Origin of the sequence: Streptomyces sp. NPDC051987, from assembly GCF_040680735.1 — a bacterium.
In the GTDB taxonomy this organism is placed as follows: domain Bacteria; phylum Actinomycetota; class Actinomycetes; order Streptomycetales; family Streptomycetaceae; genus Streptomyces.
The window spans coordinates 114274-169908 of sequence record NZ_JBFAXI010000006.1; the positions used below are offsets into that span (position 1 = coordinate 114274).

A 55635-nucleotide genomic window follows, 5' to 3' on the forward strand; every position below is an offset into this window, starting at 1 on the left:
CGTGACCGTGTGCCGGCCGCCGCCCTCGCCCGGCAGCATGCCGCAGGCGCTCAGCAGGGCGGCGGACGCGCAGACGAGAGCGAGTGGTCGGCGAAGTCTCACGGCGGTTCCTGTTCTGTCTGCTGGACAGGCGAAGGGGGCCCGGCGTGGGGGAACGAGCGGAGGAGCCCGTACGGGTGTAGGGGATTTTGGTATGGACCAATATGCAGGGTCAAGGGCTGTCGGCGTTCGGGAACCGACGTCTCGCGCTCCGCTTGAGGATGCGGCACGGTGGAGTGACGACGAGAGGAGTTCCCCGATGACCAACCACACCTACCGGGTCACCGAGATCGTCGGCACCTCGCACGAAGGCATCGACCAGGCCATCCGCAACGGTGTCGCCCGCGCCGGCCAGACCCTGCGCAACCTCGACTGGTTCGAGGTGACGCAGGTCAGGGGGCAGATCGAGAACGGGCAGATCGAGCACTACCAGGTCGGCCTGAAGGTGGGCTTCCGCATCGAGGACGAGGACTGAGGAGGAGGCGAAGGCCGTCCCCTCAGGTCCGTCCCTCCCCCTCCTGGGCCTGCTCCAGCACCGTCGAGCGGTCGGCCCAGCGGGCCCGTACCACGGTGAACCCGGCCCGTTCGGCGGCGTCGCAGACCAACTCGTCGTCATCGACCAGGACGCGGACCTCGCGCCGCTCGGCGAGCCGGCCGAGGATCTCCAGCTTGGTGTGGCGGGCGGGCCTGCGGTCGGCGTTGCGCCGCATGTGCACGCGTCCCTCGGGCAGCCCATGGGCGGCCAGCCAGTCCAGGGTGTCGCGCCGGCAGCGCTCGGGCCGCCCGGTGAGGTAGACGATCTCGCACTCCTCGGCGGTCGCCACGGCCAGCGCGATCCCCCCGGCGATCGGCGGATCGTGCGGCGCGGCCGCGAAGAACGCGTCCCAGTCCTTCGGCCTGCCCTCCAGGAACCGCTGCCGGTGGGCGGTGTCGGCGAGGGTGTTGTCGATGTCGAACACGGCGATCGGCCGCCTGCCGGTCTCTGTCACCCGGCCACCCTAGACCGGCGCGGCCGCCGCCGACCCCGTGCTGCCGACGGCGGCCCCGCGGCGGGCACCGCCCACCGCCCCGGCGGGAATCCTGCGGCCGCGGGGCTGTTGAACCCTCTGTGAACGCAACCCTCGCCCGGACCCGGTTCTCCGTCCTCGACCGCTCCCGCACCCGGGAGGGGCACGCGCCCGGCGAGGCGCTGCGGGACACCGTGGCGCTGGCGCGGGAGGTGGAGGCGCTCGGCTACCACCGGTTCTGGGTGTCGGAGCACCACGGGGTGCCCGGGGTCGCCGGTGCGGCGCCGACGGTGCTGGCCGCCGCCGTGGCCGGTGCCACCCGGACCATCCGCGTCGGCACCGGCGGCGTGATGCTGCCCAACCACCGCACCCTGGTCGTGGCCGAGCAGTTCGGCGTGCTGGAGTCGCTGTACCCGGGGCGGATCGACATGGGGCTCGGCCGGTCGGTGGGCTTCACCGACGGCGTGCGCCGGGCGCTGGGGCGCGACAAGGGCGACGCCGACGACTTCCAGGCGCAGCTGGGCGACCTGCTGGGCTGGTTCGAGGGGGCCTCTCCCACCGGGGTGCGGGCCCGCCCCGCGGACGGGCTGCGGGTGCCGCCGTTCGTGCTGGCGATGGGCGAGGGCGCGGAGATCGCGGCCCGCGCCGGACTGCCCATGGTCATCGGTGATCTGCGCGGCCGCGAGAAGATGCGGCGCGGGATCGAGCGCTACCGCGACCGCTTCCGCCCCTCCCCCTGGGCCGCCGAGCCGTACGTGGTGATCTCCGGAACGGTCGCGGTCGCGGGCACGCTCGAGGCGGCGCACCGGCTGCTCGTCCCGGAGGCCTGGTCGATGGCGTACTCCCGCACCCATGGCACCTTCCCGCCGCTGCCCCCGGCCGAGGCGGTCGAGGCCCGGACGATGACCGCGAAGGAACGCGGCTTCTACGAGTCGGGGCTCAGCGGGCACATCGCCGGCACCGAGGAGCAGGTCGCGCACGAACTGGAGACGGTCCTCAAGGAGACCGGCGCCGACGAGGTGCTGGTCACCACGAGCACGTACGACCGCACGGCCCTGCTCGACTCGTACCGGCGGCTGGCCGCCGTCGTGAACGGCGCCTGATCAGCCCACCTCGGCCGGCTTGTCCGACCTGATCGCGATCTCGCCGTCCGCCGCGTCCACCACCGCGCGGTCGCCCGCCCGGAGCTGGCCGGAGAGCAGCAGGTCGGCGAGGCGGTCGTCGACCTCGCGCTGGATGGTGCGGCGCAGCGGGCGGGCGCCGAAGTCGGGCTCGTGCCCGAGGTTGGCGAGCAACTCGGCCGCCGCGTCGGTGACGTCGAGGGCGACGTCCTGGGCGTGCAGCCGGCGCCGGGTGTGTTCCAGCAACAGACCTACGATCTGGCGCAGTTGGGCACGGTCCAGGCCTCGGAAGACGATGATCTCGTCGATCCGGTTGAGGAACTCCGGGCGGAAGTGCTGCTGCAGGGCCGGCAGGACCGCCTCGCGGACCTTCGCGTAGTCCTCGGTGCCGGCGGCCAGGACGCGGTCCGCGCCGATGTTGGACGTCATGATGACGACGGTGTTCTTGAAGTCGACGGTGCGGCCCTGGGAGTCGGTGAGGCGGCCGTCGTCCAGCAGCTGGAGCAGGGTGTTGAAGACGTCCGGGTGCGCCTTCTCCACCTCGTCCAGGAGCAGCACGGCGTACGGCTGCCTGCGCACCGCCTCGGTGAGCTGACCGGCCTCCTCGTGGCCGACGTATCCGGGCGGCGCGCCGACCAGCCGGGAGACCGTGTGGCGCTCCTGGAACTCGCTCATGTCGAGACGGATCATGCGGGTCTCGTCGCCGAACAGGGCGGCGGCCAGGGCGCGGGCCAGTTCGGTCTTGCCCACGCCGGTCGGGCCGAGGAAGAGGAAGCTGCCGACCGGGCGGTTCGGATCGCTCATGCCGGCGCGGGCGCGCCGGACCGCGCGGGCGACGGCGGTGATCGCCTCGTCCTGGCCGACGACCCGCTCGTGCAGGTGCTCCTCCAGCTTCATCAGCCGCTCCCGTTCCTCCTCGGTGAGCTGGGCGACCGGGATGCCAGTGGTGCGGGAGACGACCTCGGCGATGTCCTCGGCGGTCACCCTGGGCGCGTGCTCCTCGGCGGTGCCGGCCTGCTCCAGCTCGGCCTCGGCCGCCCTGATGCGGTCGCGGAGCTCCTTGGCGCGCTCGTACTCCTCGTCAGCGACGGCCTGGTCCTTCTCCCGGTTCAGGGCGGCGATCCGGTCCTCGATGTCCCGGGTGTCGGTCGGCGGGGTCTTGGCCCGCAGCCGGACCCGGGCCGCCGCCTGGTCCATCAGGTCGATCGCCTTGTCGGGCAGGAACCGCGAGGTGATGTACCGGTCGGACAGCTCGGCCGCCGCCACGACCGCCTCGTCGGTGATGCGGACCTGGTGGTGGGCCTCGTAGCGGTCGCGCAGGCCGCGCAGGATCTCGATGGTGTCGTCGACGGCGGGCTCACCGACCAGGATGGGCGCGAACCGGCGTTCCAGGGCGGCGTCCTTCTCGATGTGCCTGCGGTACTCGTCCACCGTGGTCGCGCCGATCAGGTGCAGCTCGCCGCGGGCGAGGGCCGGTTTGAGGATGTTGCCCGCGTCCAGGGCGCCGTCGCCGCCGCCCCCGGCGCCCACCACGGTGTGCAACTCGTCGAGGAACAGCACGAGTTCGTCGCCGTGCTCGCGGACCTCGTCGAGGAGCTTCTTCAGCCGTTCCTCGAACTCGCCCCGGTACTTGGTGCCGGCCACCATCCCGGCCAGGTCGAGGGAGACCAGTCGCTTGCCTTCGAGGGTCTTGGGCACGTCCCCGGCGACGATCCGCTGTGCGATGCCCTCCACGATGGCGGTCTTCCCGACCCCGGGGTCACCGATCAGTACGGGGTTGTTCTTGCTGCGCCGGGAGAGCACCTCGATGGTCTGCTCGACCTCCTCGTCCCGGCCGATCACCGGGTCCAGGCGCCCGGTCCGGGCGTCCTCGGTCAGGTCACGGCCGTACTCGTCGACGGTCGGCGTGGTACTGGGCTTCCTGCGCTCCGTCGCGCCCTCGGCCGGCATCCGGGTCGGCTCCCAGCCGCTGTCGCCGAGCGCCCGCCCCGCGGCGGACTCCGGGTTCGCGGCGAGCGCGCGGAGCAGGTGCTCGGGGCCGATGTAGGAGGCGCCCTCGGCCCGGGAGATCTGGTAGGCGTCGAGCAGGGCGCGTTTGGCGGCCGGGGTGAGGGCGGTGGGCTCGGTCTTCTCGGCGCCGCCGTGGCCGGCGGTGAGCCGCTCGTGGAGCCGGTCGGGGTCGGCGCCCGCCTCGGTGAGCAGCCGCCGGGTGGAGTCGTGGGTGGTGGCGGCGGCCAGCAGGTGCCGGGCGTCCAGTTCCTCGCTGCCCTCGACGGAGGCCAGGTCGCGGGCCTCGGCGACCAGCTCCCGGGCCCGCTCGGAGAGCAGACTGCCGATGTCGACGCGCTGCGGACGGCGTGCCGGGGTGCCCGGTCCGGATCCGCCGAAGAAGCGGGACATCAGCTCGTCGAACTCCTCGAAGGGACTGCGTCCGAATCCGAAACCGGAGGTGCTCATGGGGCCGGGCCTTTCTGCGGACGGCTGGGCGGTCGGCAGCGCGGGAGCCTCCGCCGGGGGCCTTGCCCGAGCGGCGGGAATCCGCGTTCTCCAAGCTCGCACAGGCAGGGCGGGCCCGCACGGGGACGCCCGTCGAGATGCGGACGGCGCCCCGGCCGGTGACGCTGGGGAAGGAAGCCGCAACCAGCGAGGAGGGCTGCCATGTCCATGCTGGACAAGCTCAAGGGGATGCTCAAGGGCCACGAGGACCAGGCCAGGCAGGGCGTCCAAAAGGGCGGCGACATGATCGACCAGCGGACCGGGAACACGTACCAGTCCCAGGTCGACATGGCCCAGAAGCAGGCCGACGACTACATCGAACGGGAGCGGAGGCAGGGCGAGCCTCCGCAGTAGAGGACGACCGTTCGGGCTGGGGTCGCGGGGTTCGCCCCTGCCTCGCGACCCGCCCGTCGCGGAGACCGCCCGCTCCAAGACGGCGGCTACGGGGCCCACGACATCGACCACGGCGTGGACCGGGACGTGGACGACGACGTGGACCGGGACGTGCACTACGGCGCGGCCCGCCACGTGGACCACGACGTGCCTACGGCGTGGACCTGCTCAGGCTCCACGGGGAGACCGACCGCTGAGCGGCCCGCTCGGGGCTCACCAGGGCCGCGTGCGTCCAGGCCGGCTCGTGGGTCACCGGCTGGGCGGCGCGGGCGAGGGCGCGACGGTCCGGGTGGCTGCCGGCCGGTATCAGCGGACGCACGTCCACCTCGGCCACCAGGCCGCGGGTCGTCACCACTCGCCAGAGGGAGGCCAGCAGCGTGTCCTCGCCGACATAGGCGGGCACGGTGCTGGCCGCGCCCGCTTCCAGGCGGTAGCTCAGCCGCACCGGCTGCACGGGCGCGCCGGCGTCCAGCGCGGCCTGGAACACCGCTCGCCGGAACCGCCCCTGGGCCCGGCCGCACCAGGTGCTGCCCTCCGGGAAGGCGACCACGGCGGCCCCCGCCCGCAGCGCCCCCGCGATCCGGCCGACCGTGTCCGGCAGCGCGCGCAGCCGGTCCCGGTCGATGAACAGGGCACCGGCACCGGCCACCAGCGCGCCGGCCACCGGCCACGCGCGGATCTCCTTCTTGGCGAGCATCCGCGCCGGACGCACGGCGGCCAGCAGCGGGATGTCCATCCAGGAGATGTGGTTGGCGACCAGGAGCACCCCGCCGTTGCCCGGGGCGTCGCCGGTGATCCGGATCCGGACCCCGGCGGCGCGGACGAGCGTCCGGGAGAACCGCCGCACCCACGCGGCGGGTATCCTCCCGCCGGCCGGCAGCAGCGCGACGGCGACGAGCATCAGGGCCACGACCGCGGTGAACCGCAGCACGGCCCGGGGCAGGGTGGTGAGGGACCCCGCGCGCTCCACGCAGGCGCCCGGGGTGCAGGGCGCGCTGGGCAGCCAGACGCTCATCACGCGGGGACGAGCGAGAGGAAGTGCCGCAGATAGCGCGCGTTGACCCGGCGCATCGACAGCAGCACGTACAGGTCGGCGACCCCGAAGTCCGGGTCGTGCGCGGGCTCCCCGCACACCCAGGCGCCGAGGCGCAGGTAGCCGCGCAGCAGGGCGGGCAGTTCGGCGCGTCCCTCGGGGGCCGGACCGGCGGGCACCCAGGGCCGCAGCGGCCGGACCCGGAACTCCTCCGGCGCGAGGTGCTTGGCCTGGACCCGGTCCCAGGTGGCGGCGGCGAGCGCACCGCCGTCGGCGAGCGGGACGGAGCAGCAGCCGGCCAGCCACTCGTGGCCGCGGTCCACCATGTACCGGGCTATGCCGGCCCAGATCAGGCCGATCACGGCGCCGTCGCGGTGGGCGGGGTGCACGCAGGAGCGGCCGACCTCGACCAGACCGGAACGGATGCCCGCCAGCGGGCCGAGGTCGAACTCGCCCTCGGAGTAGAGGCGGCCGGCGATGGCGGCTCGCTCCGGCGGCAGCAGCCGGTAGGTGCCGACGACCTCGCCGGTGAGGGCCTCGCGGATGAGGAGGTGGTCGCAGTACGCGTCGAAGGCGTCCACGTCCAGCCCCGGCTCCGGCCCGTCGAGCCGGGCGCCCATCTCTCCGGCGAACACCTGGTGGCGCAGCCGCTGCGCGGCCCGGACGTCGTCCTCGTCACGGGCGAGCTGTACCAGGTAGCCGGAGTCGCCGGGCGGGGCGGCGAGGGCGGGGGGTGAGGCGGGCATGGCGGTCATAGGGAGGTCTCCTGCGCCGAGCGGAAGCTGAGGAAATCTGCACCTGCTTTCTTCCGTGGCAGGCTGGACTCGGCGTGACGTACGCGGGACCCGTGGATGTGGGACTGCTGAATGCCGGGGGTCGGACCGCTTCCGGTCACTCACAGAGGTCCGAGAGTAACGCGACCATGATCAGACGGCCGTAAGGAAAAGCGAGACGGGGCCGGCGAGCACCACACCGACCCCGCCCGTCCGCACCTGACGGCGAACGACTTTCACTTTTCAGCGCCCCTCACAGCAGCGCCCCTGAAAGGGGCGCGGGGAACTGCGCGGCCAGCCCCCACGCACCCGCACTCCCCGACGGCGCTACCGCTTCCCCGCCTTCCGGGCAGCCCGCAGCCACTCCTTGTTCATGCTCGTAATGGACACCAGCGGAATGCCCTTGGGGCAAGCAGTCGCGCACTCCCCCGTCAGCGTGCACCCCCCGAACCCCTCCGCGTCCATCTGCCCCACCATGTCCAGGACCCGCGTCTCCCGCTCGGGCGCCCCCTGCGGCAGCACGTTCAGGTGGTTCACCTTGGCGGACGTGAACAGCATCGCCGCCCCGTTCGGGCACGCGGCGACACACGCCCCGCACCCGATGCACTCGGCGTGCTCGAAGGCGAAGTCGGCGTCGGCCTTGGGCACCGCCGTGGCATGGGCCTCCGGCGCGGCCCCGGTCGGCGCGGTGATGTACCCGCCGGCCTGGATGATCCGGTCGAACGCCGACCGGTCCACCACCAGGTCCTTGATCACCGGGAAGGCGGACGCCCGCCACGGCTCGATGTCGATCGTGTCGCCGTCCTTGAAGGACCGCATGTGCAGCTGGCAGGTGGTGGTGCGCTCCGGCCCGTGCGCGTCCCCGTTGATCACCAGGGAGCACGCGCCGCAGATCCCCTCGCGGCAGTCGTGGTCGAAGGCGACCGGGTCCTCGCCGCGCAGGATGAGTTCCTCGTTGAGGGTGTCGAGCATTTCGAGGAACGACATGTCCGCCGAGATGCCGTCCACCTCGTACGTGGACATCGCGCCGTCGGCGTCGGCGTTGCGCTGCCGCCAGACGCGCAGGGTGAGCTTCATGCGTAGCTCCGCTGGGTGGGGTGGACGTACTCGAAGACCAGGTCTTCCTTGTGCAGCACCGGGGCGTCCCCGGTGCCGGTGAACTCCCAGGCGGCCGCGTAGGCGAACTCGTCGTCCTTGCGGGCCGCCTCGCCGTCCGGCGTCTGGGACTCCTCGCGGAAGTGGCCGCCGCAGGACTCGGCGCGGTGCAGCGCGTCGAGGCACATCAGCTCGGCCAGTTCCAGGTAGTCGACGATGCGGTTGGCCTTCTCCAGGGACTGGTTGAACTCCTCGCCGGTACCCGGCACCTTGATCCGCCGCCAGAACTCCGCACGGATCTGCGGGATCCGCTCCAGTGCCTTGCGCAGACCGGCGTCCGTGCGGGCCATGCCGCAGAACTCCCACATGAGTTCGCCGAGTTCGCGGTGGAAGGAGTCGGGGGTGCGGTCGCCGTCGACGGCGAGGAGCAGGTTCAGCCGGTCCTCGGTCTCGCCCAGCACCTCCTGGACGACGGGGTGTTCGGCCGTCACCGCCTCCTGGTGGGGGTTGCGGGCGAGGTAGTCGTTGATGGTGGCCGGGAGCACGAAGTAGCCGTCGGCCAGGCCCTGCATCAGCGCCGAGGCGCCCAGGCGGTTGGCTCCGTGGTCGGAGAAGTTGGCCTCGCCGATGGCGAACAGGCCGGGGACGGTGGTCTGGAGGTCGTAGTCGACCCACAGCCCGCCCATCGTGTAGTGCACGGCGGGATAGATCCGCATCGGCACCTCGTAGGGGTCCTCGTCCGTGATCCGCTGGTACATGTCGAAGAGGTTGCCGTACTTCGCCTCGACGGCCTTGCGTCCCATCCGCCTGATGGCGTCGGCGAAGTCCAGGTAGACGCCTTGCCCGCCCGGTCCGACGCCGCGGCCCTCGTCGCAGACGTTCTTCGCGGCGCGGGAGGCGATGTCGCGCGGGACCAGGTTGCCGAAGGACGGGTAGATGCGCTCCAGGTAGTAGTCGCGCTCGTCCTCGGGGATCCGGTTCGCCGGGCGGCTGTCGCCCTTGGCCTTGGGCACCCAGATCCGCCCGTCGTTGCGCAGCGACTCGCTCATCAGGGTGAGCTTGGACTGGTGGTCTCCGGTGCGCGGGATGCAGGTGGGGTGGATCTGCGTGAAACAGGGGTTGGCGAACCAGGCGCCGCGCCGGTGTGCCCGCCAGATCGCGGTGGCGTTGGAGTTCATGGCGTTGGTCGACAGGTAGAAGACGTTGCCGTAGCCGCCGCTGGCGAGTACGACCGCGTCCGCGAAGTAGGTGTCGATCTTCCCGGTGATCAGGTCCCGGGCCACGATCCCGCGTGCCCGCCCGTCGACGACGATCACGTCGAGCATCTCGGTGCGCGGGTGCATCTCCACGTTCCCGGCGGCGATCTGCCGGCTCAGCGCCTGGTAGGCGCCGAGCAGCAGCTGCTGTCCCGTCTGGCCGCGGGCGTAGAAGGTGCGGGAGACCTGGACACCGCCGAAGGACCGGGTGTCGAGCAGTCCGCCGTACTCACGGGCGAACGGCACGCCCTGCGCCACGCACTGGTCGATGATCTCGACGGAGATCTGGGCGAGCCGGTGGACGTTGGACTCGCGGGCGCGGAAGTCGCCGCCCTTGACGGTGTCGTAGAACAGCCGGTGGACGGAGTCGCCGTCGTTGCGGTAGTTCTTCGCCGCGTTGATGCCACCCTGCGCGGCGATGGAGTGGGCCCGGCGCGGGGAGTCCTGGTAGCAGAACTGGACGACGTGGTAGCCCTGTTCGGCGAGGGTGGCGCCGGCTGAACCGCCGGCCAGGCCGGTGCCGACGACGATCACGGTGTGCTTGCGCCGGTTGGCGGGGTTGACCAGCTTGGCCTCGAAACGGCGCCTGTCCCAGCGCTCGTTGATCGGTCCGGCGGGGGCCTTGGTGTCGGCGACCGGCTCACCGGTCGTGTACTCCACGTACTCAGCGGTCATGTTCAGCTCACCACTCCGGTCATGACGCCCACCGGTACGGCGATGAAGCCGGCCGTGAGCAGCAGTGCGAGGACGTCGGCGGCGGTCTTGAGCGCGCGGTCGCGGGTGCGGCTGCCGACGCCGAGGGTCTGGGCCGCGCTCCAGAAGCCGTGCCGGATGTGCAGGCCCAGGGCGAGCATCGCGACGATGTAGATGACGTCGCCGTACCAGGTGGAGAAGGTGTCCACGACGTTCTGGTACGGGTGGCCCTCCTGGAAACCGCCGGAGTGCACCGTGCCGGTGGTCAGGTCGAGGAGGTGCCAGACGAGGAACAGGCCGAGGATGATCCCGCCCCAGCGCATGGTGCGGGTCGCGTAGCTCGCCCGGGGCCTGCCGTGCACGTACTTGGTGGGCCGCGCCCTGATGTCGCGGCGGCTGAGCTGGTACGCCGACGTCGCGTGGGCGACCACCGCGACGACCAGGACGATCCGGATGAGCCAGAGCGTCCACTCGTAGTGCATGAACGGTTCGCCCACGGTGCGCAGCCAGTGCGCGTAGTGGTTGAACTCGCCCGCCCCGAAGAAGATCTTCAGGTTCCCGATCATGTGCGCCACCAGGTAGAGCAGCATGATCAGGCCGCTGACGGCCATCACGGTCTTCTTGCCGACGGAGCTGTCCCACATCGTGCGTGCCATGGACGGCCGTCGATCCGTCCGCGTTGCCAGAGCCATGTCCAGGACGGTAGGGCCGGACGGCCCTATCGGTCCAAGACATGGTCCAGCTTGATTCGATAGGCTGGAGCTATCGTGTAACCATGCAGTTCCAGCAGCTTCAGTACTTCGTCGCCGTGGCCGAGACCCGGCACTTCACCCGGGCCGCGGAGCTGGTCCACGTCGCTCAGCCGTCGCTGTCCCAGCAGATCAAGGCGCTGGAGCGGGAGCTGGGGGCGGACCTGTTCCTGCGGGCCCGCGGCAACATCACGCTCACCGACGCGGGCGAGGCGCTGCTGCCGCTGGCCCGGCGGATCCTCGCGGACGCGGACACCGCCCGCTACGAGGTGCGGGAGCTGGTGCAGCTGCGCGCCGGCCGGGTGCGGCTGGGGGCGACGCCGAGTCTGTGCACCGGGTTGCTGCCGGACGTACTGCGGGCGTTCCACGACCGGTATCCGGGGATCCAGCTGCTGATCGAGGAGAGCGGGTCCCACGACCTCGTACGGGAGCTGGCGCGCGGGGCGCTGGACCTGGCGCTGATCGTGCTGCCGCTGCCGCCGGCGTCGCCCGCGCTGACCACCGTGGAGCTGCTGCGGGAGGACCTGGTGGTGGTGTCCTCGCCCGAGGCGACGGCGCCCGGCCGGGGGCGGGGCGGGGTGCGGATCGCGGATCTGGAGGGCGAGCGCCTGGTGATGTTCCGGCACGGGTACGACCTGCGGGAGCTGACCGTCGCCGCGTGCCGCTCCGCCGGGTTCGAGCCGGCTTTCGCCGTCGAGGGGGGTGAGATGGACGCGGTGCTGGGGTTCGTGCGGGCGGGGCTGGGTGTGGCCGTCGTCCCCCGCATGGTCGCGACCCGCTCCGGGCGGGGCCTACGGGTCACTCCCCTGGCCCGCCCCGGCCTCCACCGCACGATCGCCCTGGCCCACCGCAGCGACGTGGCACCACCGCGGGCGGCTCGGGAGTTGCAGCGGATGCTGCTGGAGCGCTGAGCGGTCGTAGCATGGGGTTCTGACACGGGGGTGGACGGGGATGAAGCGGCGTATCGTTGCGGTCGGCGCGGCTCTGCTGGTGCTGGTGGGGTGCGCGGGGAACACCGCTTCCGGCGGACCGAAGAGTCCGACGGTCTCGTCGCCGTCCGGCGGCGTCGGACCGACGGTGGAGACGACATCGAAGTCCGTCTCGGGACCGTGGCGCGCCTGGGCGGCGACCCTCTCCAGCCAGGAGGCCCACGGCAGTTGCGGCGCGACGGCGCACCAGGTGGTGTGCGCGACCGACTCCGGTGGATTCGTGGGGCGTTCGCGGGCGGACGGCCGTGTCACCTGGACGGTGCCCGCGGGCGGCCACGGCAAGAGCGCCGGCTTGGTCGTCGACGCGACCGACGAACGGGCCGTGACGGGGAGCGCGGGTGTGCTCCGCGCGGCGGACCTGCGGACGGGTGCACAGGCGTGGGCCAGCCAACTGCCCGCCGACCGAACCTACTTGGCTCTCGGCGCCGCTGAGGGAATCGTCTACGCACTCGAAGCGTCGGACCCCTTCGCCCACACCCCCGTGCTGGACGCCGTTCGCGCATCCGACGGCACGCCCCTCTGGCACCGGACCGTGGCCTGGATGCCGGGCGAACACCTGGCCGCCTTCCAGGGCCGCGTCTACACGGCCGACGGCACCCGGGTCACCGCCCGCGACGCCCGTACCGGCGTCACCGTGGCGACCAGCCCCGCGGGCGTCGCGTGCCCGCACCTCGTCACCGGCGGCCACTACCTGGTCTGCACCGGCAGCGCGCTCTCCGCCGGGGACACGTTCGCACCCATGCGGCGCCTGGATCCGGCGACACTGAGGCCGCTGCCGACCCCTAGGAACACGGCCGACAAGCCCGTACGCGGGGTGATCTCCGACGACGGGGTCCTGGTGCTGTACGAGGCCGGCGCCGAGGACACGAGCGCGGGCAACTGGAACGCGTACGACCTCGACAACGACCGCAAACTGTGGAGCGCATACGCCACCGAGGCGGATGCCGCCGTGGCCGGCGGCCGGTTCGTGACCTTCACCCCCCGCAACGACCGCACCACGCGGAACCGTGTGATCACCATCGACCTGCACGCCGGTCCGCAGGGGACCGGAGCCACCGCACCCCGCATGTCCGCGGTGTACTCGCAGACCAGAGCCGGCGAATACCCCTTGGTCCTCACGCCGGGCGGGGACACGGGCCACGTCGTGGTCATGGCCCGTACCCACGGTTCCCTGCGCTCACTGCCGCTGCCCTAGGACCGGGGCGAGGCCGATGGACCCGCCGTGCGGCGGCGTCAGCCGGTCGCGTCGACCAGCGCCAGGTCGTGGAGCCTCTCCGGTGGACCCGGGCGGGCGTAGTACCAGCCCTGGGCGGTGTCGCAGCCGAGTATGCGGAGCTGTTCGGCCTGAGCGCCCGTCTCCACGCCCTCGACCGTGACCGCGAGGTCCAGGCTGTGCGCCAGGGTGACGATGCCCTCCACGATCTTGAGGTCGACGGGGTCCGCCGGGAACTGCTGCATGCTCTGGGTGAAGGAGCGGTCCAGTTTGAGGATGCTCACCGGGAGACGGCGGAGGTTGGCGAGGTTGGAGTAGCCGGTGCCGAAGTCGTCCAGGGCGATGTCCACCCCCATCTCGGCCAGCCGCCGCAAGGGCTTGAGCAGGTCGTCGTCGGCGCCGATGAGCGCGGACTCGGTGACCTCCAGGCACAGCGCCTGCGGGGCCACTCCGGTCCGCTCCAGGATGTCCACCGTGTCCTGCACCAGGCCGGGGTGGCTGAGCTGGCACGGGGAGAGGTTGACGTTGATCCGCAGCGGGCCCGCGCTGTCGTGCTCGCCGTAGCGTTCCCGCCATTCGCGGGCCTGGCGGATCGACTCCTCCAGGACCCAGCGGCCGAGCGGGACGATGAGGCCGGTGTGCTCGGCGAGCGGGATGAACCGGTCGGGGCCGAGGACCCCGTGCTGCGGGTGCAGCCAGCGGACCAGGGCCTCGGCGCCGCGGACGCTGCCGTCGCCGAGGTGGACCAGCGGCTGGTACTCGATGAAGAACTCGTTCCGGTCCAGGGCGGCCGGCAGCGCCGTGGTCAGGCCGTGCCGGGTGATGGCGCGGGCGTCCGCCTCCGGATCGGCCAGCTCGAAGCGGTTGCCGCCCGCCGACTTGGCCCGGTACATCGTGATGTCGGCGCTGCGCAGCACCTCGGCCGGGGTGCGCTCGCCCGCCGGGCCCTCGACGATGCCGATGGAGCCACGGACCATGAGGTCACGACCGTCGATGCTGATCGGGGTGACCAGGGCGTTCATGATCCGGTCGGCCAGGTCGTCGACCTCGCGCTGGGTGGCCGGACCGGTGGTCAGCGCCACGAACTCGTCGCCGCCGAGCCGGGCCACCATCTCGCCGGGCGCCGTCGCGCAGGACTGCAGCCGGTCCGCGACCTCCACGAGCAGCCGGTCGCCGGCCGAGTGGCCGAGGCTGTCGTTGATGGTCTTGAAACCGTCCAGGTCGAGATAGCAGAGCCCGAAGCGCTGGCCCTCGCCCGCCGACAGGGCCTTCTCCAGACGCTCGAAGAACAGCGTGCGGTTGGGCAGGCCGGTGAGCGCGTCGTGGGTGGCCTCGTAGCGCAGCCGGAGGTTGAGCAGCCGACGCTCGGTGGTGTCCTCCATGAGCGCCAGCTGGTACTGCGGCTTGCCGTCCGCGTCCCGGAGCAGGGAGACGGTCAGGTTGGTCCACAGGACCGTCCCGTCCGAGCGGTTGAAGGCCTTCTCGAGGTGGTAGTGCTCCCGTTCGCCGCGTACCAGCTCCTCGTAGAGCCGCCAGGTCTGCGGCGCGTCCTCGGGGTGCGTCCACTCCCTGACGTTGCGGTCGCGCATCGTCTGCTCCGAGCCGCCGAACATGCGCAGCAGCGCGCCGTTCACCTGGAGGACGTTGCCTTCGAGGTCGGCGATGCCGATCCCTATCGCCGCGCCCTCGAAGACCGCGCGGAAGCGGGCCTCGCTGGCGTGCAGCGCCTGGGCGACCACGCCCTGGGCGCGCAACGCGGCCTGGGCGATGGCCTCCTGCTCGGCCAGCGTGCGCTCGCGCAGCGCCTGCGCGAACCCGGCGGCCATCGCGTGCTGGATCCGCGAGGAACGCATCCGCAGTTCGTCCTGCAAACCGTCCTCGCCGCAGTACAGGACCAGGTAGGCGTCGACGCAGTCGAGGGAACGGGTCAGCGCCTCGGGATCGGTGCAGTGGGCGTCGATCAGCGCGGCGCCCACCTGCCGGGCCTCGTCGGCGTCGAACCCGCGCGCCAGCAGGATCTCGCTCAGCCGACGTGCCAGCGGCAGCAGTTGGTCCTCGAACTCCGGGCGGGTCAGGGACGTCGAGGTGACCGGGAAGACCGCCCGGCTCCAGATCGTCGCGAACCTGCGCAGTCTGTCCTCCGGACCGCCCGGCTCCGCGGTCACGCCGCGATCCCCACGCCGGCGAATCCGGAGAAGGCATAAGGATCCTCGTCCTCCGGCGCCGACTCCGGCCGCCAGTGCGGCATCGGCACCAGTCCGGGTTCCACCATGTCGTACCCCTCGAAGAACCGCGCGACCTCGTCGCGCGAGCGCATGATCAGCGGGTTGCGAATGTCCTTGTATACGTCCACCGCGCCCTCGGCCCGCTCGGCCGGCAACGGGATTCCCTCGTACGAGGCATGCGTCAGAACAAGCAGGCTGCCGGGCGCGAGTGCGTCGCGCAGCTGTGCCACTGCCCCGTACGGGTCGTCCGCGTCCTCCACGAAGTGCAGTATGGCAACGAGAAGCAGGGCCACTGGCCGGTTCAGGTCGATGAGGCGCTCCACCTGGGGGCTCGACAGGATCTCCTGGGGCTTGCGGAGGTCGGCGGCGACCACGTCCGCATCGTCGTTGCCCTCAAGGACCGCCGTGCTGTGCGCCACGGCCACCGGGTCGTGGTCGACGTACACCACGCGGGCGCCGGGGTGCGCCGCCTGCGCGACCTCGTGGACGTTGCCGAACGTGGGGATGCCGGAGCCGATGTCCAGGAACTGGTCGATGCCGGTGTCCACGGCATGGCGCACCGCGCGGCGCATGAAGGCGCGGTTGGCCTGCATGATCTTCGGCAGGCCGGGCAGGTGCGTCATCGCCTTGCGGGCCGCTTCCCGGTCGACCTCGAAATTGTGCGAACCGCCCAGGTAGTAGTCGTAGATACGCGAAACGCTCGGCACCGAGATGTCGATGCTTCGTGGGGCCCAGGCGGGACGCTCCATGTATCTCTCCAAGGCTGAGGCGATCCGGTGTTCGAGCTGAGGCTACTGATCGCCTGCGAACGGGGGTAGCCGAAACGGAAATTGACCATCCGTTCCCGGTCACTGCCTGGGAGTTCGGTGTTCGGTTTGGGGGCGTTCGGGTAGTGCGCCGGATGCGGGTGCGTTGGGGTCGCTCGCGCATTTCCCCCGCGCCCCGACGGGGCGCGTCGGACGCCGAGAAGCCCGCCCCCTCCATGCGGTGTGGAGGGGGCGGGCGGTCGACCCTGGTGAGGTGACGGCTAGTTGCTCGGCGCGCCGACCAGCTTTCCTTCGGGTGAGACGGCGTACCACGTGCCGCCGACGCCCTGACCGTTGGTGTCACCGGCCTTCGTGTCACCGGAGAAGGTGTAGATCGGCCAGCAGTTGACCGTCTGCTGCTTCTGGCCGTTGTCGGGGCGGGTGAAGCCCATCAGGCCCTTCTTCACGATGCCCTTGGTGTCGCTCGACGCGACCTCGGCGACGGCCGGCCACTTCACCAGGCAGTCACCGGTGCAGTTCGAGACGACCTTGGGCCACGCCTTGTCCTTGATGAAGCGGTAGACCGTCATGCCGTTCTTGTCGACGACGATGTCGCCGAGCTTCGCGTCCTTGCGGACGGACAGGCCGGGCAGGTCGGCCAGCGTGGCCTTCTTGCCGTCGGGGGCGGCCGCGAACCACTTGCCGCCCACGCCCTGGCCGTTGACGTCTCCGGCGTTGACGTCCTTGGCGTAGCGGTACACCGGCCAGCCGGCGACGGTCAGCTGCTTGGTGCCGTCGGCGCGGGTGACCTCGCCGAGCAGCGACTTGTCGATGCCGTCACCGGCCGTGGCGTCGTCGGCGGGCACCGGCGGCCAGGCGGTGGCGCAGTCGCCGTTGCAGTTCGACTTGGGGGGATTGGCGGTGTCGGCGTCGAAACGGTACAGCGTGAGACCGCTGCCGTCGGTCAGCACCTTGCCCAGGTCGGGGTTGCTGGCGACGCTCAGCTTGCCGGCGGGCGCGACCGCGGCCGGGGAGCTGGAGGCCTGGCTGCCGTCGGCACCGTAGCCGTTGCCTGCGCCCGTGGACGCGGCGCCGGAGGGGTTGGTGATGCTGCCGATGCCGGCCGGTGCCGTGGCACCGACGTTCTGGGCCGCCGAGGACGGAGTGGTCGTGTTGCCCTGACCGCACGCCGTCGCGAACACCATCACCCCCGCGGCCGTGGCCACCAGCGAGGCGCTCCTCCACGAGGTCTTCATCGTCAACTCCCCATAATCGCCTGGTTATTGCAGCGCCTCTGCGCCGCCGCACGACACCAGGTACGGATCACGGGGGGCGAAGTGTTCAACGCGCGCAGGAAATTCTTTCCGGACACCGTGGCCGCGGACCGCCCTCCGCACGGACGTACGCTTCGAGCCACTCGGGAAGCGGCGTGATTCAAACCGGTTTACGCCACATGTCCCCCGTTCGGGCCAATCGCCCGGTACTCCGGCGTGCGGCGGCGCCCGACGCCCCATGATCTCCGACGTGCATGCACCCGAAGCGACCAGACGCGCGCCCGTCCCCAGGGCGTTGGCCCTGCTGACGCTGACGTGGACCCTGGTGGGCTGCCCGGTCGGCACGGCGTCAGCCGACGCCTGCGCCTCCGCCTCGACGGGCCCCGACGGCATCTACGCGGTGTCCGTCGCCGGCGGCTCCTGGCCCACTCCCCCGCCGTGTCCGACCCCGACCCCGCCACCCTGCCCCACCCCCACCCCGACGCCCACACCCACTCCGCCCCCGCCCCCGAAGCCCACACCGAAGCCGAGACCCACGCCGACGCCGAAGCCGCCGCGCACCGTCCCGCCGGCTCCGCGCCCGGCCCCACCGCCACCACCGCGGCCGGTGAGCAAGCCGACGCCGGCTCCTCCGCCGCCGGCCCCCCGGCCGAAGCCGACGCCCACCCCGACGCCGACCCCGACCCCGACCCCGAAGCCCAGCCCGGTGACCTACCCGCCGTACCACGTCCAGTCGACCGGTGCGACGGCCCCGCACCGGACCTCCCCGGTCACCTACGTCCTGCTCATCGCCGTACCCGCGATCATCGCCGTCGCCGCGTTCCGCTCGCGCTGACGGCCGGCCCACTGATTCCTGGAGGCTTCCGTTGCCGGATTGGCTTGTTCTCGTCCTCGCGATGCTCGCGGCCGTCGCCGTGGTCGTCATCATCACCCTCGTCCGTCACAAGAGGGCGGCGGAGGACGAGGATCCCTCCGAGACGCCGGACGTCATCGAGTACATGACCATGTGGATCGGCGTCATCTACGCCATCGTCCTCGGCCTGGCGGTGGCCGGCGTGTGGGAGGCCCGCAGCGCCGCCCAGGACCACGTGCAGGCGGAGGCGCAGGCGCTGCACGAGATCTACGAACGGGTGCGGGTGTACCCGCCCGACACCCGTGACCGGATCCGGGCGGACGTCGACGCCTACGTCACCCAGGTCGTCGAGAAGGAGTGGAAGGAGATGGCCGACCACGGCCGGCTCTCCGCGCAGGGCGCGGAGCTGCTCGCCCAGATCCGCCAGGACGTCACCGACTACCAGCCGAAGACCGACTTCCAGGCGCAGGCCTACCAGCCGCTGGTGGACCAGGTGGCCGCGCTCGACCAGGCCCGCAGCGCCCGTGCCGACTCGACCGGGGCGACCATGCCGAGCGTGGTGTGGGTCGGGCTGCTGACCGGAGCCGCGGTCACCATCGGCATGGTCTTCGCACTGCAGATCAGGCGCACCCGGCGCGAGCTGATCCTCGCCGGCCTGTTCTCCGCGACGATCGCCTTCATGCTGTTCCTGATCTGGGACTTCGACGAGCCGTACAGCCGGGGTATCACGGCGACCGCGCAGCCGTTCCTGAACCTCTTCCCGCACCTCAAGGGGTAGCGGCACCCCGGGGGACACCGACACCGCGCCGCGGCGCGCCACGCCGTCGGTGTCCCCCGGACGGCGCACGCATCTCCCCCGTTCGCGCTACTGCGTTCGCGCGCATGTGCGCGGCTTTCTAGCGTTCCGGTCATCGAGGTGCAATCCCGGCACCGGCGGAAACAGGTCCGCCCGCTGCTCCTCGGGGACCGGAGGAACCACCATGCGCGCGATACGCGTCGCCTCGGCCGCACTGCTGGGTCTCGGCGCCCTCGCCCTCTGCGCTCCGGTCATCCTGGCGAGCGACAGCGGCGGAGGCCTGGAGGGCGGGCGGCGGCCCCTCGGATTCCGGGTCACGCCCGCCACCGTGGCGGCGGGCGGCCGGGTGAGTCTGCACCTGGACCGGGGCGGCGGCTGCCGGGGCGCCGCGACCGTGACGTCGGGTGTCTTCGGCACCGTCCGCATCCCGTCGGAGCGGGACTCGGAGACGGCCACGGTCGACCGAACCGCGAAGTCGCGGGCGTCGTACCGGGTGACGGTCACCTGCGACGGGTCCAGCGCATCGGCCGAACTGGCCGTCGCGGGCAGCGTGCCGGCCGCACCCGCCGACGCACACGGGCTCACCGACGGACACGCCGACGCACACGGGCTCACCGACGGCCGCACCGGCGGGCGGGGCGACGCACGCCCGGACCCGGCAGGGCAGACCGGCGGGCGCGCGGACGCGCACGCGGGCGGACACACAGCCGAACACCCGGTCGGCAGCACCGCCGGCGCCGCCGACGAGCACGGCAACGGGAGCGGCGCCGAGCAGGCCGACGGGCACACCGACGGGCGCAGCGATGAGCAGGCCGGCGGGCACACCGACGGCGAGACCGACAGCCGTGCCGACGGCGGTGCGGGCGGGCGGACGGACGGCGGTTCGGCGGGTGGTTCGGTGGGTGGCCAGGGGCTCAATCCGCAGCCCCTTCCCCCCGGACACGGTGTCCAGGCCGGTCAGGGCGGCGGCAGCCTCGGCGGCTTCGACCTCCAGGAGATCGGCCTGGGCGCGGCGCTCGTGGTGGGCTCGGTCGGTACCGCGTACCGGCGCTCGCGCAGGCACGCCGGCGAGGACGGCGCCTGACCGTGGCGCGGCACGACGGATCTGTGCCCCGGTCCGCCGCGGGACGGGGGCACAGGCCCGCCGGGTCAGATCCGCTTCTCGTGCCGGCGGCGCAGCCAGAACCCGCAGCCGGCGAGCACGGCCGCGCCCACCAGGCCACCGCCGATCGCCATGTCGGTCGGCGTCGCCCCGCTGGAGACGCTGCCGCCGACCCCGCCGCGCACCCCGCCGAGCACGAAGAACGCGGACGGCCGGGTCAGGGTGCGTCCGTCGCAGCGGACGGTCAGGTCGTAGGGGCCGGGGCGGGCGTCCCGGTCGATGGTGGCGACACCGCGCGCCATGTCGCCGCCGAACGGGAAGAGCGGCGTCGTACGGAAGGCACGGGAGGTCATGACGCCGCTGCGGCAGCCGTTGACGGTGACGGTGAGCCGGGCGCCGCTGGAGATCGCCCGGGGCTGGGCGACGATGTTGCGCACGCCCTCGCCCCGGCCGTCGAAGTCGTCGAAGCGCCCCTCGTCGCCCCGGCCGCCGAACTCGTCGAACCGCCCCTCGTCACCCCGGCCGCCGAACTCGTCCCTCCCGCGCCCACCGAACTCGTCCCTCCCGCGCCCACCGAACTCGTCCCTGCCCCGTCCGCGGAAGTTGTTGTTGAAACGCCCGTCACCGTTGCCGCCCAGCCCGTATCCGGGGACGACGACTCCGGGGACCGCGACCCCGGGGACCACTCCGACACCGCCGACTCCGGGGGCGACACCGACACCCCCGACACCGCCGACACCCCCGACTCCGCCGACCCCGCCGACACCGGCACCGGGGGCCACGCCCGTCCCCCCGACGACCGGGGCCTGGGTGTTGGGCGGGCCGCCGGGGTTGCCCAGGCCGTCGGCGACGGCCGTGGGGGCGGCGGCTCCGAGCACGGCGACCACTGTGCACGCGGCCGCCAGGGCACGTGAGTTTCGCATCTCTTCCTCCGCGGAAGGCGCCCCGGGAACGGTCCCCGGTGGATCGGCGAGAAAGCACCTCCCGCCTAGACCCTCAGACGCCCGGAACACGCCCGCATGTCGAGAATGGTCCGTCCTGGTGAGGGGACACGCCGCACGAAAAGCGCACAATCGGATATTGCCGCAGGTCACGGACCGTCAGAAAAAACCTGCGAACGGCAACTCGGATGGCGCACCGGAACACCCGCGGGCCACCCGTTCGCCCGTCGCCCCGTCGCCGCACGTGCGCGGGGGACTTAGCTTTTTCCCATGCGCGAGACGGACATGAAGGCGGCCGCGTCGAGAGGGGATGGCGAATGTCTGCGTCCGAACTTTCCGAGGTGGCGGAAGAGGAGGAGCGGCGGCGGAAGCGTGCCCCGTGGGGCGTGATAGCGCTCGTTCTGCTGACCGGCCTGGCGCTCATTCGGAACGGTTCGGGAGAGTTCGACGTCGGCCCGCCGCAGCCGGCCTCGGCCGCCGCCCCGGACAGCCGTACCACGGTACCCGGCACCTTCGCCACGGCGCCCGCCGCGCTGCCGTTCGCCGCGGCCAACCGGATCCGGATCCCGGCGATCCGGGTCGACGCGCCGGTGATGCCGGTGGGGCTGGACACGGACGGCTGGATCGCGGCGCCGCCGCCGGACGACCCGAATCTCGCGGGCTGGTTCACCGGCGGGGTCTCGCCCGGCGAGAAGGGCACCTCCGTGGTGGTGGGCCATGTGGACAACACGAAGGGCCCGGCGGTCTTCTACGGGCTCGGTTCCCTGAAGAAGGGGAACCGCATCGAGGTGGACCGCCAGGACGGCAGGACGGCCGTCTTCGAGATCTACGGGATCGAGGTCTTCGCGAAGGCCGGCTTCCCCGGCGACCGGGTCTACGGTTCCAAGGGCACCCCGGAGTTGCGCGTCATCACCTGCGGCGGCGGTTTCTCCAAGCAGAACGGCTACGACGGGAACGTCGTGGTCTTCGCCCGCCTGGTCGAGGCCCGCTGAGGCCACCACCGGGCGGGCTGGGGGCGGTCACGTGCGGCGGCGCGGCACAGTCAGGTGGTAGCCGTTGTCCAGCAGGTAGGGCAGGTACTCACGCAGGGCCTGGACGCTCTGCGAGCGGTCGCCCCCGGCGTCGTGGGAGAGGACCACGACACCGGGCGCGGCGCCGTTCTCGATCGTGTCCACGATGGTGCGGGTGCCCGGTTCGGTCCAGTCGGTGCTGTCCACGGTCCAGGCCATCGGTTCCATGTCCATCTCGGCGCCGAGTTGGAAGGCGGCGCGGTTCCAGGCGCCGTAGGGGGCGCGGAACCACTGCGGGCGTTCGCCGTAGGTGTCCTCGATGGCGTCGCTGGTGCTCCTCATCTCGTCGCGGATCTCGCGGCGGTTCAGGGTGGTCAGCAGCGGATGCGTCCAGGTGTGGTTGCCCACCACATGCCCCTCGTCGGCCATCCGCGCCACCAGCTCCCGGTTCACCACGATGCACTCCCCGCACAGGAAGAACATCGCCCGCACGTCGTACCTGGCGAGGGTGTCCAGGATGTGCGGGGTGTAGTTCGGGTTGGGGCCGTCGTCGAAGGTGAGCATCATCCGCCTGCCGCTGCGGGAGATCTCCGTGATGGGTTCCTTGCGGACCTTGAGCTTGCGCGGCTTGGCGGGCGGCGGCCCGTCTCCGGTGAGCGGCTGGAGCCGGAAGGCGGAGGACTTGAGCGCCGGGCGGGCCTGCGCTCCCGCGGCCGGGACGACTCCGCCGGCCGCTTCCTCGGCGCTGCTCGCCAGCACGATGCCCGCGGTGCCGGCGGCTCCCAGAGCGGCGCCGCCGGCGAGCAGCAGCCGGCGTCGGGTGAACAACTGATCCTTCTGCATGAGTCATCAGTCGCCCGGCAGGGCGCCGCCGCAGCACATCGACACCGGTGCGGCGGCGGGAAAGCACCCGCACGGACCAGCAAAGGGAGGTTTCGGTAAGAAAAGGCCAAAAAACTCAGCGGCGGCGGACCAGCGGGAAGAGCAGCGTCTCGCGGATGGTCAGACCGGTGAGGAACATGACCAGCCGGTCGGCGCCGATGCCGAGCCCGCCGGTGGGCGGCATCGCGTATTCGAGGGCGTCGAGGAAGTCCTCGTCTAGCTCCATCGCCTCGGGGTCGCCGTCGGCGGCGAGCAGGGACTGGGCGGTGAGCCGGCGGCGCTGTTCCAGGGGGTCGGTCAGTTCGGAGTAGGCGGTGCCGAGTTCGGTGCCGAAGGCGACCAGGTCCCAGCGTTCGGCGAGCCTGGGGTCGGTGCGGTGCTGCCGGGCGAGCGGGGAGACGTCGGCCGGGAAGTCCTTGTAGAAGGTGGGCAGCTCGGTCCGCTCCTCGACCAGCCGTTCGTACATCTCCAGGACGACGTCCCCGGGCCCGTCGTCGGCGGTGTACGGCACCCCGGTCCGGTCGCAGTGCCGGTGCAGCCGCAGCAGTTCGGTGCCGGGGCCGATCTCCTCCCCCAGCACCTCGGAGACGGCCCCGTACACGGTCCTGACCGGCCAGGTGCCGGAGATGTCGTACTCGCGTCCGTCCCGGCGGACCACCGGCGAGCCGAAGGCGGCGGTCGCGGCGCCCTGGACCAGTTCGCGGGCGAGGTCGAGCATCACGTCGTAGTCGGCGTACGCCTGGTAGGCCTCCAGCATCGTGAACTCGGGGTTGTGCTTGTGGGAGACGCCCTCGTTGCGGAAGGTCCGGCCGAGTTCGAAGACCTTCTCCAGACCGCCGACGCAGAGCCGCTTGAGGTACAGCTCGGGGGCGATGCGCAAATGGAGGTCGAGGTCGTAGGCGTTGCTGTGGGTGGTGAAGGGGCGGGCGTTGGCGCCGCCGTGGATCTGCTGGAGCACCGGGGTCTCGACCTCCAGGTAGCCCCGGTCCAGGAGGCCCTGGCGCAGCGCCTGTACGGCGGTGGAGCGGGTGCGGACGACGGCGCGGGCGGCGGGGCCGGTGGCGAGGTCGAGATGGCGGCGGCGGATCCTGGCCTCGGGGTCGGTGAGGCCGCGGTGCTTGTCGGGCAGCGGGCGCAGGCACTTGGCGGTGAGCTGCCAGTCGGTGACGAAGAGGGTGGGTTCGCCCCGGTCGCTGGCGCCCGCGCGGCCGGTGGCGGTGATCTGGTCGCCGATGTCGGCGTCGGCGGTGAACCGGTCGAGGGCGGTGCCGGATCCGTCGCGGGTCAGGGCGATCTGGTGGTCGCCGGACCAGTCGCGCAGGGTTACGAAGACGATGCCGCCGAAGTCGCGGACGAGCATGATCCGTCCGGCGACGGTGGCCGTCTCGCCCTCGCGCAGGTCGGCGAGGGCGCGGGTGGGCCGTACGGTCGCGACGGGGTAGGGATCGGCACCCGCCGCCCGCAGCCGGTCCAGCTTGTGGCGCCGGACCCGGAACTGGTCCGGCAGGCCGGCGTCCGGTGCGCCGGACGCCGGCCCCTCTCCTCCGGCGGCACCGGGCGCCTGCGCGGAGGCGGCCGCCCCGGCGGGCCGCGGCCCGGGGCGCGCGTGCCCCTTTCCCCAGAGTTTGCGCAGGGACGGTACGGAGACGAACCCTTCGGCGATTCCGGAGGCGAGGCCGATCCGGGCGAGGGAGCCGGCGTCGCCGTAGCAGAGGAAGCGCGGGTACCACTCGGGTCGGTACTTGGCGTTGGAGCGGTACAGGGCCTCCAGCTGCCACCAGCGGGAGAAGAACAGCAGCAGTCGGCGCCAGAGCCGCAGCACCGGTCCGGCGCCGATGCGGGCGCCCTCCTCGAAGACCGAGCGGAAGACAGCGAAGTTCATGGAGATCCGGTGCACGCCCAGTCTGGGGGCGGCGGCGCACAGATCGGCGACCATGAACTCCATGACCCCGTTGGGTGCGGTGCGGTCCCGGCGCATCAGGTCGAGGGAGATGCCGTCGCCGCCCCAGGGCACGAAGGAGAGCAGGGCGAGCAGCCGGCCGTCCTCGGCCATGGCCTCCACCAGCAGGCAGTCGCCGTCCGCGGGGTCGCCGAGCCGGTCCAGGGCCATGGAGAAGCCGCGCTCGGTCTCGGTGTCGCGCCAGGCGTCGGCCCGGTCGACGATCTCCTCCATCTCCGTCTCGGTGAGGGCGGCGTGGCGGCGGATCCGGCAGCTGGCGCCGGTGCGCCGGACCCGGTTGACCGCCTGCCGGGTGACCCGCATCTCGCGGCCGCCGAGGTCGAAGTCGGTGACGTGCAGGATCGCCTCGTCGCCGAGTTGCAGGGCGCCGAGGCCGGCGCGGGCGTAGGCTCTGGCGCCGTCCTCGGAGGCGCCCATCACCGCGGGTGCCCAGGCGTGCCGGCGGGCCACGTCCAGCCAGCGGTCGATGGCGTGCGGCCAGGCCTCCGGGTCGCCGACGGGGTCGCCGCTGGCCAGGCAGACGCCGGCCTCGACCCGGTAGGTGACGGCGGCCTTGCCGCTGGGCGAGAAGACCACGGCCTTGTCGCGGCGGGTGGCGAAGTAGCCGAGGGAGTCCCGGTCGCCGTAGGCCTTGAGGAGAGCGCGGATGCGGGCCTCCTCGTCGCCGTGCAGGGCGGCCTCCAGGCGCTGCGAACGGAACAGGGTGGCGGCGGCGTTGAGCAGGGCGAGGGCGCCGAAGAGGCCGAGCAGGAAGGCGACGAAGCGGGGCGGTCGGCCGCCGTAGCTGCGGACGGAGACCAGGCCGCCGCAGACCCGGTCGGCCGCCCAGGCCAGGTGCTGGCCGTGCGGGAGCGAGCCGGGGAAGAGCGAGACCAGGCCCCAGCCGGCCAGGATGGCCACCACCAGGCCGATCAGCAGGACGGCGAGGGCACGGCGTACGGCGGCCCGGCGGGAGGCGGCGTAGAACTCACGGCGAGCCGTGATCAGCAGGGCCAGCGCGAGTCCGCAGACCACCAGTGAGCTGAACGAGTACCAGTCGAAGCCGAAGGCGACGGTGAGGACGTCGGCGAGCACCAGCAGGCCGAGGTAGATCACCACCAGCCACCAGGCGACCTTCTTGCGGGCGGCGGTGGCGCCGCCGAGCAGGAACAGGAAGACCGCGTAGGCCAGGTTGGGGCTGACGGGCACCACGACGGCGTCGACGAAGTGCACGACCGGATGGAGCAGCACGCGCATCGGGGCGATGAAGGAGAGCAGGGCGCACAGCAGGGCGAGGGCGCCGAAGAACGTCCCGAAGGCCTCCGGCACCCAGGTCAGCCGCCTGCCGCGGGGCGGGCGTGTCGGGCCCGCCGGCTCTCGACCCGTGGCGGGCTCCACGGCGGCACTCATGTCTCCGACTCTAGGAAGCCTCCGCCCGCCCCGCCCGCCGAACAGGCGCCCCCGGACCCGGCCGGGTCCGGCTCGCCCGGTGGGCGCCCGCGGGTTGTGCGTGGGTGCTCGCGCAGTTCCCCGCGCCCCGTTGAGAGGCGTGCACCTGGCGCCCCTCTTCAAGGGGCGCGTGCTACTGCGCGAACAGCCCCCACCGGGCCCGCGCCCGAACACCGCACGGCCGACCCGGCGGGACGCCCCGGGCACTGGCCGGACGGGGGGATTCCGATAGCCTCGGAGCGTGGCGGAACAACACCAGTTCGAGCGGGGCACGGACGGGCCCAAGGTCATCGTGGTCGGCATGGACGGCTCGGAGTCCTCGTGGCGGGCGGCCTCCTACGCCGCCGGTCTGGCCCGCCGGCAGCACGCGCTGCTGGCCGTCGTGTACGTCCAGCCGGTGCTGGCGGCCGGCGCGGCGCTCGGGGCGCCGGTGGCGGAGACCACCGACGAGATCGCGGAGGACCTGGTCGGCCAGATCCGGGAGGCGACCGAGCGGCTCAGGGGGATATTCGAGGTCCGCTGGGAGTTCCACACCTTCCGCGGCGACGCCTACAACGGGCTGGTCAAGGCGGCCGACGAGCTGAAGGCCGACGCGGTCGTGGTGGGCGCCTCCGAGCAGGCCGGCCACCGCTTCATCGGCTCCGTCGCGATCCGTCTGGTGAAGGCGGGACGGTGGCCGGTGACGGTCGTGCCGTAGGGGTCTCCCGGGGGAGCAGCAGCGGGGTCGCCAGGAGCAGGATCCCGGCGAGGGCGATGGCGGTGCGCGGCCCGGTGAGGCTCGCCAGCAGGCCCCACAGGGCGGTCAGGGCGGCGGTGGTGGCCTTGCCGGTGACCGACCAGGCGGACAGGGTGCGGGCGACCCGGTCGTCCGGGGTGTGCTCCAGTCGGCGGGTGGCGTACACCGGGCTGTAGACGGCGGAGCAGGTGATCACCCCGGCCTCCAGGACCATCACCAGCAGCAGGCCGGGCAGGCCGGGCCCGACGAAGGCCAGCCCGAGGGGCCAGACGGCGCGCAGGGCGCTCGCGGTGCGCAGCACCCGCCACTGCCCGTGCCGCGCGACCAGCGGCCGGGCGAGCCGGGCGCCGAGCAGGCCGCCCAGGCAGGGCACGGCGAAGGCGAGGCCGTACTGCCAGGGGGCGAAGCCGAGCGGGCCGAGCATGAGGACGGCCAGCGGCGGCGCGGCGACCATGATCAGGGCGTTGCCCGCGAGGCTGTTGAGGAAGAGGGGCCGCAGGGTGGGGCTGGTGAGGATGTGCCGCCAGCCGTCGAGCAGGTCCGCGGCGCGCAGCCGCTGCACCTCCCGGGGGGCGGGGCGGGGCTCGCCGCCGCCGACCGCCCGGATGCCGAGCGCCGACAGCAGGAAGCTGACCGCGTTCGCCGCGACGGTGGTCACGGGCCCGAACAGGCCGATCGCGGCGCCGCCGAGGGGCGGTCCGAGGACCAGCGCGGTCCAGTTGGTGGACTCGAACCGGGCGTTCGCGGTGAGCAGCCGGTCGGCCGGGACGAGGGACTTCAGGAAGGCGCCGGAGGCCGCGTTGAAGGTGATGTCGGCGGCCGCGACGACCACCGAGACCAGCAGCAGCTGGCCGAGGCCCAGGGCACCGAGCGCGTACGTGGCCGGCACGGTGAGCAGCGCGGCGAACCGGACCAGGTCCATCGCCGTCATCACCGGCCGCTTGCGCCGGAACTCCACCCAGGGCCCGAGCGGCACCGCCGCCAGCGCGCCGACGGCGGGCCCGGTCGCGGCGAGCAGCGCCACTTCGGCGGGCCCGGCGTGCAGGGCGATGACCGCGATCACCGTGAAGGCGTCGAAGGCCAGCCAGGTGCCGAGCGCACTCACCGAGTACGCGGCCCACAGCCATCCGAACCGCCGTCCCATGCACAACCTCCCGTTGATCCGGGACATGAAAACGCGCAGGTGGCCGCCGAATCAAACAACCTGCGGGCCCGCTGCCACAACCATCGGTTGTACGGTGTGGCGGTGGACCTCACCGCCGTGCGCACCTTCGTCGCCGTGGCCGACTCCGGGCAGTTCCAGGAGGCCGCGGCCGTGCTGGCGGTGACCCAGCAGGCCGTGTCCAAGCGGATCGCGGCGCTGGAGAGGGAGTTGGGGGTGCGGTTGTTCACCCGGACCGCCCGGGGCGCCGAGCCGACCGTCGACGGCCGGGCCTTCCTGCCGTACGCCCGCGAGCTGTTGCTGGCCGCGGAGCGGGCCGCCGCCTCGGTGGGGCGGGGGCGGCGCCCGCTGCGGGTCGACGTGGTGGGCGCCCGGCTGGCCCCGGCGGCGCTGCTGCGCGGCTTCCACGAGGCGCACCCGGACCTCGCCCTGGACGTCGTGACCCTCTTCGACGTGGACTCGGCGCTCACCGCGCTGCGCTCCGGTGCGGTCGACGCGTCCTTCCGGGCGGTGGCCATGCCCGGCCGGCCGCTGCCCCGGGGCGTCGAGGCCGTCCGGGTGTACGACGAGCCGCTCCAGCTGCTCACCGGTCCGGGGCACGTGCTGGCCGGCCGGAGCTCGGTCGCGCTCGCGGAGCTGGCCGGGCACCGGATCTGGATGCCGGGGATCGTCGAGGGAACCGAGTGGGCCGCGTACTACGCCTCGCTCGCCGCCGCGTTCGGCCTCACCATCGACTCCTCCGGCCCCAACTTCTCCGGTGCGCTGCAGGACGCGCTCGCCGGCTCCGCCACCCTGACCACCCTGGTCAGTGAGCGGACCGCGCTGACCTGGCCGGACGGCCACGATCTGCGCCGGATCCCGCTGGTCGACCCGACGCCCCTCTACCCGCACTTCCTGCTCTGGTCCGCCGCCAACCCGCACCCCGCGCTCCCCGCCCTGCGCACCCATCTGGAGGCGGCCCGCCCTCCGCGCACCGCCGCCCGGGCCTGGACGCCCGGCTGGGCCGAGACCGTGCGTGGCGTCTTCCGTCCCTGATGCCCCTGGGTCATCATGATCGGCCGTCAGCCGTTCGCGATCGGCGAAGAGGTGAGGCACATGGCCAGGCTCCGCATGGGTGAAGGCATTCTCCGCCGCAAACCCATCGAACACATCGAGGAGACGGAGGTCACCGAGGGCCCTCAGCTGGAGAGATCGCTCGGGTTGGCACAGCTGACCGCGATCGGGGTGGGCGGCATCATCGGCGCGGGCATCTTCACCCTCGCCGGCACGGTCGCCAACGAGACGGCGGGGCCCGCCGTCCTGGTGTCCTTCCTCATCGCCGGCGTGGCGAGCGCCTGCGCCGCGCTGTCGTACGCCGAGTTCGCCGGGCTGATCCCCAAGGCGGGGTCGGCCTACACGTACGGCTACGCGGTGCTCGGCGAGTTCGCGGGCTGGTTCATCGGCTGGGACCTGCTCCTGGAGTACACGGCGATCGTGGCGGTGGTCGCCATCGGCATCTCCGGCTACTTCGGCTTCCTGGTCGAGGAGATGGGCGCGCACCTGCCGCACTGGATGCTCGGCGCCCCCGGCACCGGGGCCGGTCACCGCGTGGACCTGTTCGCCGCGCTCCTCTGCCTGCTGATCGCGTACCTGCTCAACCTCGGCATCCGCAGCGCGGCCCGCTTCGAGACCTTCGTGGTGGTGCTCAAGGTGCTGGTGGTCCTGGTGGTGATCGGCGTCGGTGTGTTCCACATCGACTCGGCGAACTACCACCCCTTCTTCCCGTTCGGCGTCAGCGGCGCCTTCACCGGAGCGGCGACCGTGTTCTTCGCGGTCTTCGGCTACGACGCGATGTCCACGGCGGCCGAGGAGTCGAGGGACGCGCAGCGGCACATGCCGAAGGCGATCATCTACTCGCTGGCGATCTCGATGGTGCTCTACGTGGCGGCCTGCCTGGTCCTGACGGGCATGCAGAACTACAAGGACATCGACCCGGAGAGCGGATTCTCCACGGCGTTCAAGTCGGTGGGGCTGAGCGGTCTCGCGGACGTGATCGCGGTGGGCGCGATCATCGGCATCCTGACCGTCATGTTCACGTTCATGCTGGGGGTGACCCGGGTGTGGTTCAGCATGTCGCGGGACGGGCTGCTGCCCGGCTGGTTCGCGAAGACGCACCCGACGCGGCACGTGCCGACCCGGGTGACCTGGATCGTCGGGGTGGCCTCGGCGCTGCTCGCCGGGTTCGTGCCGATCGGCGAGGCCGCCGAACTGACCAACATCGGCATCCTGCTGGCGTTCGTGGTGGTGTGCACGGCGGTGATCGTGCTGCGCTACCGGCAGCCGGAGCTGCCGCGCACCTTCCGTACGCCGTGGATGCCGTTCGTGCCGGCGCTGGGTGTCGTCTTCTCGGTCTGGCTGATCACGTTCCTGAAGTGGCAGACCTGGGTGCGGTTCGCGGTCTGGTTCGTGATCGGGTGCGTGATCTACTTCGGCTACTCGTACAAGAGGTCGCGACTGGCCGGGCGTTAGAGGTCGCGGAGGAAGCCGAGCAGGAGGTCGTTGAACTCCGCCGGCCGCTCCAGGTTCGGGTAGTGGCCCGTGCCCGCGACGATCTCGGCCCGGCCGTGCGGGACCTCGCGGGCCAGGCGGTCGGCGGCGGCGAGCAGCTCGGCGGGTTCCAGGCCGCCGTTGACCGCGAGCACCGGGACGTCGATCTTCGGCACCCGGGACCAGGAGTCGGTCACGCGCACCAGCAGGTCGGGCTCGTCCGGCGTGTGCTTCGCGATCGTGTGCAGGGCCAGCTCCCGCAGCCGGCGCGGGATCTCCGGGTCTACGGCGTCGAGGGTGCGGTGCTCGCCCGCCACGACCCGCACGAAGGCGTCGAGCCAGCCCTCTGTGTCACCGGCGCCCAGCGTGCGGGCGTACTCGGCCTGGAGTCGCGTGTGCCAGGGGTCCGTGTACCGGAAGTCGCCGGTGGCCGCCCCGCAGGTGACCACCGCCCGGACCAGCTCGGGGTGTTCCAGCACGGTGTCGGTGGCGATGACCCCGCCCATGGAGACGCCGACCAGGACGGCGGGCCCGGCGTCCAGCCGGCGCAGGAGTTCGGCGAGGTCGTCGGCCCAGCGGAACGGCCTGCTCGCGTTGGCGGAGAACCCGTGGCCGCGCACGTCCGAGGCGATCACCCGGTACCTGTCGGTCAGTGCCGGGAGCTGCCGGTACCAGAAGCGGTGGTCGACGTATCCGGCGTGGAGCAGGACCACCGGGTCGCCGGAGCCGGTGTCGAGGTAGGCGAGGTCGCCGTCGGAGGACGGGAGGAAGCGGACGTCCACAGCATCATTCATGACAACCAAGGTGTCATCTTCCCGGGATTTTGACAACCTGGTTGTCATCTTGCCGGAGGTGCATGATGGCCGGGTGAACGACATCGACAAGCCCCTTGCCCCCGACGAGCTGGGCGAGCGCATCACCGAGGTGTTCGACCTGATCGGCCCGCTCTACCGGCGCGCCTTCCGCAAGGTCGAGCAGGGCGAGCAGATCGAGGGCGCCTCGGTCGGGGTGCGCTCGGTGCTGGACCTGCTGCGCCGCTACGAGCCCATGACGGTGCCGCAGATGGGCCGGATCATGGCGCTGAGCCGTCAGTTCGTGCAGCGCATGGTGAACGACGCGGTGGCGCGCGGCTGGGCAGAGGTCACCCCCAACCCGGCGCACCAGCGCTCCTCCCTGATCCGGCTCACGGAGGAGGGCCGGGCGACCATCACCGCGGTCCTCGCCCGCGAGCACGCCCTGAACCGGCAGGTCGGCGGCGATCTGACCGACGCCGAGATCACGGCGTGCGTGCGCGTGCTGAAGCAGCTGCTGGCGACCTTCGACCACGTCGACGTGGAGTGACCGCCACCGCGTCGTGCCGCTACTCCCCCATGATCAGCCCGTCCTTGGCGGCCCCTCGGCTGAGCACGACGTCGCGGATGGCGTCCCGGGCGGCGGTGAAGTCCGCGCCCTGGTCGATGGCCGCGTTGAGGTTCACCACCCGGCCGGCGTCGAGGTCGTACAACTGGGGGATGAACTCGGCCTTGGCCACCTCCCAGCGGCCGCCCGGCCGGGTGGGCGGGGTGAAGGTGAAGCGGGCGAGGGTGGACTCGTTGCCGCGCGGGTCCTGGCGGCCCTCGCCGTTGTACATCTCGCCGGCCAGCTGGTCGCCGAGGCCGTAGACCACCCAGGTGCCGTTGACCTTCTCGTACGCCTGCGGGACGTGGGCGTGGGTGCCGAGGATCAGGTCGATGTCGGGGCGGCCGCCGGTGCGCGCGGCGGTGAGGTCCTTGGCGAGGGTGAGCTGCTGCTGGTCGGGGGCGTCGGTGCCGTCGGTGCCCCAGTGCACGGAGACGACGACCACGTCGGCGCCGGCCTGCCGGGCGGCGCGGGCGTCGGCGAGGATGCGGTTCTCGTCGAGGAGGCCGACGGCCCATGGCTGGCCGGGCGGCAGCAGGTTGCCGTTGACGTCGTAGGTGTAGGAGAGCTGGGCGACTTTGGCGCGGCCCGCCTTCATCAGGGTGAGGGTGCCGGCCTCGGTGTCGGTACGGGCGGTGCCGGAGTGCCTGAGGCCCACCCGGTCCAGGGCCGCGAGGGTGCGCTGGATACCCGCGGCGCCGTCGTCGAGGGCACGGTCGGAGGCGGTGGAGCAGCCGTCGTAGCCGGTGGCGGCGAGGGCGTCGGCGAGCTGCGGCGGGGAGGTGAGGCCGGCCTGGTCGCCGTCCCCGCCGGTGACCGTCGCCAGGTGACAGAGTGCCAGGTCGGCCCGGGAGACGACGGGTGCGACGCCGGCGAGCATCGGGCGGAAGTCGTAGCCGTTGCCGCCCGCGTCGAAGTTCGCGTGGTCGGTCGCGGACTTCTGCGGCATCACGTCACCGGAGGCGACGAGGGTGAAGCCGGTCGCGGGCACGGCGGGCGCCGGGTGCGGGGGCGGGGCGGCGCGCTCCTCCCGCACGTGGTTCTGACAGGCGGCCGCGGCGGCGAGGAGGGCGGTCAGGGCCAGGGCCGCCTGGCGTCTGCGATTGATCATCAGGAGCACCCCAGAGTCGCAAGCCTTGTCCGATTTACAGATCAATGGGTACGAAGGTGGAGGCGACCGCAAACAACCCGGGCGTCCCGATTGACCCATCCGGGTCGAGTACGGGGGCTGACGGACCGTTCGTCGCACCGTTCACCGACACGATCGACCGTCCGCCGCACATCCCGGCACACCCCCTGTCCGCCGGCCGGGCCCTGCGATGCCATACGGCCATGACGGCCGGAACCACCCTTCCCCACGGGACGACGACCGCCGAGCACGAGCTCGTCGCGCTCCAGCGCGAGCACGGCCGACCGCTCTTCGCGCTGCTGCTGCGGCTCAGTGACGGGGACCGGCAGCGGGCCGAGGACCTCGTCCAGGAGACCCTGGTGCGCGCCTGGCAGCACCCGGAGGCGCTGCGCGCCGAGGCCTTCGACTCCGCGCTGCCCTGGCTGCTGACCGTCGGCCGGCGGCTCGCGATCGACGCGCGCCGGGCCCGGCGGGCACGCCCCGCCGAGGTGCCCGACGCCGTCCTGGAGAACGCCCGCGCCACCGGAGACCACGCCGAACAAGCCGCCGCGGCGCTCGATGTCCGGGAGGCTGTGAAGACTCTCACTCCGGAACACCGTGAAGTCCTGGTGCTGGTGTATTTCCAGGGGGCGAGCGTGGCGGAAGCCGCCCAGACCCTCGGGATTCCCCCCGGTACCGTGAAGTCGCGCGCGTACTACGCGCTGCGCGCCCTGCGCCGGGTTCTGCCCGGCTACGCACCCGACCTGGGATGAAACCGCAAGCAGAGCAAAGCCTTTGCAAAGCGCCTTGCTGAGGACCATGTCTGAGCAATCTGCTGTCTTCATCCGTGTTCCGCACCGGGAGAGAGACGGCCCCGGGGTCGGGGCCACGCGCGCACCGGAGGAAGGCAGGACGGGATGCTGCACAGAGGTCAAGAGAGCACGGACGGGGCCGGAAGCGGGGAACTGGCGGTCCCGATGGCGTGGCTGTACGCCGAGTACATCGCCGACGAGTTGCTGCGCACCGGCGACCTCATGCCGCCGACGTCCTTCGAGTTCCGGGCCGGCCGGGACGCGCTGGCGCTGACCGTCTTCCTCTCCGACACGGACGGCGAACTGTCGGGCATCCGGGTCGTCTCCCAGTTGGAGAACTGGCTCTCGCTGACGGCGTACGACCAGCCGTGGCAGGAGTGGGTGCGCGCACGCATGACCGCGCTGGCCGCCGAGTCGGGGCCGTCACCGGACCTGGATCTGGCCGCGGCGGCCTGGCGCTGGCTGGAGGAGACCGAACTGCTCGCGCCCGACCTGGACGCGGTGCCGGGCGGCGGCGCGGTGTTCGGCGAGGACGACGGACCGAAGGTGTGGACCCCCGCCTGGCGGCTCGGACTCCCCCTCGGACATCTCGCCATCCATCTTTTCTGATTCAGGACCAATCCGCGGGCCCGGCCGCTCCGAATCCGTTGATTACGATTCTGTACGTGGCTTGAGTGAAACGGCTGCCGACTGCGTACGGGTGGGAGCAAGGAACAACGAGTAACCCCCACCCGCACCCATCGGCACGAGGATTCGGCATGAGGTCCCTGGAAAGGCATCGCGACGTCGGCGCGTACGCGCTCGGCGTGCTGGACGAGGCGGAGGCCTTCCGCTTCGAGGACCATCTCATGGAGTGCCCCAGCTGCACGGCACACGTGACCGAGTTCGGCCCCGCCGCGCGGCAGTTGATGCTGTACCGCCGGGCCACGCCGCGCTTCGTGCACCCCATGGCGCAGCCCGGCCCCCGGCTGCTCGACCGGCTGCTCGCCGAGGTCGCGACCCGGCACCGGGCCAAGCGCCGGCGGCTGCTGTACGGCCTGGCCGCCTCGGTGGTCCTCGCGGTCGCCGGCTCCGGCATCGTCGCCTACGTCGGTCACGACGCCCCGCCGGCCGTACAGGTCACCGCGGCCACCGACGCACGCTCGGGCATCTGGGCGCAGGTGACGTCGCAGGCCACGGACTCGGGCAGCACCATCGAGCTGCAGGTGAAGGACTCGGACGGAGCGCGCTCCTGCCGCCTGGTCGCGGTCGGCGACGACGGCTCGGAGCAGATCGTGACCACCTGGGCGGAGCGCAGCCACGACGCCCGGGTGAGCACCATGACGGGCGGCTCCTCGATGCACCCGGACGAGATCGACCGCTACGAGGTGCGCAACTCCGACGGGCAGTTGCTGGTCACTCTGGATCCCAAGTGAGCGCCGGTCACCGCAGCAGCCGGGACATCCGGCGGTCCGCGAGCGGCTTGCCGCCGGTCTGGCAGGTCGGGCAGTACTGCAGCGAGGAGTCGCTGAAGGAGACCTCGCGGATGGTGTCGCCGCAGACCGGGCAGGGCTCGCCGGTCCGGCCGTGCACCCGCAGCCCGCTCTTCTTCTCGGCCTTGAGCCGCCCCGCCGCCAGGCCGTGGGAGCGCTCCACCGCTTCGGTGAGGGTGGTGCGCAGCGCCTCGTACAGCCGGTGCGCCTCCTCGGGGGTCAGGGACGCGGCCCGTTTGAACGGGGACATCCTCGCCGCGTGCAGGATCTCGTCGCTGTAGGCGTTGCCCACCCCGGCGATCAGGCTCTGGTCGCGCAGGGCGCCCTTCAGCTGCCGTCGCTCGTCCGCCAGCAGGGCCGTCAGGCGGGCCTCGTCGAAGTCGGCGGCGAGCGGGTCGGGGCCGAGCCGGGCGATCCCGGGGACGTCCCGCGGGTCGTGGACGATGTACACGGCCAGCTTCTTCTGCGTGCCGGCCTCGGTGAGGTCGAAGCCCGCACCGGTCTCCAGCGCCGCCCGCAGCGCCAAGGGGCCCTTTCCGGGCCGGGGGAGCCCGTCGGGCAGCCGGTCCTTCCACTGGAGCCAGCCCGCGCGGGCCAGATGGGTCACGAACCGCAGTCCGCGGTCGCCCTCGACGTCCAGGAACTTGCCGTGCCGGTGGACGGCGACGACCTCGCTGCCCTCGAAGGCGCCGACCGGCGGGTCGTACGTCTTCAGGACGCTGACGGCGACCGGCAGCACGCGCACGACCTGGTGGCCGACCAGGTGCTCGGTCAGGAACTCCTTGAGCGCTTCGACCTCGGGCAGTTCGGGCATGCGTCCAGGGTGCCACCGGTGGCCCGGACGCAGCGCCTGAAGTGCCGCGTCGGGTCGTCCTACGGCTGCGGTCCGGTGGGGGCTGGTCGCGCCCACGCGGCGGAGCCGCACATGTCCCAGCCCCGCGCCCCTTACGGGGCGCCCATGCGGAACTCGCACCAGACCGCCTTGCCGCCGCCGCGCGCCTCCACACCCCACACGTCGGAGATCCGGTCGACGAGCAGCAGCCCCCGTCCGGAGACCCCGTCCTCGCCCGCCTCGCGGCGGCGCGGCAGGGCGCTGGAGGAGTCCTCCACCTCGACGCGCAGCCGGCGCTCGCCGCCGCCGAGGACCCTGAGGGTGACGATCGCGGGCCCCTCGGTGTGCATCAGCGCGTTGGTGATCAGCTCGTCGGCGACCAGCTCGATCTCGTCGGCGCGGTCCTGGGCGCCCCAGGCGAGGACGGCGGCGCGGACCATGTGCCGGGCCAGGGCGAGCGCCTCGGGGTCGCCGGAGGCCACGTGCTGCTGGAGGCGGCCGACGGCCTGCGCGGTGTCCGAGCCGCGGCGGCGCAGCAGGAGCAGGGCCACGTCGTCGTCACCGCCGCGTTCGTCGGCGATCTCGATCAGCCGGTCGGCGAGCGCGCGCACGTCCTCGGGGCCCGAGGCGACCTGCTCGATCAGGGCCTGGATCCCGTCGCCCAGGTCCTTGCCGGGCTGTTCCACGAGGCCGTCCGTGCACAGCAGCAGGGTCTCGCCGGGGTCGAGCTCCAGGGTGGACACCGGGTATTCGAGGCTGCCGAACTCGGCGGACAGGCCGAGCGGCAGGCCGCCCTCGACGGGCACCCGGCGGCAGTCGCCGTCGGCGGCGCGGACCAGCGGGTCGATGTGCCCGGCGCGGACCACCTGGACGACCCCGGTGGCCAGGTCGGCCTCGGCGTACAGGCAGGTGGCGAAGCGGTCGGTGTCGAGCTCGTCCAGGAAGACGGAGGCGCGGGCCATCACGGTGGCCGGGGCGTGGCCCTCGGCGGCGTAGGCGCGCAGCACGATGCGCAGCTGGCCCATGACGGCCGCCGCGTGCGTGTCGTGGCCCTGGACGTCGCCGATGACCGCGCCGACCCGGCCGCCGGGCAGCGGGATCAGGTCGTACCAGTCGCCGCCGATGTCCCGGCCCAGGGAGCCGCCGGCGCTCGCGGAGCGGTAGCGGACGGCGACGTCGGCGCCGGGGACGCTGGGGATGGTGCGCGGCAGCATCGCCTGCTGGAGGCCCTGGGCGAGGTCCTTCTCCTGTTCGAAGAGCATGGCCCGCTGCAGGCTCTGCGCGATGCTGCTGCCCAGGGCGACCAGGACGGCTCGTTCCTCCGCGGAGAAGCCGAGCCGGTCGCTGTAGAGCAGGCCCATGGCGCCGATCGGGCGGGCCTGGGCGATCAGGGGCAGGTAGGCGGCCGAGGTGATGTGCAGGCTGGTGATGTGCGGCCACAGGACGGGGTAGCCCTCGGCGAACGCCTCCGGTGACTCGATGAAGCACGGGCTGAGGGTCCGCACCACCTCGCTCATCGGGTACGGCTCGTCGATCCGGGTGATCCGGGTGCCGGGCACGAAGCTGCCGGCCGGCCCCTCGGCGACCAGCCGGATCCGGCCGGCCTCGACCAGGCCCATCACCAGACTGGTCGCGCCCAGGTTGGGGATGCCGTGGGTGTCCTTGAGGACGTCGATGACCTCCTGGACGCTGCTGGCGTGGGCGAGGGCGGCGGTGACGGCCTGGACGACGCCGGTCTGCCGGCGCAGCGCCTGCCCCTGGGCGTCGCGCAGACTGCGGGCCTCGCTGTCCTCCAGCTCCTGGGTGGCGTCCCGGACGATGCCGACGACCCGGCGCGGGCGTCCGGTCCCGTCGCGCCGGATGTAGCCCTGGGTGTGGGTCCAGCGGGAGGTGCCGTCCCGGCACCGGATGCGGAAGTACGCCCCGTAGTTCTCGCTGCCGTCCTTGATGGCCCGGGACACCACCGCGTCCAGCCTGCTGGACTCGGCCGGGGGAACCCGCGCGGCGAGGTTCTCGGGGCGGCCGTCGTACTCCTCGGGGGTCAGGTCGAACACCTCGTACGCCTGGGCGTCCATGTGGAACAGGCCGGCGTCGAGGTCCCAGTCGAAGGTGCCCATGCGGTTGAGCGCCAGGATCGGGTGGTCCGGGTGGGCGGGCCAGTCGTCCGGGAGTGACGGAGCGCTCGCTCCCCGATCAGCCATGGGGCCACCATGCCAGGGGAACCCCGGCCGGGCAATTTGTCCATGTTTATCCGCTTCACTCGCCCGGGTTACGCAACCGGGGAGGCGCGGTACACAGGGTGACGAGGCCCGCGCCGCACCGGGGCCGCACCATGGAGACAGGCAGGAGCGCACGACCGTGGACTGGTTCACCGCACCCGGGTACTGGCTGAGCCGGCTGGTCTTCCAGCGGGCCCTGGCGGGCGTGTACCTCTGCGCGTTCCTGGCGGCGGCGCTGCAGTTCCGGGCCCTGCTGGGCGAGCGCGGGATGCTGCCGATCCCGCGCTTCGTGGCACGGGCCCCGTTCCGCCGGGCGCCGAGCCTGTTCCACCTGCACTACTCGGACCGCTTCTTCGCGGGCTGCGCCTGGGCGGGCTGCGCGGTGTCGGCGGCCCTGCTGGCCGGAGCGGACGCCGAACTCCCGCTGTGGGCCGCGATGCTGCTGTGGCTGATCCCCTGGGCGCTGTACCTCTCGATCGTCAACGTCGGCCAGACGTGGTACGCGTTCGGCTGGGAGTCCCTGCTCCTGGAAGTCGGCTTCCTGGCCGTGTTCCTGGGCAACGACGAGGTGGCCCCGCCGGTCCTCGTGCTCTTCCTGCTGCGCTGGATCCTGTTCCGGGTGGAGTTCGGGGCGGGCCTGATCAAGATGCGCGGGGACGCCTGCTGGCGCAAGCTGACCTGCCTGCACTACCACCACGAGACGCAGCCGATGCCGGGCCCGCTGAGCTGGTTCTTCCACCACCTCCCCGGGCCGGTGCACAAGGCGGAGGTGGCCGCGAACCACCTGACCCAGCTGGTGGTGCCGGTCCTGCTGTTCACCCCGCAGCCGATCGCGACGGCGGCCGCGTCCCTCATGATCCTCACCCAACTGTGGCTGGTGGTCTCCGGCAACTTCTCCTGGCTGAACTGGATCACCATCGTCCTGGCCCTGTCGGCGGTCCGGTTCCCCACCGAGCGCCGGGCCGCACCGCCCGTCCCGCTCTGGTACGAGGTGGTCGTCCTCGCCGTGACCGCGCTGCTCCTCTTCCTGAGCTACCGCCCGGTGGTGAACATGGTCTCCCGCCGCCAGGTCATGAACCGCTCCTTCGACCCGCTGCACCTGGTCAACACCTACGGCGCGTTCGGCAGCGTCAGCCGGATCCGCTACGAGGTGGTGGTCGAGGGCACGCTGGACGGCACACCGCGCGAGGACTCGGACTGGCGGGAGTACGAGTTCCGGGGCAAGCCGGGCGATCCCCGGCGCTGGCCGCGCCAGTTCGCGCCCTACCACCTCCGCCTGGACTGGCTGATGTGGTTCGCCGCCCTCTCCCCCGCCTACGCCGGCGACTGGTTCGGCGGCCTGGTGGAGCGCCTCCTGGAGAACGACCGCGACACGTTGCGGCTGCTGCGCCGCTCCCCCTTCCCGCCCGACGAGCCCCCGCGCTTCGTCCGCGCCCGCCTCTTCCGCTACCGCTACACCACCTGGCGGGAGCTGCGGGAGACGGGCGCGTGCTGGGAGCGGACGTACGTGCGCGAGTACCTGCCGCCGACGCGGCTGGCCGGGACGGCTCAGAGGCCGTAGACGCGGGTGGCGGTGGTCTCGAAGACAGCGGTGCGGTCGGCCGGGGCGACCAGCCGGGTCGCCGCGTCGAAGACCTCGCCGTAGGTCCCGGCCAGGGTGCACACCGGCCAGTCCGAGCCGAACATCAGGCGATCCGGGCCGAAGGCGTCCAGCACCGTCTCGGCGTACGGGCGCAGGTCGTCGACGGTCCAGGAGGCGGGGTCGGCCTCGGTGACCATGCCGGAGAGCTTGCAGACGGTGTTGGGCAGCGCGGCGAGGGCGCGGACCGCGCCGGCCCAGGGTTCCAGGGCGCCGGCGGCGATGGGGGGCTTGCCCAGATGGTCCAGGACGAAGGTGAGTCCGGGGTGGTTCGCGGCGGCCTCGGCGGCGGCCGGGAGCTGGTGGGCCAGGACGACGAGGTCGTAGACCAGACCCGCGTCCGCGAGCGCGGCCAGGCCCCGGGCGACGTCCGGGCGCAGCAGCCACCGCGGGTCGGGTTCGCCCTGGACCTGGTGGCGGATGCCTTTCAGGTAGGGACCGCCGGGGAGTTCGCGCAGGCGGGCCAGTTCGTCGGCGATGTCCGGGCGGGTCAGGTCGGTCCAGCCGACGACCGCGGCGACGAGTTCGTGGCGGTCGGCGAGGGCGAGGAACTCGGGCGTCTCCCCGGGGACGGTGACGGTCTGGACGAGGACCGTCCGGGTGACTCCCGCCGCCCGCGCCTCGGGGGCGAGGTCGGCGACCGTGAAGTCGCGCCGGAGCGGGCTGTCCTCGGGGATCCAGTCCTGGTCCCGTACCGACAGGTCCCAGACGTGGTGGTGGGCGTCCACGGTCACGGCAGCTCCCACACCACCGGCAGGCCGACCCCCGAATCCGCCTCGGAGTAGTCGTGGACGACGTTGGTCCAGGAGGTGGCGCCGGCGGCGCGGATGGCGTCGGTGAGTTCGACGGGGACCTCGCGGTGCGCGGCCTCGTACGCGGCGATGCGGTCCGGGTGCACCTTGGTGTGCAGGGCGACTCTCATGACGGGTCCTGAGGGGGTACGGGAGCGTCGGCGGGCAGCAGGGCGCCGGCGCGCAGCTCCTGCCAGAAGGCGGCGGGGACAGGGGTGGCGAACTGCCGTGCGCCGTCCGTGACCTCGTCCGCCGAGCGGGCGCCGACCAGGACGCCCGCCACGGCGGGGTGGGCCGCGCAGAAGGCGAGGGCGGCGGCGCGCAGCGTGGTGCCGTGCCGCTCCGCGAGCGCCTTGAGGCGCAGGGCGCGGGACAGCAGGTCGTCGGAGACCCGGGCGTAGTCGTAGGTGGCGTCGGCTCTCGGGTCGGCCAGCAGGCCGGAGTTGAAGGCACCGCCGATCACCACCGAGACGCCGCGCTCCTCGGCCGCCGGGAGCAGGTCGCTGAGGGCGCTCTGGTCGAGCAGGGTGTAGCGGCCGGCGCACAGCACCACGTCGACGTCGGTGTCCCGGACGAACCGGGTGAGCATGGCGGTCTGGTTCATGCCGGCGCCGATCGCGCCGACGACGCCCTCGGCACGGAGCCGTTCCAGGGCCGGGTAGCCCTCGCGGAAGGCCTGTTCTGCGTGGTCGTCGGGGTCGTGCAGGTACACGACGTCGACCCGGTCGAGGCCGAGCCGCTCCAGGCTGGCCTCCAGGGTGCGGCGGATGCCGTCGGCGGTGAAGTCCCAGACCCGCCGGTGGGTGTCGGGCACGGCGAAGCCGTGGGCGAGGTCGTCGCCGTCGCCGGGCCCCGGCTCCAGCCGGCGGCCGACCTTGGTGGAGAGGGTGTACGCGTCCCGGTCGTAGGGCCGCAGTGCCTCGCCGAGCCGCCGTTCCGACAGCCCCAGGCCGTAGTGCGGGGCGGTGTCGAAGTAGCGGATGCCCTGCTGCCAGGCGGCGGTGACCGTGTCGTACGCCTGCTGGTCGGAGAGTTCGGTGTAGAGGTTGCCGATCACGGCGGCGCCGAGGCCCAGCGGGCTGACCTGGACGCCGCTGCGGCCGAGGGGGTTCACTGGCCCACCGGCCGCAGCCGGAGGCCCTGCAAGCCGCCGTCGACGGCGAGCGAGGTGCCGGTGGTGGCGCCGGACAGCGGGCTCGCCAGGTAGGCGATGGCGCCGGCGACCTCGGCGACGGAGACCAGGCGGCCGGAGGGCTGGCGGGCTTCCAGGGCGGCACGTTCGGCGGCCGGGTCGGCGGCCCTGTCCAGCAGGCGGCCGATCCACGGGGTGTCCGCCGTACCGGGGTTGACGCAGTTGACGCGGACGCCCTCGCGCAGGTGGTCGGCGGCCATGGCCAGGGTGAGGGAGTACACGGCGCCCTTGGTGGCGCTGTACAGGGCGCGCTGCGGCAGGCCCGCGGTGGCGGCGATGGAGCAGGTGTTGACGATCGCCGCCTGCGGGGAGCGGCGCAGGTGCGGGAGAGCGGCGCGGGCGGTGCGGACCATGCCGAGGACGTTGACGTCGAAGACGCGGTGCCATTCGTCGTCGTCGTTGTCCTCGATGGTGCCCTGGGCGCCGATGCCGGCGTTGTTGACCAGGACGTCGAGGCCGCCGAGCGCCTCCGCCGCGCTCGCCACCGCCGCCCGCACGGACGCGTCGTCGGTGACGTCGGCCCGGAAGCCGAGCAGCGGTTTGTCGACGGAGGACGGGTCGAGGTCGAGGACGGCGACCTGGGCGCCACGCTCGGCGAGGAGTTCGGCGGTGGCCCGCCCGATTCCGGAGGCGCCTCCGGTGACCAGGGCCCTCAGGCCCTCGAAGTCGGTCATGCCGCCTGTCCCTTCTGCGTTTCGGGGTCGGCGGCCCAGAAGGTGCCGCCGGGGTAGCTGTACCCCGCGACGGACTCCGGTCGCATGGCGGCCGAGAAGCCCGGTGCGGTGGGTGCCGTGTAGTGACCCTCGCGGATCACCACCGGGTCGAGGAAGTGCTCGTGCAGGTGGTCGACGTACTCGATGACCCGGTCCTCGGTGGTGCCGGAGACGGCCAGGTAGTCGAACATGGAGAGGTGCTGGACGAGTTCGCACAGTCCGACGCCGCCCGCGTGCGGGCAGACGGGGAGGCCGAACTTCGCGGCCAGCAGCAGGATGGCGAGGTTCTCGTTGACCCCGGCCACCCGGGCCGCGTCGATCTGGACGATGTCGAGGGCGCCGGCCTGCAGCAGCTGCTTGAAGACGATCCGGTTCTGGACGTGTTCGCCGGTGGCGACCTTGACCGGGGCGACCGCCCGGCGGATGGCCGCGTGGCCGAGGATGTCGTCCGGGCTGGTGGGCTCCTCGATCCAGTACGGGTCGAACTCGGCGAGGGCGTTGGTCCAGCGGATCGCCTCGTCGACGTTCCAGCGCTGGTTGGCGTCGACGGCCATGCGGATGTCCGGGCCGACGACCGCGCGGGCCACGCGGCAGCGCCGGACGTCGTCCGCCAGGTCGGCGCCGACCTTCAGCTTGATCTGCCGGAAGCCGTCGGCGACCGCCTGGGCGGCGAGCCGGGTGAGTTTCTCGTCGTCGTAGCCGAGCCAGCCTGCGGAGGTGGTGTAGGCGGGGAAGCCGCGCTCCAGCAGCCGGACCCGGCGCTCCCCGGCGCCCGCGCGGCCCCGGCGCAGGATGGCCAGGGCCTCCTCGGGGGTGAGGGCGTCGGTGAGGTAGCGGAAGTCGATCTGGCGGACGATCCACTCGGGTTCGGCATCGGCGAGCAGCTGCCAGAGCGGCTTTCCGGCGCGGCGGGCGGCGAGGTCCCAGACGGCGTTGATCACCGCGCCGATCGCCATGTGCATCACGCCCTTCTCGGGGCCGAGCCAGCGCAGCTGGCTGTCGCCGATCAGATCCTGGAAGAGGGTTCCGGGGTCGTCGCAGATCTCGTCGACCGGGCGGCCGAGCACATGGCCGCGCAGCGCGTCGATCGCGGCGACCTGGACGTCGTTGCCCCGCCCGATGGTGAAGGTGAACCCGTGCCCCTCGTGCCCGTCGGCCGCGTCGGTGCGCAGCACCACGTAGGCCGCCGAGTAGTCGGGGTCCGGGTTCATCGCGTCGGAGCCGTCCAGTTCGCGCGAGGTGGGGAAGCGGATGTCGTAGGTGTCGACCGCGGTCACGCGGGCCGGACTCGGGGACACGGATGGCCTTTCTTCAGGAGGAGTCGGACGCGGGCCGGTCAGTCCTGGGCCCGCCCCGTGGTGACACGCGCGATCATGAGGGCGACGAGGATGATGCCGCCGTAGATGGCCTGGATCCAGAACGACGGCACCTGCGCCAGGGTGAGCAGGTTCTGCACGACACCCAGCAGGAGCACGCCGGTCAGGGCGCCGAACATGGTGCCTTTTCCCCCGTCCAGGCTGATGCCGCCGATCACCGCCGCCGCGAACACCGTGAAGATCATGTTGTTGCCCTGGTTGGCGCTGATCGCGCCCACGTACCCGGTCTGCATGATCCCGCCGACCGAGGCGAGGGCACCGGCCACCACGAACACCCCGAGCATCACCCGGTCGACGCGGATACCGGCGGCACGGGCCGCGTCGGCGTTGCCGCCGATGGCGTACAGGGCGCGGCCGACCCGGTGGTACTTCAGCACCAGCCCGGTGATCGCGAAGGCAACCGCGGCGAGCCACACCGAGAGCGGGACGTTCAGGAAGGTGGTGGTGGCCAGGGTGAAGAAGCTGTCGGGCATCCCGAACAGGGTCTTGCCCTTGGTGGCGCCCACCAGCACACCGCGCAGCACGATGAGCATCGCCAGCGTCACGATGAACGCGTTGAGCTTGAACTTCACGACCAGGATGCCGTTGAAGGCGCCGACCGCCGCCCCGACGACCAGGATCGCGGCCATGGCCAGGGCGGCGGGGAACTCAGTGCCCCAGCCGGACTCGGCCGACGGCAGGACGAGGAGGGCGCCGACCGCGGGCGCGATGCCGACGACCGACTCCAGGGAGAGGTCGAACTTGCCGGTGATCAGGACCAGCGACTCGGCGAGCACCACCATCGCGAGGGCGGCGGAGGCACCGAGGATGGAGATCAGGTTGCGCTCGGTGAGGAACGAGTCGTTGACCACCGCGCCGAGCACCATCAGCAGCAACAGGGCGGGGACGAGGGCGAGTTCACGGGCCCGGCGCAGGACGACGGTACGGGCCGCGCGCGGGTTGGGGGAGCGCACCGGGGTGAGCGGCGGGGCCTTGGTCTCAGCCATGGTCCACTCCTTCGGGCATGGAGTCCACTCCTTCTATGGAGGCGATCAGCTCGTGGTCGTGCCAGCCGGCCGGATGTTCGGCGACGATCCGGCCGTGGAAGAGGACGAGGACGCGGTCGCAGCGGCGCAGGTCGTCGAGTTCGTCGGAGACGACCAGCACGGCGGTGCCGTCCTCGCGGGCGCTGTCCACGCGGGCCAGCAGCGACTCCTTGGACTTCACGTCTACGCCCGCGGTGGGGTTGACCAGGACCAGCAGCCGGGGGTCGGAGGCGAGGGCGCGGGCCATGACGACCTTCTGCGCGTTGCCGCCGGACAGGTCGGAGACGGGTTGGTCGGGGCCCTCGGCGTGGATGTCCAGGCGTTCGATGAGGCCGGTGGCGAAGCCGCGCCTGCGGTCGGTGCCGACGAACCCGCCGCGGCCCAGCCGGTCGAGGACGGACATGGTGGCGTTGTCGCCGATGCTCATGCCGGCCACGAGTCCCTGGTCGTGCCGGTCGCGGGGCACGAAGCCGACGCCGGCCCTGAGCGCGGCCCGCACATCACCGAACGGCAGCTGTTGCGCCAGCAGTTGAGCGCTCCCGCCGGTCGGGGTGCGCAGCCCCGCGATGGTCTCGGCGAGTTCGATCTTGCCGCTGCCGCTGGTCCCGGCGAGGCCGACGACCTCGCCGCTGCGGACGGTGAGGTCGATGCCGTCGTACGCCTCGGAGGTGAGCCCGCTGGTGCTGAGGACGACGGGTGCCCCGGCGGGCACCGCGTCCCGGGCCGCCTGGTGCTGCCCCCCGGTGAGGGCCTCCCCCGCCATCGCCTCCACCAGGGCGGCCCTGGGCAGGTCGGCGACGGCGGCGGTGGTGATCCAGCGCGCGTCACGCAGGACGGTGACGGTCTGGCAGACCTCGTACACCTCCTGGAGGTGGTGCGAGATGAACAGGAAGGTCACACCCGAGTCCTGGAGCGCCCGCATCCGGCCGAACAGCCGCTCGATCTCCCGGTTGTCGAGCTGGGCGGTCGGCTCGTCGAGGACGATGAACCGGGCGCCGAAGCTCAGTGCCCGCGCGATCTCGAGCATCTGGCGGTCCTCGACCTTGAGGTCGGCGGTGCGCGCCTCGGGGTCGACCCGGACGTCCCAGGTGCCGAGGAGTTCGGCCGCCTCGGCGCGCAGCCGCCGCCAGCTGATGAGCCCCCGCCGCAGCGGCTGCCGGTTGATGAAGAGGTTCTCGGCGACCGTCAGCTCCGGGACGACCGTGGGCTTCTGGTACACGCAGGCGACCTTGCGCCGCCAGGCGTCCCGGTCGGCGAGCGGGGGCGCGGGTTCGCCATCGAAGCGGACCGTGCCCTCGTCCGGGGCCTGCAGACCGGTGAGGACGTTGACCAGGGTGGACTTCCCGGCGCCGTTGCGGCCGACGAGGGCGTGGGACTCGCCCGGCAGGACGGTCAGCCGCCCGTCGGCGAGGGCGACGGTGGGGCCGTACCGCTTGACGACGCCCCGCGCCTCGACAAGTGGAGTACTCATTTGACGGTGTTGCCCCACAGCTTCGGGTCGTCCACGTTGTCCTTGGTGACCAGGGGCGCGGGCAGCTGGTCCTCCAGGATGCCGTTGGGCAGCTTGACGATCGTGGAGTCGTGGTCGGTCGGGCCCGGCTGGAAGGTCTTCCCCTCCATCGCCGCCTTGATGTAGTACATGCCGTACTTGGCGTAGGCGTCGGCGGGCTGGGAGACGGTGGCGTCGATCTGGCCCTTGCGGATGGCGTCGAACTCCTGCGGGATGCCGTCGTTGGAGACGATCACTATGTGCCCGCTCTGCCCGGCGGTCTTCAGCATGCCCTTGGACTTCAGGGTCTGCAGCGTCGGGGCGAGGTAGACGCCGCCGGCCTGCATGTAGATGCCCTTGATGTCGGGGTTGGCGTTGAGCAGGGTGCCCAGCTGGGAGGCGGCCGTGTCGGACTCCCACTTGGCGGGGATCTCCAGGACCTTGAGCTTCGGGTACTTCTTCTTCACGCAGGAGCGGAACGCCTCGGAGCGGTCCCGGCCGTTGACCGAGGCCAGGTCGCCCATGATCTGGACGACCTTGCCGCTGGTGACGTGCTGCCCGAGATAGTCGCAGGCCTTGGTGCCGTAGGCGACGTTGTCGGCGCGCACCACCATGGCGACCTTGCCCTTGTCGGGCGCCACGTCCACGGCGACGACCGGCACCCCCTTGCGCTCGGCCTGGTCCAGGCCCGCCTCGATGGCCGCACTGTCCAGCGGAGCCACGACCAGGCCCTTGACGCCCTGGTTGAGCTCGTTGTTGATGTCGGTGATCTGCTGCGAGGGGTCGCTGTTCGAGTTGACCGTCTTCAGCGCGTCCACGCCTTCGGACTTCGCCATCTTGGGCACGTAGTCGTTGTACGACTGCCAGAACGGCGAGGTCAGCAGAGGCAGGACCACCCCGACCTTGCCGGTTCCGCCTCCGCCCGCGCTGTCGCTGCCGGTGTCCTTCGTACTACCGCAGGCGGCGAGCGCGAGCGAGGCTCCGACGGCCACGGCCGTCGCGCCGAGGATCCGGGACCTGTTCCGCTTCGTCAGTGTTCTGCCGGGCATCTGGGCAGCTCCTCATCGAGCGTGTTCGAGCAGATGCCCGCATACTTATCAGACCACTCGACCCCTTCAACACCCCGCAGGCGGGAATTTCCCGCCGAGCGAGCCATAGTGGTCGGACCACCTCACTGGTTAGACTGCGGCGCACCGGCGACAGGAGGAGCAGTGTGGACGAGACGGCGCCCCAGAAGGGAACGGTTACGCAGCGCGCCATAGAGCGCATCAAGGCGATGATCGCGGAGGGCCGTCTGGAGCCGGGCCAACGGCTGCCGACGGAGCGGGATCTCGCCGCCCAGCTGGGCATGTCCCGCAGCTCCATGCGCGAGGCGATCCGCGCGCTGACGGTCCTGGGCGTCCTGGAGGCCCGGCACGGCTCCGGCATCTACGTCACCCAGCTGGAGGCGGGTGACCTGCTGGAGACGTTCGGCGTGGTCGCCGACCTGTCCCGCGGGCCGCAGCTGGTGGAGCTGCTGCAGGTGCGGCGGATCCTGGAGTCGACGGCCACGGCGCTGGCGGCGGCGCGGATCACGGCCGACCAGCTGGCCGAGGTGGAGAAGCATCTGGCGGCGATGAACGCGACGGACGACCCCGAGGAGATCCTGGCGCACGACCTGGCGTTCCACCGGGTGATCGCGGGGGCCGCGGGGAACGAGACGATGGCCGCGATCCTGGAGGGACTGTCGTCGCGGACGTTCCGGGCCCGGGTGTGGCGGGGGTACGAGGAGGAGGGGGCGTTCGATCGGACGCGGCGGGAACATGCGGCGATTCACCGTGCCCTCGTCGCCCGGGATCCGGAGGCGGCGAGAGCCGCGGCGGCCGCGCACGTGGGTGAGGTGGAGGAGTGGCTGCGCGCGCAGCTGAGGGGGTAGGCCGTTGTGTCCCGGGTGCGGGGTGCGTGGGGGCTGAGCACGCAGTTCCTCCCCAGCGCCCCTGAAGGGGCGCCAAGCGCAGCGTCACCCCGCGTCCGGGCCGCCTCGGAACGCGCCTGAGGCGGGCTTCGACCAGGCTGCGGTCGTCATCGGCACGCACCTCGAACCGCGCCGTGGTCTCGACGCGGAGCCCGCGGCCGGGCAGAGTGCCATGTCGTACCGATGAGTAAGCCGCCATTCCGCACCCCGAGGAGCGCCCGTGACCGACTGGGCCGGCCGGACCGCCGCCGAGACAGCCGCCGCCGTGCGCGAGAAGCGGGTCACCCCCCGGGAGGTGGTCGCCGGGCATCTGGAGCGGATCGCCCGGCTGGACGGCCGGATCGGCGCGTTCCGCAAGGTCCGGGCGGACGCGGCGCTCGCGGAGGCGGACGAGGTCGCGGCCCGTGCGGACCTCGCCGAACTCCCCCTGGCCGGAGTGCCGGTGGCGGTGAAGGACAATCTGGCGGTGCGCGGCGAGGCTCACCTGGACGGTTCCGCCGCGACGCCGGACGCCCCGGCCGACGCGGACCACGTCACGGTGGCACGGCTGCGGGCGGCGGGCGCGGTGGTCATCGGGCTGACGAACGTGCCCGAGCTGTGCGTCTTCGGCACCACCGAGGGCGTGCACGGCATCACCCGCAACCCGTGGGACACCGCACGCAACGCCGGCGGCTCCTCGGGCGGCAGCGCCGCCGCCGTCGCAGCCGGGTTGGCGCCGATCGCCCTCGGCAACGACGGCATGGGCTCGCTGCGCATCCCGGCGGCCAACTGCGGCCTGGTCACCATCAAGCCCGGGTTCGGGGTGGTCCCCGCCGGTATCGGCAACGGCGACTGGTTCGGCATGTCCGAGAACGGGCCACTGGCCACCACTGTCGAGGACGTCCGGCTGATGCTCTCGGTGCTGGCGGACAAGAAGTTCGAGAGCCCTCAGAATCGGTCGCCGTACACGATCGCCGTCTCGGTGCGCAGTCCGCTGGCCGGGGTGAGCGTGACCAGGCCGTATACGAACGCCGTGCGGGAGGCGGCCGCACTGCTGGCCGGCACCGGGCATCAGCTGCGGCCCGCCGAGCCGCCGTATCCGATGTCGCTGGGCGTCACCTCCCTCCGGCACTGGACCGCGGGGACGGCGGTGGACGCGGCCGGCCTGGATCCGGCGCTGCTGGCCCGGCGGACCCGGGTGCACGCGGCCGTCGGACACCGTTTCCTCGGCTCGGTGCGAGGCGGCGAATCCCGTGAGCGGCTGCGCGCCCGGCTCACCCCGTTCTTCGCCGAGCACGATGTCGTGCTCACCCCGGCCCTGGCCCGCCGCTCCCCCAGGGCGGCCCCCTGGCACGAGCGCGGCTGGTTGCGCAATCTGCTGGTCAACACCTCCTACTCGCCCCTCACTCCGCCCTGGAACCTCACCGGCTGGCCCGCGATGTCGGTTCCGTTCGGCACGCTGCCCTCGGGCGCCCCCTGCGCCGTACAGCTGGTGGGCCGGCCGGACTCGGAGGCTGTCCTGCTGGAGGTGGCCCGGCAGCTGGAGACACTGCGGCCGTGGCAGCGGACGGCGCCGGTCGACTAGGCCGGGTTACGGAAGGGCAGGCCCTGGCTCCGCCGCGTCACAGCGCCCGGTACATGATGTGCAGGCCGACCGGTCCGTGTTCGGGGTGGTCGAAGGCGCGCGGGACCGTGCCGAGGATCGTGAAGCCGAGGGAGGTCCACAGGGCCACGGCCGGGTTGGTCTCGACCACCGCGTTGAAGACCATCGCCCGGTAACCGTGCGCGCGGGCCTCGGCGAGGATGTGCTCGGCGAGTGCCCGCCCGATGCCCCGGCCGCCCTGGTCGGGGTCGACCATGAAGCCCGCGTTGGCGACGCGGGCGGCGGGTCCCCCGTAGTTGGGGGTGAGATAGGCGGAGCCGACCACGGCTCCGCTGGGGTCCTCGGCGGCGTAGACATGTTTGGCCGGGCTCATCCACAGGTCGCGGGCCGCCTGCTCGGGGGTGTCGGGGTCCCATGTGTACGTCTCGGCGGCGGCGACGATCCGGTGCCAGAAGGGCCAGATCTGCGGCCAGTCGGCCGCGGTGGCTTCTCGGATGAGCATGGGCGTGAGTCTCGCACGCCCATGCGCGTCGGCGATCGCGACGGGACCGGCCCCGCGGTCAGTCCACGCTCGGCAGGATGTGCGGCTCGGCGAGGTCCTCCTCGTAACCCGCGAGGCGGATCGGGGCGGACCGGGCCCACACGTCGAGGCTGCCGAGCTGTCCGGGCCCGGTGCCCGCGCGCTCCGCGCGTTCCTTGGGGCGCTGCTCGCGATTCGTCTTCTCAGGTGTCACCGCGCACTCCTTATGTGTCGGTCACCCTCGGGGCGTGCCGGACGGTCTGCGTTCCGGTGCCCGGCGCCCGCTCGGGTCTGGATGAAAGGCCGGTTCGGACGCGGTGGCGCCGGTACTTCACAAAAGAGCAGGCCGTTGTCGACCGGCTTGTCCCGGGACGGACCGTGGGTGTGGGTGGGACCCCTTGGTGCTGTCCGTCCCCTACAGATTAACCAAATGAGCAAGGGTCCGCTCGATAGGGAGTGCAAACAAGGTGTAACTATCGCGAGTCGCCGCGCACTTTGGCAGGTGTGATGTGCACCTGTTTATAACATGATGGCCTATTTATTCCGCGGCCGCTCACCTCACCCACCGGAACACGCATTCGAGTAGGCGGGCCCCGCTTCCCGCCCAGGCTGCGCAGTTCAGGTTGTGTTGGCCGGGTCGAAAACTCGACATGATCCGATGGCGCAGGACAACGGCTGTCTCGCGGAAGGACTGACGCATGGAGCTGCGCAGCGTCGAGGAGCTGATGGATCTGCTGTACGCGTGCCGGCACCTGCGCGCCCTGCGCACCGCGGCACTGCTGCGCCGGGGCCGCCCCGCCGACAAGGAACTCCAGATCGCGGGCCTGGTGCAGGGCATCGAGGACCTGCTGGGACCCGCCGACGGCGCCGCGCACGCGGTACGCCACCTGCTCGGGGAACGCGTCTACCACCTCGTCCGCGGCGACGGCGCCGCCGTCCGGGACGACGTGCTGCGACTGCGCCAGGCCCACGAAGAGAGCCGCACCGCGAGCTTCGACGCGGGCGTCCTGGAGGACTGGCGGACCGTCCTGGAGCTGGTCGCCGCCCGCAACTCCCGTCTGGGGGCTGTTGACTGACGGCGCGTCATGAGACGGTACGGCGATGACGTCATCGTACGTACCGGCGTACGGACTCAGGGGCCGGGCAGCCGTCGTCACCGGGGGCACGCGCGGGATCGGGCGCGCGGTCGCCGAGGCGCTCACGGCGGCCGGCGCGCTGGTGTGCGTGAGCGCGCGGGACGCGGACGAGGTGCGGCGTACGGCCGCTGAGCTGGGCGGGGTCGGCCTGGCCGGCAGCGTCGCCGAGCCGGAGCACGCCCGGGAGCTGACCCGGCTGGCGCTGACCGAGTTCGGGCGGCTGGACATCCTCGTCAACAACGCCGCGACCAATCGCCCGTACGGCCCGCTGATGGACGCCGACCTGGGGCTGTGGCGGGAGGCGTTCACCGTCAACGTGGAGGCACCGCTGCGGCTGACGCAGTGCGCGTGGCGGGGGTGGATGCGGGAGCACGGCGGTTCGGTGATCAACATCTGCACGGAGGGCGCGGCCCACGTCGGCCCCCAGGTGGGCGCGTACGGCACCAGCAAGGCCGCGCTGCTGCACCTCACCCAGCAACTGGCGGGCGAACTGGCACCCCGGGTCCGGGTGAACTCGGTCTCGCCGGGGCTGGTGCGCACCGAGATGGCCCGCTTCATGTGGGAGCCACGGGAACGGGAGATCGCGGCCGGGCTGCCGCTGGGACGCATCGGCGAGCCGCGGGACGTGGCGGGCGCGGTGCTGTGGCTGGCCTCGGACGCGGCGGAGTGGGTGACGGGAGCGGACCTGGTCGTGGACGGCGGCACCCGGGTACGGGCGGCGCACACGGCACCCTAGGACGCCGCGCGGGCCCGGTCTGCGGTTCCTGCCGCCCGAGCACGGCCGGCAGCACCTCTCGACGCCACGGGCGCAACACCCTGCGGGCGCGGTGTTGCGGCGCTGCGCGGCTCCGCCGCGTGGGCGCGACCAGCCCCCGGGCTCACCACTTGCCGGGCTCGTAGTCCTTCAGGAAGACCCCGTACACGTCCTCGCCCTGCTCGCCGCGCACGACGGGGTCGTAGACCCGGGCCGCGCCGTCGACCAGGTCGAGCGGCGCGTGGAAGCCGGCCTCGGCGAGGCGCAGCTTGTCGTAGTGCGGCCGCTCGTCGGTGATCCAGCCGGTGTCGACCGAGGTCATGAGGATGCCGTCGGTCTCGAACATCTCCGTCGCGCTGGTCCGGGTGACCATGTTCATGGCGGCCTTGGCGGCGTTGGTGTTGGGGTGCCCGGCGCCCTTGTAACCGCGGCCGAAGACGCCCTCCATCGCCGAGACGTTGACGACGTACGACCGGCCGCGCGCCGCCTTCCTCGCCGCCGCGGCCATGGCCGGGCGCAGCGCGCTGATCAGGATGAACGGCGACGTGTAGTTGCAGAGCTGGGTCTCCAGGAGCTCCACCGGGGAGATCTGGTCGATGGTCTGCACCCAGGTGTTGGTGTCGACGACGTCCGGGACGAGGCCGCCCGCGTCGATCGCGGTGCCGTCGAGGTGCCGGGCCACGCTGGCGTTGCCCGCGACGAGGGCCAGGTCGGCGACCTGCTGGGCGTCCAGACCGCTGGTGCCCAGCGGCAGGGCGGCGAGACCGTCGACGGCACCCGAGTTGAAGGCGCCGATGACCTGGTGGGCGGGGAGTTCTCCGGCGGGCAGCGGGGCGCTCTCGCCCTCGACCAGGGCGGCGTACGCGGACGGCAGCCGGCGGACGGTCTGGGTCGCGTTGTTGATCAGGATGTCGAGCGGGCCCGCCGCACCGACCTGCTCCGCGAGCGCGACGGCCTGGGCCGGGTCGCGCAGGTCGATGCCGACGACCTCCAGGCGGTGCAGCCAGTCCGCGGAGTCCTCCATCGCCTTGAAGCGACGGATGGCGTCCTTCGGGAAACGGGTGGTGATCGTCGTGTGGGCGCCGTCCCGCAGCAGCCGCAGCGCGATGTACATGCCGATCTTGGCACGGCCGCCGGTGAGCAGGGCGCGCTTGCCGGTCAGGTCGGCGCGGGCGTCGCGCTTGGCGCGGTTCAGCCGGGCGCAGTCCGGACAGAGCTGGTGGTAGAAGTAGTCGACCTCGACGTAGCGGGTCTTGCAGGTGTAGCAGGAGCGGGGGCGCTGGAGTATCCCGGCGACCCTGCCCTCCTCGGTCCGGGAGGAGGGCAGCAGGCCCTCGGTCTCGTCGTCGATGCGCTGGGCGGAGCCGGTCGCGGTGGCCTCGGTGACCGCCTTGTCGTGGGCGGTCTTGGCGGCCCGGCGCTCCTGCCGGCGGCGCTGCTTGACCGTGCGGTAGAGGCCGGCCGTGGCCCGGCGCACCGTGATGGCGTCCGGGTGGTCGACCTCCAGCTCGTCCAGCTCCGCGAGCACGCTGAGGCAGACGGCGAGCCGCTCGGGGTCGATGCCGGGGCCGTGGACCACGGCCTCCACCGTGTCCTCGGCCGCCGGGCCGTCCTGTGTCACCGTCATCGCACTGCCGCTTCCCTGGTCCACCAGCGGCGCTCCGACTCGCGCCCGCTTTCGAAGCAGGAATTTTACGGAGCGCCGGGCGTTCCCTCCAAACTCGACCGGATCATGGATCGCAGACCGCGACCAGGGAGTCCACCTCGTCGGTGACCGCGCGGGCCAGCACGTCCAGGTCCGGGACGGCACTCGCGTCGGCGACCAGGCCGTAGTGGACGTGGTTGCGATAGGTGGAGATGGCGACGGCCAGGGACTGGCCGGGCGCGAGCGGGGCCAGCGGGTAGACCGCGGTGAGCGGGTGACCGCCCAGCCGCAGGCCGACGCCGGGCAGCGGCACGCTGGTGACCAGGATGTCGAACCAGAGCCGGGCGGCCTGGCCGACCAGCGGCCCGCCGAGCCGGTGCCCCAGCGCGGGCACGTGGTCGGCGAGCAGCGCGACGGCACCGGCGCCCCGGTTGGGGCCGGCGTCCTTGTTGCGGACCATCGCCGTGCGCACGCGGTCGAGGCGGGCGAGCGGGTCGGGGTTGTCGACCGGAAGCCGTATCAGGTACCCGGAGAGCCGGTTGCCCTGCGGGGTGGCGGTGCGCGGACGGCGCTTGGAGACGGGGATCAGAGCCCGCGGGGCGACGCCCTCGGTGGAGTCGCCGCGCTCGTCCAGCCAGCGGCGCAGGGCACCGGCGACGACGGCGATCAGGACGTCGTTGACGGTGCCGCCGACGGCCTTGCGGACCCGGTGCACGTCGTCGATGTCCAGGTCGACCCCGGCGATGCTGCGGGTGCCGGTCGGCTGGGACCTCAGGGCGGCCGAGGAGCTCACCCCGAGGGCGGACAGGGCGACGGAGGCACCGATGTCGAGGGCCCGGCCCACGTCCGAGAGGGCGCCGCGCACCAGCTCGGGCAGCCTGCGCACATCGGGCAGCGCGAGCATGGGGCGGGGCGGCTCGATCGAACGGGGGGTGCGCACGGGCAGGTCGAGCGGGTCCATGACGCCGGCGGCCAGCTTGAGGGCGCGCAGCCCGTCGGCGAGGGCGTGGTGGAACTTGAAGAGCACCGCGAAGGACACGCCGTCCTCGCCGGGCAGCACATGCGCCTCCCACGGCGGCCGGCCGCGTTCCAGCGGGCGCTCCATCAGCCGGCCCGCGACGCCCTGGAAGTCCGAGGTCGGGGCGTGCAGCCGGACATGGTTGAGGGGGTCGAAGTCCGGGTCGGTCTCGCGGGCGGCGCCGCCGAACGCGAGCGGCTGCCAGACGTCGCGGATCCGCATGCGCAGTCCGGGCACGGCGGCGGCCCGTGCCGCGAGCAGGTCGGCGGCGTGCGCACCGGCGGTCGGCGAGTGCGCCGAGAAGACGCCGAGCGCGCCCAGATGCATCGGGTGGTGGTCCGACTCGATGTTCCAGAAGGCCAGATCGAGAGGTGCGAGCAGGTCGGTCGCAGTCATCAAAAGGGGTGCCTCGCGTCGACGGAGGGTGGATCAGCAGTCAAACGCCGACTCATGATTACGGTC

General features: G+C 72.4%; 52 protein-coding genes (1 of these 52 only partly in view). 21 read left to right on the top strand and 31 right to left on the bottom strand.

The features are described from left to right. Window positions 1-39, bottom strand: the start of a protein-coding gene (locus tag AB0M11_RS05305) for an extracellular solute-binding protein (RefSeq protein WP_365701709.1). 1161 nt of this gene lie to the left of the window's left edge; the window shows 39 of its 1200 coding nt (coding positions 1-39); it begins with the start codon at window positions 37-39; the stop codon falls past the left edge of the window. Between the two features lie 259 nt (window positions 40-298). On the opposite strand from AB0M11_RS05305, the gene AB0M11_RS05310 reads away from it, so the two are divergent. Continuing rightward, window positions 299-514: a dodecin gene (locus tag AB0M11_RS05310; RefSeq protein ID WP_365701560.1), complete on the top strand. Its 216-nt coding sequence runs from the start codon at window positions 299-301 to the stop codon at window positions 512-514. A 22-nt stretch (window positions 515-536) separates the two neighbouring features. Here AB0M11_RS05310 and AB0M11_RS05315 read toward each other — a convergent pair whose 3' ends face one another. Beyond that, complete coding sequence (locus tag AB0M11_RS05315) at window positions 537-1028, bottom strand: hypothetical protein (protein ID WP_365701562.1); 492 nt, start codon at window positions 1026-1028, stop codon at window positions 537-539. A gap of 119 nt (window positions 1029-1147) precedes the next feature. On the opposite strand from AB0M11_RS05315, the gene AB0M11_RS05320 reads away from it, so the two are divergent. Further along, window positions 1148-2149, top strand: a complete 1002-nt coding sequence (locus tag AB0M11_RS05320; protein ID WP_365701564.1) for an LLM class flavin-dependent oxidoreductase — start codon at window positions 1148-1150, stop codon at window positions 2147-2149. Here AB0M11_RS05320 and AB0M11_RS05325 read toward each other — a convergent pair whose 3' ends face one another. Beyond that, on the bottom strand, window positions 2150-4624 hold the full coding sequence (locus AB0M11_RS05325) for an ATP-dependent Clp protease ATP-binding subunit (protein WP_365701566.1): 2475 nt from the start codon (window positions 4622-4624) through the stop codon (window positions 2150-2152). A gap of 201 nt (window positions 4625-4825) precedes the next feature. On the opposite strand from AB0M11_RS05325, the gene AB0M11_RS05330 reads away from it, so the two are divergent. After that, entirely contained in the window at window positions 4826-5017 is a 192-nt protein-coding gene (locus tag AB0M11_RS05330; protein WP_365701568.1) for an antitoxin, read from the top strand. Window positions 5018-5207: 190 nt separating this feature from the next. Here AB0M11_RS05330 and AB0M11_RS05335 read toward each other — a convergent pair whose 3' ends face one another. The 5 genes from AB0M11_RS05335 to AB0M11_RS05355 all read right to left on the bottom strand — a co-directional run bounded on the left by AB0M11_RS05335 (window position 5208) and on the right by AB0M11_RS05355 (window position 10562). After that, window positions 5208-6071 carry a lysophospholipid acyltransferase family protein gene (locus AB0M11_RS05335; RefSeq protein ID WP_365701571.1) on the bottom strand — a complete coding sequence of 288 codons (864 nt, stop codon included), beginning with the start codon at window positions 6069-6071 and terminating at the stop codon, window positions 5208-5210. Beyond that, the gene (locus AB0M11_RS05340) at window positions 6071-6835 is read right to left on the bottom strand and encodes a GNAT family N-acyltransferase (protein ID WP_365701711.1); all 765 of its coding nucleotides are present in this window, start codon (window positions 6833-6835) and stop codon (window positions 6071-6073) included. The genes AB0M11_RS05335 and AB0M11_RS05340 overlap by 1 nt, the downstream gene beginning before the upstream one ends. A gap of 354 nt (window positions 6836-7189) precedes the next feature. Further along, on the bottom strand, window positions 7190-7939 hold the full coding sequence (locus AB0M11_RS05345) for a succinate dehydrogenase/fumarate reductase iron-sulfur subunit (RefSeq protein ID WP_365701573.1): 750 nt from the start codon (window positions 7937-7939) through the stop codon (window positions 7190-7192). Next, window positions 7936-9888 (bottom strand): fumarate reductase/succinate dehydrogenase flavoprotein subunit, encoded by a 1953-nt coding sequence (locus AB0M11_RS05350; RefSeq protein ID WP_365701575.1) that lies wholly within the window; start codon window positions 9886-9888, stop codon window positions 7936-7938. The genes AB0M11_RS05345 and AB0M11_RS05350 overlap by 4 nt, the downstream gene beginning before the upstream one ends. Window positions 9889-9890: 2 nt before the next feature. Then, window positions 9891-10562, bottom strand: coding sequence for a succinate dehydrogenase (locus AB0M11_RS05355; RefSeq protein WP_365701713.1), 672 nt, complete (start codon window positions 10560-10562; stop codon window positions 9891-9893). Window positions 10563-10681: 119 nt separating this feature from the next. On the opposite strand from AB0M11_RS05355, the gene AB0M11_RS05360 reads away from it, so the two are divergent. Continuing rightward, a complete protein-coding gene (locus AB0M11_RS05360; protein ID WP_365701577.1) occupies window positions 10682-11566 on the top strand; it encodes a LysR substrate-binding domain-containing protein in 885 nt (294 codons plus the stop codon). Between the two features lie 40 nt (window positions 11567-11606). Further along, a complete protein-coding gene (locus AB0M11_RS05365) occupies window positions 11607-12839 on the top strand; it encodes a PQQ-binding-like beta-propeller repeat protein (protein WP_365701579.1) in 1233 nt (410 codons plus the stop codon). Window positions 12840-12877: 38 nt separating this feature from the next. Here the strand turns inward: AB0M11_RS05365 and AB0M11_RS05370 are convergent, their stop codons facing one another. The 3 genes from AB0M11_RS05370 to AB0M11_RS05380 form a co-directional block, all read right to left on the bottom strand. After that, entirely contained in the window at window positions 12878-15022 is a 2145-nt protein-coding gene (locus AB0M11_RS05370) for an EAL domain-containing protein (RefSeq protein WP_365701581.1), read from the bottom strand. Then, window positions 15019-15831 carry an SAM-dependent methyltransferase gene (locus AB0M11_RS05375; protein WP_365701583.1) on the bottom strand — a complete coding sequence of 271 codons (813 nt, stop codon included), beginning with the start codon at window positions 15829-15831 and terminating at the stop codon, window positions 15019-15021. The genes AB0M11_RS05370 and AB0M11_RS05375 overlap by 4 nt, the downstream gene beginning before the upstream one ends. A 278-nt stretch (window positions 15832-16109) precedes the next feature. Continuing rightward, window positions 16110-17084, bottom strand: coding sequence for an SCO0930 family lipoprotein (locus AB0M11_RS05380; RefSeq protein ID WP_365701585.1), 975 nt, complete (start codon window positions 17082-17084; stop codon window positions 16110-16112). A gap of 625 nt (window positions 17085-17709) precedes the next feature. Between AB0M11_RS05380 and AB0M11_RS05385 the strand changes: the two genes are divergently transcribed. From AB0M11_RS05385 to AB0M11_RS05395, 3 genes are all read left to right on the top strand, one after another. Continuing rightward, window positions 17710-17937: a hypothetical protein gene (locus tag AB0M11_RS05385; protein ID WP_365701587.1), complete on the top strand. Its 228-nt coding sequence runs from the start codon at window positions 17710-17712 to the stop codon at window positions 17935-17937. 31 nt (window positions 17938-17968) lie between these two features. Beyond that, window positions 17969-18733 carry a DUF4239 domain-containing protein gene (locus AB0M11_RS05390; RefSeq protein ID WP_365701589.1) on the top strand — a complete coding sequence of 255 codons (765 nt, stop codon included), beginning with the start codon at window positions 17969-17971 and terminating at the stop codon, window positions 18731-18733. Window positions 18734-18935: 202 nt separating this feature from the next. Continuing rightward, window positions 18936-19835, top strand: a complete 900-nt coding sequence (locus AB0M11_RS05395; protein ID WP_365701724.1) for a hypothetical protein — start codon at window positions 18936-18938, stop codon at window positions 19833-19835. A 65-nt stretch (window positions 19836-19900) separates the two neighbouring features. Here AB0M11_RS05395 and AB0M11_RS05400 read toward each other — a convergent pair whose 3' ends face one another. Then, on the bottom strand, window positions 19901-20776 hold the full coding sequence (locus tag AB0M11_RS05400; protein WP_365701591.1) for a hypothetical protein: 876 nt from the start codon (window positions 20774-20776) through the stop codon (window positions 19901-19903). Window positions 20777-21111: 335 nt separating this feature from the next. Between AB0M11_RS05400 and AB0M11_RS05405 the strand changes: the two genes are divergently transcribed. After that, complete coding sequence (locus AB0M11_RS05405) at window positions 21112-21786, top strand: class F sortase (RefSeq protein WP_365701593.1); 675 nt, start codon at window positions 21112-21114, stop codon at window positions 21784-21786. 27 nt (window positions 21787-21813) lie between these two features. On the opposite strand, the gene AB0M11_RS05410 is transcribed toward AB0M11_RS05405, so the two are convergent. Together AB0M11_RS05410 and lysX are read right to left on the bottom strand one after the other, a co-directional pair. Beyond that, window positions 21814-22647: a polysaccharide deacetylase family protein gene (locus tag AB0M11_RS05410; RefSeq protein ID WP_365701595.1), complete on the bottom strand. Its 834-nt coding sequence runs from the start codon at window positions 22645-22647 to the stop codon at window positions 21814-21816. Window positions 22648-22762: 115 nt separating this feature from the next. Beyond that, window positions 22763-26035, bottom strand: coding sequence for a bifunctional lysylphosphatidylglycerol synthetase/lysine--tRNA ligase LysX (gene lysX / locus AB0M11_RS05415; protein ID WP_365701597.1), 3273 nt, complete (start codon window positions 26033-26035; stop codon window positions 22763-22765). Between the two features lie 280 nt (window positions 26036-26315). Between lysX and AB0M11_RS05420 the strand changes: the two genes are divergently transcribed. After that, the gene (locus AB0M11_RS05420; RefSeq protein ID WP_365701599.1) at window positions 26316-26771 is read left to right on the top strand and encodes a universal stress protein; all 456 of its coding nucleotides are present in this window, start codon (window positions 26316-26318) and stop codon (window positions 26769-26771) included. Here the strand turns inward: AB0M11_RS05420 and AB0M11_RS05425 are convergent. Next, complete coding sequence (locus AB0M11_RS05425; RefSeq protein ID WP_365701601.1) at window positions 26707-27954, bottom strand: MFS transporter; 1248 nt, start codon at window positions 27952-27954, stop codon at window positions 26707-26709. The genes AB0M11_RS05420 and AB0M11_RS05425 overlap by 65 nt on opposite strands. Window positions 27955-28056: 102 nt before the next feature. On the opposite strand from AB0M11_RS05425, the gene AB0M11_RS05430 reads away from it, so the two are divergent. Then, complete coding sequence (locus AB0M11_RS05430; protein WP_365701603.1) at window positions 28057-29007, top strand: LysR family transcriptional regulator; 951 nt, start codon at window positions 28057-28059, stop codon at window positions 29005-29007. Between the two features lie 60 nt (window positions 29008-29067). Further along, window positions 29068-30480, top strand: coding sequence for an amino acid permease (locus AB0M11_RS05435; RefSeq protein ID WP_365701605.1), 1413 nt, complete (start codon window positions 29068-29070; stop codon window positions 30478-30480). Here the strand turns inward: AB0M11_RS05435 and AB0M11_RS05440 are convergent. Then, the gene (locus AB0M11_RS05440; RefSeq protein ID WP_365701607.1) at window positions 30477-31292 is read right to left on the bottom strand and encodes an alpha/beta hydrolase; all 816 of its coding nucleotides are present in this window, start codon (window positions 31290-31292) and stop codon (window positions 30477-30479) included. The genes AB0M11_RS05435 and AB0M11_RS05440 overlap by 4 nt on opposite strands. A 73-nt stretch (window positions 31293-31365) precedes the next feature. Between AB0M11_RS05440 and AB0M11_RS05445 the strand changes: the two genes are divergently transcribed. Then, window positions 31366-31839 carry a MarR family transcriptional regulator gene (locus AB0M11_RS05445; protein WP_365701609.1) on the top strand — a complete coding sequence of 158 codons (474 nt, stop codon included), beginning with the start codon at window positions 31366-31368 and terminating at the stop codon, window positions 31837-31839. A gap of 19 nt (window positions 31840-31858) precedes the next feature. Here AB0M11_RS05445 and AB0M11_RS05450 read toward each other — a convergent pair whose 3' ends face one another. After that, on the bottom strand, window positions 31859-33007 hold the full coding sequence (locus AB0M11_RS05450) for a CapA family protein (protein WP_365701611.1): 1149 nt from the start codon (window positions 33005-33007) through the stop codon (window positions 31859-31861). A 221-nt stretch (window positions 33008-33228) separates the two neighbouring features. Here AB0M11_RS05450 and AB0M11_RS05455 point away from each other — a divergent pair, with 221 nt between their 5' ends. The 3 genes from AB0M11_RS05455 (at window position 33229) to AB0M11_RS05465 (ending at window position 35231) form a co-directional block, all read left to right on the top strand. Beyond that, complete coding sequence (locus AB0M11_RS05455) at window positions 33229-33777, top strand: sigma-70 family RNA polymerase sigma factor (protein ID WP_365701613.1); 549 nt, start codon at window positions 33229-33231, stop codon at window positions 33775-33777. A gap of 144 nt (window positions 33778-33921) precedes the next feature. Next, window positions 33922-34425 carry a hypothetical protein gene (locus AB0M11_RS05460; RefSeq protein ID WP_365701615.1) on the top strand — a complete coding sequence of 168 codons (504 nt, stop codon included), beginning with the start codon at window positions 33922-33924 and terminating at the stop codon, window positions 34423-34425. A 149-nt stretch (window positions 34426-34574) separates the two neighbouring features. Further along, entirely contained in the window at window positions 34575-35231 is a 657-nt protein-coding gene (locus AB0M11_RS05465; RefSeq protein WP_365701617.1) for a zf-HC2 domain-containing protein, read from the top strand. A gap of 7 nt (window positions 35232-35238) precedes the next feature. Here AB0M11_RS05465 and AB0M11_RS05470 read toward each other — a convergent pair whose 3' ends face one another. Together AB0M11_RS05470 and AB0M11_RS05475 are read right to left on the bottom strand one after the other, a co-directional pair. Continuing rightward, on the bottom strand, window positions 35239-36102 hold the full coding sequence (locus AB0M11_RS05470) for a DNA-formamidopyrimidine glycosylase family protein (protein WP_365701619.1): 864 nt from the start codon (window positions 36100-36102) through the stop codon (window positions 35239-35241). Window positions 36103-36233: 131 nt separating this feature from the next. Next, window positions 36234-38321: a SpoIIE family protein phosphatase gene (locus tag AB0M11_RS05475; protein ID WP_365701621.1), complete on the bottom strand. Its 2088-nt coding sequence runs from the start codon at window positions 38319-38321 to the stop codon at window positions 36234-36236. A 157-nt stretch (window positions 38322-38478) separates the two neighbouring features. Here AB0M11_RS05475 and AB0M11_RS05480 point away from each other — a divergent pair, with 157 nt between their 5' ends. Then, the gene (locus tag AB0M11_RS05480) at window positions 38479-39900 is read left to right on the top strand and encodes a lipase maturation factor family protein (protein ID WP_365701623.1); all 1422 of its coding nucleotides are present in this window, start codon (window positions 38479-38481) and stop codon (window positions 39898-39900) included. Here AB0M11_RS05480 and AB0M11_RS05485 read toward each other — a convergent pair. Genes AB0M11_RS05485 through AB0M11_RS05520 form a run of 8 tightly spaced genes read right to left on the bottom strand, consistent with a single transcriptional unit; the run spans window position 39888 to window position 47613 of the window. Then, window positions 39888-40712, bottom strand: a complete 825-nt coding sequence (locus tag AB0M11_RS05485; RefSeq protein ID WP_365701626.1) for an amidohydrolase family protein — start codon at window positions 40710-40712, stop codon at window positions 39888-39890. The two genes, AB0M11_RS05480 and AB0M11_RS05485, sit on opposite strands and share 13 nt — an antisense overlap. After that, window positions 40709-40900, bottom strand: a complete 192-nt coding sequence (locus AB0M11_RS05490; RefSeq protein ID WP_365701628.1) for an L-rhamnose mutarotase — start codon at window positions 40898-40900, stop codon at window positions 40709-40711. Before AB0M11_RS05490 ends, AB0M11_RS05485 begins: the two co-directional genes overlap by 4 nt. Then, a complete protein-coding gene (locus AB0M11_RS05495; RefSeq protein ID WP_365701630.1) occupies window positions 40897-41883 on the bottom strand; it encodes an aldo/keto reductase in 987 nt (328 codons plus the stop codon). The genes AB0M11_RS05490 and AB0M11_RS05495 overlap by 4 nt, the downstream gene beginning before the upstream one ends. Continuing rightward, entirely contained in the window at window positions 41880-42635 is a 756-nt protein-coding gene (locus AB0M11_RS05500) for an SDR family oxidoreductase (protein WP_365701632.1), read from the bottom strand. The genes AB0M11_RS05495 and AB0M11_RS05500 overlap by 4 nt, the downstream gene beginning before the upstream one ends. Beyond that, window positions 42632-43972: an L-fuconate dehydratase gene (locus AB0M11_RS05505; protein ID WP_365701634.1), complete on the bottom strand. Its 1341-nt coding sequence runs from the start codon at window positions 43970-43972 to the stop codon at window positions 42632-42634. The genes AB0M11_RS05500 and AB0M11_RS05505 overlap by 4 nt, the downstream gene beginning before the upstream one ends. 38 nt (window positions 43973-44010) lie before the next feature. Then, on the bottom strand, window positions 44011-45036 hold the full coding sequence (locus tag AB0M11_RS05510) for an ABC transporter permease (RefSeq protein WP_365701637.1): 1026 nt from the start codon (window positions 45034-45036) through the stop codon (window positions 44011-44013). Next, a complete protein-coding gene (locus AB0M11_RS05515) occupies window positions 45029-46546 on the bottom strand; it encodes a sugar ABC transporter ATP-binding protein (protein WP_365701639.1) in 1518 nt (505 codons plus the stop codon). The genes AB0M11_RS05510 and AB0M11_RS05515 overlap by 8 nt, the downstream gene beginning before the upstream one ends. Continuing rightward, a complete protein-coding gene (locus AB0M11_RS05520) occupies window positions 46543-47613 on the bottom strand; it encodes a sugar ABC transporter substrate-binding protein (RefSeq protein ID WP_365701641.1) in 1071 nt (356 codons plus the stop codon). The genes AB0M11_RS05515 and AB0M11_RS05520 overlap by 4 nt, the downstream gene beginning before the upstream one ends. 164 nt (window positions 47614-47777) lie before the next feature. On the opposite strand from AB0M11_RS05520, the gene AB0M11_RS05525 reads away from it, so the two are divergent. Together AB0M11_RS05525 and AB0M11_RS05530 are read left to right on the top strand one after the other, a co-directional pair. After that, window positions 47778-48479 (top strand): FadR/GntR family transcriptional regulator, encoded by a 702-nt coding sequence (locus AB0M11_RS05525; RefSeq protein WP_365701643.1) that lies wholly within the window; start codon window positions 47778-47780, stop codon window positions 48477-48479. Window positions 48480-48738: 259 nt separating this feature from the next. After that, window positions 48739-50082 carry an amidase family protein gene (locus AB0M11_RS05530; protein WP_365701645.1) on the top strand — a complete coding sequence of 448 codons (1344 nt, stop codon included), beginning with the start codon at window positions 48739-48741 and terminating at the stop codon, window positions 50080-50082. Window positions 50083-50119: 37 nt separating this feature from the next. On the opposite strand, the gene AB0M11_RS05535 is transcribed toward AB0M11_RS05530, so the two are convergent. Both AB0M11_RS05535 and AB0M11_RS05540 read right to left on the bottom strand, forming a co-directional pair. Then, window positions 50120-50602: a GNAT family N-acetyltransferase gene (locus tag AB0M11_RS05535; protein WP_365701647.1), complete on the bottom strand. Its 483-nt coding sequence runs from the start codon at window positions 50600-50602 to the stop codon at window positions 50120-50122. Window positions 50603-50660: 58 nt separating this feature from the next. Further along, complete coding sequence (locus AB0M11_RS05540; RefSeq protein WP_365701650.1) at window positions 50661-50834, bottom strand: hypothetical protein; 174 nt, start codon at window positions 50832-50834, stop codon at window positions 50661-50663. A gap of 484 nt (window positions 50835-51318) precedes the next feature. On the opposite strand from AB0M11_RS05540, the gene AB0M11_RS05545 reads away from it, so the two are divergent. Next, window positions 51319-51696 carry a hypothetical protein gene (locus AB0M11_RS05545; protein ID WP_365701653.1) on the top strand — a complete coding sequence of 126 codons (378 nt, stop codon included), beginning with the start codon at window positions 51319-51321 and terminating at the stop codon, window positions 51694-51696. A gap of 25 nt (window positions 51697-51721) precedes the next feature. Further along, on the top strand, window positions 51722-52492 hold the full coding sequence (locus tag AB0M11_RS05550) for an SDR family oxidoreductase (RefSeq protein WP_365701655.1): 771 nt from the start codon (window positions 51722-51724) through the stop codon (window positions 52490-52492). Between the two features lie 142 nt (window positions 52493-52634). Here the strand turns inward: AB0M11_RS05550 and AB0M11_RS05555 are convergent, their stop codons facing one another. Continuing rightward, window positions 52635-54137: an SDR family NAD(P)-dependent oxidoreductase gene (locus tag AB0M11_RS05555; RefSeq protein ID WP_365701657.1), complete on the bottom strand. Its 1503-nt coding sequence runs from the start codon at window positions 54135-54137 to the stop codon at window positions 52635-52637. A gap of 103 nt (window positions 54138-54240) precedes the next feature. Beyond that, complete coding sequence (locus AB0M11_RS05560) at window positions 54241-55569, bottom strand: wax ester/triacylglycerol synthase family O-acyltransferase (protein WP_365701659.1); 1329 nt, start codon at window positions 55567-55569, stop codon at window positions 54241-54243. Window positions 55570-55635 lie beyond the last annotated feature (66 nt).

What these genes read in the sequence shown, in the direction of transcription:
- AB0M11_RS05310 (WP_365701560.1), top strand. Translation starts at nt 299, where the DNA reads ATGACCAACCACACCTACCGGGTCACCGAGATCGTCGGCACCTCGCAC.
- AB0M11_RS05325 (WP_365701566.1), bottom strand. Translation starts at nt 4,624, where the DNA reads ATGAGCACCTCCGGTTTCGGATTCGGACGCAGTCCCTTCGAGGAGTTC.
- AB0M11_RS05330 (WP_365701568.1), top strand. Translation starts at nt 4,826, where the DNA reads ATGTCCATGCTGGACAAGCTCAAGGGGATGCTCAAGGGCCACGAGGAC.
- AB0M11_RS05335 (WP_365701571.1), bottom strand. Translation starts at nt 6,071, where the DNA reads ATGAGCGTCTGGCTGCCCAGCGCGCCCTGCACCCCGGGCGCCTGCGTG.
- AB0M11_RS05340 (WP_365701711.1), bottom strand. Translation starts at nt 6,835, where the DNA reads ATGCCCGCCTCACCCCCCGCCCTCGCCGCCCCGCCCGGCGACTCCGGC.
- AB0M11_RS05345 (WP_365701573.1), bottom strand. Translation starts at nt 7,939, where the DNA reads ATGAAGCTCACCCTGCGCGTCTGGCGGCAGCGCAACGCCGACGCCGAC.
- AB0M11_RS05350 (WP_365701575.1), bottom strand. Translation starts at nt 9,888, where the DNA reads ATGACCGCTGAGTACGTGGAGTACACGACCGGTGAGCCGGTCGCCGAC.
- AB0M11_RS05355 (WP_365701713.1), bottom strand. Translation starts at nt 10,562, where the DNA reads ATGGCACGCACGATGTGGGACAGCTCCGTCGGCAAGAAGACCGTGATG.
- AB0M11_RS05360 (WP_365701577.1), top strand. Translation starts at nt 10,682, where the DNA reads ATGCAGTTCCAGCAGCTTCAGTACTTCGTCGCCGTGGCCGAGACCCGG.
- AB0M11_RS05365 (WP_365701579.1), top strand. Translation starts at nt 11,607, where the DNA reads ATGAAGCGGCGTATCGTTGCGGTCGGCGCGGCTCTGCTGGTGCTGGTG.
- AB0M11_RS05375 (WP_365701583.1), bottom strand. Translation starts at nt 15,831, where the DNA reads ATGGAGCGTCCCGCCTGGGCCCCACGAAGCATCGACATCTCGGTGCCG.
- AB0M11_RS05380 (WP_365701585.1), bottom strand. Translation starts at nt 17,084, where the DNA reads ATGAAGACCTCGTGGAGGAGCGCCTCGCTGGTGGCCACGGCCGCGGGG.
- AB0M11_RS05395 (WP_365701724.1), top strand. Translation starts at nt 18,936, where the DNA reads ATGCGCGCGATACGCGTCGCCTCGGCCGCACTGCTGGGTCTCGGCGCC.
- AB0M11_RS05400 (WP_365701591.1), bottom strand. Translation starts at nt 20,776, where the DNA reads ATGCGAAACTCACGTGCCCTGGCGGCCGCGTGCACAGTGGTCGCCGTG.
- AB0M11_RS05405 (WP_365701593.1), top strand. Translation starts at nt 21,112, where the DNA reads ATGTCTGCGTCCGAACTTTCCGAGGTGGCGGAAGAGGAGGAGCGGCGG.
- AB0M11_RS05410 (WP_365701595.1), bottom strand. Translation starts at nt 22,647, where the DNA reads ATGCAGAAGGATCAGTTGTTCACCCGACGCCGGCTGCTGCTCGCCGGC.
- lysX (WP_365701597.1), bottom strand. Translation starts at nt 26,035, where the DNA reads ATGAGTGCCGCCGTGGAGCCCGCCACGGGTCGAGAGCCGGCGGGCCCG.
- AB0M11_RS05425 (WP_365701601.1), bottom strand. Translation starts at nt 27,954, where the DNA reads ATGGGACGGCGGTTCGGATGGCTGTGGGCCGCGTACTCGGTGAGTGCG.
- AB0M11_RS05435 (WP_365701605.1), top strand. Translation starts at nt 29,068, where the DNA reads ATGGCCAGGCTCCGCATGGGTGAAGGCATTCTCCGCCGCAAACCCATC.
- AB0M11_RS05440 (WP_365701607.1), bottom strand. Translation starts at nt 31,292, where the DNA reads ATGAATGATGCTGTGGACGTCCGCTTCCTCCCGTCCTCCGACGGCGAC.
- AB0M11_RS05450 (WP_365701611.1), bottom strand. Translation starts at nt 33,007, where the DNA reads ATGATCAATCGCAGACGCCAGGCGGCCCTGGCCCTGACCGCCCTCCTC.
- AB0M11_RS05455 (WP_365701613.1), top strand. Translation starts at nt 33,229, where the DNA reads ATGACGGCCGGAACCACCCTTCCCCACGGGACGACGACCGCCGAGCAC.
- AB0M11_RS05460 (WP_365701615.1), top strand. Translation starts at nt 33,922, where the DNA reads ATGCTGCACAGAGGTCAAGAGAGCACGGACGGGGCCGGAAGCGGGGAA.
- AB0M11_RS05465 (WP_365701617.1), top strand. Translation starts at nt 34,575, where the DNA reads ATGAGGTCCCTGGAAAGGCATCGCGACGTCGGCGCGTACGCGCTCGGC.
- AB0M11_RS05470 (WP_365701619.1), bottom strand. Translation starts at nt 36,102, where the DNA reads ATGCCCGAACTGCCCGAGGTCGAAGCGCTCAAGGAGTTCCTGACCGAG.
- AB0M11_RS05475 (WP_365701621.1), bottom strand. Translation starts at nt 38,321, where the DNA reads ATGGCTGATCGGGGAGCGAGCGCTCCGTCACTCCCGGACGACTGGCCC.
- AB0M11_RS05490 (WP_365701628.1), bottom strand. Translation starts at nt 40,900, where the DNA reads ATGAGAGTCGCCCTGCACACCAAGGTGCACCCGGACCGCATCGCCGCG.
- AB0M11_RS05500 (WP_365701632.1), bottom strand. Translation starts at nt 42,635, where the DNA reads ATGACCGACTTCGAGGGCCTGAGGGCCCTGGTCACCGGAGGCGCCTCC.
- AB0M11_RS05510 (WP_365701637.1), bottom strand. Translation starts at nt 45,036, where the DNA reads ATGGCTGAGACCAAGGCCCCGCCGCTCACCCCGGTGCGCTCCCCCAAC.
- AB0M11_RS05515 (WP_365701639.1), bottom strand. Translation starts at nt 46,546, where the DNA reads ATGAGTACTCCACTTGTCGAGGCGCGGGGCGTCGTCAAGCGGTACGGC.
- AB0M11_RS05520 (WP_365701641.1), bottom strand. Translation starts at nt 47,613, where the DNA reads ATGCCCGGCAGAACACTGACGAAGCGGAACAGGTCCCGGATCCTCGGC.
- AB0M11_RS05535 (WP_365701647.1), bottom strand. Translation starts at nt 50,602, where the DNA reads ATGCTCATCCGAGAAGCCACCGCGGCCGACTGGCCGCAGATCTGGCCC.
- AB0M11_RS05545 (WP_365701653.1), top strand. Translation starts at nt 51,319, where the DNA reads ATGGAGCTGCGCAGCGTCGAGGAGCTGATGGATCTGCTGTACGCGTGC.
- AB0M11_RS05550 (WP_365701655.1), top strand. Translation starts at nt 51,722, where the DNA reads ATGACGTCATCGTACGTACCGGCGTACGGACTCAGGGGCCGGGCAGCC.
- AB0M11_RS05555 (WP_365701657.1), bottom strand. Translation starts at nt 54,137, where the DNA reads ATGACGGTGACACAGGACGGCCCGGCGGCCGAGGACACGGTGGAGGCC.
- AB0M11_RS05560 (WP_365701659.1), bottom strand. Translation starts at nt 55,569, where the DNA reads ATGACTGCGACCGACCTGCTCGCACCTCTCGATCTGGCCTTCTGGAAC.